The sequence below is a fragment of the Rhodoferax sp. genome (assembly GCF_034519335.1).
Taxonomy (GTDB): Bacteria; Pseudomonadota; Gammaproteobacteria; order Burkholderiales; family Burkholderiaceae_C; genus Allorhodoferax.
In genome coordinates this window covers 283,554-332,756 of sequence record NZ_JAXHOL010000044.1, presented here as the reverse complement: position 1 = coordinate 332,756, position 49,203 = coordinate 283,554, and the positions used below count along the sequence as shown (strand labels likewise).

The window sequence follows — 49,203 nt, the reverse complement described above, 5'->3', positions numbered from 1 at the left end:
GATCCATGGGCCGGCAGCCTGCAACTTTGAGAAGACGGCTCTGACAGGAGGGGTGTGTACCCGCGGCTTGGGAGCGCTTCTCGTGAATTCTAAGAACAGGTACCGAAGTTACGAGGCGATTACATCGAAAAACTATGCATAAATAGCATCAACATATGCATGTATTGAGCATCGCTTTGACCCATAAAAGCCTGTTTCAACGAGCCGCGAGGGCGCGTTGGATATCAGCCAAAAGGCGCGGATTGTCAGGTGTCGTGGCGCTGGGGTAACTGGCGAGCACCCGGCCTTGCCGATCCAACAGGTACTTGTGGAAATTCCACTGGGGAACTGAACCACTGGCTTTGGCCAAATCGCGATAAAGGCTGTTGGCTTGTGGGCCAACCACGCTGCTCTTGGCAAACATGGGGAACTGGACCCCATAGGTATTGAAGCAAAAATCGGCAATCTGCTGACTCTGTCCGGGTTCTTGCTGACCAAAGTCATTCGCCGGAAAGCCCAGTACGGTCAAGCCTTGGGAGGCCCAGCGGGCATGCAACTTTTCGAGGCCCTCGTACTGCGAGGTAAATCCGCAGTAACTGGCGGTATTGACGACCAACAGGACACGCCCTGCATATTGGCAAAGCTGCTGCGGGGCATCGTCTTGCAGCCTGGGAAAGCTCTTTTGAAGAATGGCTGGACAGGCAGCTGCCGCAGAGCGGGCCCGTTGGGTGGCTGGTGCATCCGCAGCCAGTGCCGAAGTGAGCGGTCCAGCGAGAAGTGCCAGACACACCAGCGTGCCTGACATGCCACACCCGCTGCCGGTGCCGCCCGCGGTGGTGCGGGGGGGAGCGGGTGTGCGCATGGCTTTATGCCATGGAAACGGCAATAAATGCCAGCAAGAACATCAGCACACCGCCCACGATGGGCAACACGATCGGCATCATGGGCACCACTTCGTCCACGGGATCAGTGGCGTGGTTGTCAGAGTGGTTGTCAGGTGCGGACATGGTGGATCCTTGGATTCATCAGATGGAAAGCGCGAATTTTACCCACAGCGGCAAGCTGCAGGTGCTTTGCCCGACAACTTCACCGCATTGGTGCGGAAATCCGGGAACAACCCTTCCATCTTGGCCCGGACTGCGCTATCGTCATTTCAGCACCTCACTGTGCTGGAGGCGTTTGAATGGTCAAGCGTACGCTGTTCCACTCCTTGGGTGGACATCTCATTCCCTCTCCGGGTCTGCAAGAGGCGCCGGTGTTGGACTTGATGTGCTCCCACTTTGTGCTCACGCTGGCTGCGCGCCAGGGAGCCAACTTCAATGTACGGCGCGACTTCAATGGAGTGGTGGGACTGGCTGGACGGCACTTGGTGTGGCCGGTATCAGTTCTGGGACGGTTGCGGGAATTTCTGGCGCGCCGGTGCCAGGGCAATGAACTCTGGCGGGGGCATGAGGCGCTGGAGCCCGGTGAATTCCTGGCGCGCTATGGCCTATGGCGCGGTCCGTACGACGAAGCCACGCTGTTCTTCTTTCTGGACGAATATGCCAAGGACCAGCCCAAGGACCTGATTTCGGTGCTTTCGGTTACGGGCGAATGGTTGCGCCACGCGCTCAAAAAACAGTCCACATTGGTGGAAAAAAACATCAACGCACTCGCGGGCCTCTTGCAGCTCAACAAAGCTGAACGCGCACTCCTGCTGTATGGAACGTTGGCGCGTTACCAGCGCGATATGCGCAGCATTTTGGTGGAGTTCAAGGTCAACAATGCACCGGAAGCCTACGCCGCGATTGCCGAAGTGGCGGGGGTGAGTGCCCAAGAGCTGGGCGAAGCGCTGCGCGCCGGCTCCCGGCTGGAGCGTATCGGGCTGGTCGAAAACCTGATCTCCGAACACAACATCACCGATCTGGCCGACCTGATGAAGGTCAGCGAGAAGTTGCCCCCAGTGCTGATGCGCCAGTACCGCGACCAGGCCGAGCTGATGGCTGTATTCACCCGACTGTCCACCAAAAGTCAGCTGGGGCTGCAGGACTTCAGCTTTGTGGCCGAAGACGCCGCCGTGTTGTGCAGCCTGCTGGCCAATGCCGTGGCGCGCAAGGAGGCGGGCATCAATGTGCTGCTGTATGGCCCGCCGGGCACAGGCAAGACCGAGCTGGCCAAGGTGGTGGCCCAGCACGCCGGTCTGGAGCTCTTTGAGGTGGAATACGCAGACCGTGACGGCAATTCGCTCAGCGGGCGGGACCGCTACCGGTCACTGCAAATCGCCCAAGTGTTCCTCAAGGGCAGCGCGCAGGCAGCCCTGTTGTTTGACGAGGTGGAAGACGTGTTTCCACCCTTGTCCAGTGAGGCGGCGCACCTGATTGCACGCGCCGATGCCTCGGCCGCACCAGCCACGGGTAGCGTGAGTGGCAAGGCCTGGGTCAACCAGATACTGGAATCCAATACGGTGCCGACCTTGTGGGTGACCAACCGCATCGAGCAGATCGACCCAGCGTTTCGCCGCCGTTTTGCCTACCACCTTGAGCTGAAGTCTCCGCCGCCAGGCGCACGGGAGAGCCTGGTTCGCAAAACCCTGGCCGATGTCGCTGTGTCAGAAGGATTTGTCGCCCGCCTCAGCGCGCGCAAGGGCCTGACGCCAGCACAAATTCGCACTGCAGCCCGCTTTGCCGTGCTGGCGACCGCACCAGCGGACCCGGAAACAGAGGGCCCAGCGCTGGAGGCCTTGATTGAGCGCCAACTCAAAAATGCAGATTTGGCCTTGGGCAACGCCGCGCCGGCGCACGCAACGCCCAGTGCGCTCAGCGTTTACCGGCTGGAGTTGCTGAACCTGCAGAGCCGCTTCGATATCGGTCGCGTGGTGCAGGCTCTGAAAACTCGTGGCCATGGCACCCTGTGCTTCTATGGCCCACCCGGCAGCGGAAAGACGGCCTTGGCCGAACATGTGGCGCTGGCACTAGGTCGCCCTCTGCTGGTGCGACAGGCCAGCGACCTGTTGAGTAAATATATTGGAGAAACCGAGCAAGCCATGGCGACCATGTTCCGTGAGGCAGAGTCTGAAGGGGCCGTGTTGCTGCTGGACGAGGCCGATAGCTTTTTGCAAGACCGCCGGGGCGCTCAGCGCAATTACGAGGTGAGCGAAGTCAACGAGATGCTGCAGGGTATGGAGCGCTATCGGGGTATTTTTATTTGTACCACCAACCTGATGGACCGCCTGGATCCGGCTGCACTGCGCCGCTTTACCTTCAAAATTGAATTTATGCCGCTAACTCCAGCCCAGCGCGAGGCGGTGTTTTTGGCCGAAGCCTGTCCGGGCTTGGACGCTCTACCTGCGGCTCTGGCCCGCCGTTTGGCGGCTTTGGACCAGCTCTGCCTTGGTGATGTGGCTGCCGTGCGGCGCCAGGCCGACATTCTGGGTGCCGTACTGGGTTCCGAGGAATTTCTGGAGCAGCTGGAGGCGGAGCACCGTCTCAAACCGGAAGTTCGCGAACGCCGATCAATGGGATTTGTGCACTGAGACCCGCATTAGCTGTGCGGCCCGGCTGCCGGGGGGCGAGAAAAATGCACGGTTTTGGTAACCCATCTGTAATTATTTGAATCTGCTGTCAACCATTCCCTGCCTTGGTGCGTGAAAGGCACATGCGGACACCGAATCGCAGCCCACGTTGGACATACAGGGGCGGCTCTGGCGTCCATTTCAATCCCTTATCGCGGCAACTATGCACCGAGACACCATCCAAGTGCCTGAAAAAGGCACCTACAAGTGGCAGCTGTTTGACTACTGGTCTGGCGAATTCCGCCAAACCCATGTGGACCATTCGGCCTACATCGCCTTGAACTTTGCCGGGGCCCTGGAGGCCTGCCGTGCCAAGTTCCAGGCTTTGGTGCAACACCACCGTGCCAAAGCGGCCGACGCAAGCTGCTCCGCCCGCCACATGCGCGCCATTCAGCGCCTGCAAAACACCATGTCGGGCGCCGCCATGGCCTACGAGAGCGGTTTCCACCGCCACTGAGTCTTCGGTTCTGCCAGCCCCCGGGCGGTTTGCCCGGGCCGCGTCAGGTGCTACTCCAGTGCCACGACCCGCAGCACATCGCTGGCATAGGCTTCCAACTTTTTGGCACCTATGCCACTGATGCCCTGGAGGTCGTCCAGACTCTGGGGCGCCCGCTGGGCAATGGCCGCCAGCGTAGCGTCGTGAAAAATCACATAGGCGGGCAGGTTGTGCTCCTTGGCGACCTCGGCGCGCCAGGCCTTCAGGGCCGAATAGCGCAGCAGTCCTTCGCTGTCCAGGTTGATCGGTGCCTTGACCACCGCCCCCAGGCGCGGGTTGCGTCGGCTCTTGCGGTCGGCTGGGGTCGACACCGATTCCCGCAGCATCACCGGCACCTCGCCTTTCAACACTCCGCGTGACTCTGCCGTGAGCTGCAGCGTGTTGAACTCCCCCCCCTGCACTGCCACGGCGCCCATGGCAATCAACTGCCGCAGCACCCCGCGCAGCTGCAGTTCCGAGAAATCGGTGCCCAGGCCGAAGGTGCTCAAGCTGGCATGGTTGTACTGGGTCACTTTCTCCGTGGTCTTGCCGCGCACGATGTCCATCAGGTGGCCGGCGCCAAAGCTCATGCCGCTCATCTGCTGGATGCGGTAAATGGTGGACAGCAGCTTGCGCGCCGCGTCCGTGCCGTCCCACACCGCAGGCGGGTTCAGGCAGTTGTCGCAGTTGCCGCAGGGTTCGCTCTTTTCACCAAAGTAGCCCAGCAGACGAACTCGGCGGCAGTCGGTCGCCTCTGCCAGCCCCAGCAAGGCGTCGAGCTTGCCACGCATCACCTGTTTGAATTCTTCGCTGGCCGGGCTCTCATCGATCATGCGGCGCTGGTTCACCACGTCCTGCAGGCCATAGGCCATCCAGGCGTCGGCGGGCAGGCCGTCGCGGCCAGCCCGCCCTGTCTCTTGGTAATAGCCTTCGATGTTCTTGGGCATGTCGCGGTGGGCGACAAAGCGCACGTCGGGCTTGTCGATGCCCATGCCAAAGGCGATGGTCGCCACCATGACGATGCCTTCTTCGCGCAGAAATCGGTCCTGGTGGGTCTGTCGCAGCTTTGGCGTCCAGCCCGGCGTGGTAGGGCAGGGCCTTGATGCCGGCGTCCACCAGCGTCTGGGCCATGTCTTCCACTTTCTTGCGGCTTTGGCAGTAGACGATGCCGGCCTCGCCCTCGTGTTCGCGTTCGATGAAGCGCAGCAGCTGGGTGGTGGAGTCCTTCTTTCTCGACGATGGTGTAGCGGATGTTGGGCCGGTCAAAGCTGCTGACAAAGGCACGTGCGTCCTCCAGCTGCAGCCGCTCCAGGATGTCGGCGCGCGTCAGGTCGTCGGCGGTAGCGGTGAGCGCAATGCGCGGAATGCCGGGGTAGCGCTCGTGCAGCACCGTGAGGTTGCGGTAGTCGGGTCGGAAGTCATGGCCCCACTGGCTCACGCAATGCGCCTCGTCGATGGCGAACAGACTGAGCTTGCCGCGCTCGAACAGCGAATCCAGCAGCGCCAGAAAGCGTGCGTTGTTGACCCGCTCTGGCGCGGCGTAAAGCAGGGTGATCTCGCCACGCAGCAATTGCTGTTCGATCTGGTAGGCCTCGTCGCCGCTCAGGGTGGAGTTGAGGAACGCGGCGCTCACACCGGCTTCGTGCAGCGCGCCCACCTGGTCGTGCATGAGCGCAATCAGGGGCGAAATAACCAATGTGGCGCCCAGACCGGCTTGCTGGCGCGCGATGGCCGGAATCTGGTAACACAAGGACTTGCCGCCGCCCGTGGGCATGAGCACCAGTGCATCACCACCGCCGGCCACATGTTCGATGATGGCCTGCTGCGGCCCGCGGAATGCGTCGTAGCCAAATACCTCGCGGAGAATCTGCAATTGGGGCACGAGAACGCTATAAAAAAAGGAGCTGCTTGCGCAATATCTATAAGGGCTAAGGCACTAAAAGACCAGTATTTGTGCCGGCGGAGGTGCGTTCTATTGTCGTGCAAGGCCGATGGGGTAGTACCCGCGGCGGCGCTGGTCGACTAAAATCGACACTTCCCAAGGGGCGCTGCAGCTGGCGCCTGCCTTCAGACAGGCAGGCCTCCGGTCAGGCTTGGGGACTCCAACTGCGCTCACTTGTTGAAACCCACACAGTGAGCCGCCGAATGAAGCCCATCACCTATACCCGCGCCCAAGCCCTTCCCGGCATTCTCGCCAGCCGCATCGCCATTCTGGACGGCGCCATGGGCACCATGATCCAGCGCTTCAAGCTCGGCGAGGCCCAGTACCGCGGCGAAGGCTACAGCGGCCCGGGCAACCAAGGCGACCGTTTCAAAGACTTCCCCAAAGACGTCAAGGGCAACAACGAGTTGTTGAGCCTGACGCGGCCCGACGTGATTACCGACATCCACGAGGCCTATTTGGCCGCGGGTGCCGACATGATCGAGACCAACACCTTTGGTGCCACCACCGTGGCCCAGGCCGACTACGACATGGCTGACTTGGCCATTGAAATGAATTACGTGTCCGCCAAGTTGGCCCGCGCCGCCTGTGACAAGTACAGCACGCCCGACAAGCCCCGCTTTGTGTGCGGCGCCCTCGGCCCCACGCCCAAGACGGCCAGCATCAGCCCTGACGTCAACGACCCCGGCGCCCGCAACGTCACGTTTGAAGAGCTGCGCGCCGCCTACTACGACCAGACCAAGGCGTTGGTCGACGGTGGAGCGGACGTGATTCTGGTGGAAACCATTTTTGACACGCTCAATGCCAAGGCCGCACTGTTTGCGGTGGACGAATACTTTGAAGCCAGCGGCGAGCGCCTGCCCATCCTCATCAGCGGCACGGTGACTGATGCGTCCGGCCGTATCCTGAGCGGCCAGACCGTGACCGCCTTCTGGCACAGCGTGCGCCATGCGCAGCCCCTGGCGATTGGCCTGAACTGCGCACTGGGCGCGGCGCTGATGCGTCCCTACATCCAGGAGCTGAACAAGGTCGCGACCGACACCTTCATCAGCTGCTACCCCAACGCGGGCCTGCCCAACCCCATGAGCGACACTGGCTTTGACGAAACGCCGGATGTGACCAGCCGTTTGGTTCGTGAGTTTGCGGAAGAAGGCTTGGTGAACATCGTGGGCGGCTGCTGCGGCACCACGCCCGACCACATTGGTGCGATTGCGCAAGCCGTGTCGCCATTGGCTGCACGCAGCGTGCAGCGCGGGTACTTTTACAAAGAGGCGGCCTGAGCCGAGACATCACCATGAAAAAAGTTACCTGGGGCGTGCTGAGCACCGCCAAGATCGGCATGGAGAAAGTTACCCCCGCGCTGATGCGCAGCCAGTGGTGTGACGTGCAAGCCATCGCCTCGCGCTCGCTGCCATCTGCACGCGCGGCGGCCGACAAGTTGGGCATTTCCAAGGCCTACGGTTCCTACGAGGAGCTGCTGGCCGACCCGGCGATCGAGGCCATCTACAACCCCCTGCCCAACGACCTGCACGTGCCCATGACGCTGGCGGCCGCGCGCGCAGGCAAGCATGTGCTGTGCGAAAAGCCGATAGCCCTGAATGCCAACGAGGCGGCGCAGCTGCGCGAGGTGGCGGGCAAGGTGCACATCATGGAAGCCTTCATGGTGCGCTTCCACCCCCAATGGCTGCGCACGCGCGAGCTGGTGCGCAGTGGTGCGCTGGGCGATCTGCGCACCGTGCAAGCCTGGTTCTCCTACTTCAACCGCAATGCGGCCAACATCCGCAACGATGCTTCCAAGGGCGGCGGCGCGCTGATGGACATCGGCTGCTACCCCATCGTGGCGGGGCGTTTCCTGTTTGACGCAGAGCCGGTGCGCGTGATGGCGCTGGCCGACATGGACCCGGACTTTGGCGTGGACCGCAGCTTCAGCGCGCTGCTGGACTTTGGCGAGGGGCGCCGCTTGGATTTCACCGTCTCCATGCAGACTACGCCCTACCAGCGCGTGCACGCCATTGGCACCGAAAAACGGGTGGAGATCGAGATCCCCTTCAACGCGCCCCAAGGCCAGGAAACCCGCATTTTTGTGGACGATGGCAAGGTGCTGGGTGGCCGCGCTGCGGTGGTGGAAACCTTCGCGGCCTGTGACCAGTACAGCCTGGAGGGTGATGCCTTTTCGCTGGCCATCCGCGGCGAGCAGCCCCTGCAGTACGGCGTCGATGACGCTATCCAGAACATGCGCATCATCGACGCGCTGTTTGCCTCCCAGCGCAGCGGCTGTTGGGAATCGGTGTAAACCGCCAAATACACAAAAATTAGGTCATTTATGCCACAAGCCACCGTCAATGCTGCGCCAGCAGCTACCAAAAACGTAGCACCCATGATGCTTTCCGGCTTGGAGCCGGTGCTGATCGACAGCGACAGCCTCTTCGTGAACGTGGGTGAGCGCACCAACGTCACTGGCTCCAAGGCCTTCGCCCGCATGATTCTCAACGGGCAGTTTGAAGAAGCCCTGGCCGTGGCCCGCCAGCAGGTGGAAAACGGCGCACAGATCATCGACATCAACATGGACGAGGCCATGCTGGACAGCCAGGCCGCCATGGTGCGCTTCCTGAACCTGATCGCGTCCGAGCCCGACATCTCGCGCGTGCCCATCATGATCGACAGCTCCAAGTGGAGCGTGATCGAGGCCGGCCTGCGCTGCGTGCAGGGCAAGGCGGTGGTGAACTCCATCAGCATGAAAGAGGGGCTGGACGAATTCAAGCGCCAGGCCAAACTCTTGCGCCGTTATGGCGCGGCTGCGGTGGTCATGGCCTTTGACGAAAAAGGCCAAGCCGACACCTACGCCCGCAAGATCGAGATCTGCGAGCGCGCCTACCGCATCCTGGTGGACGAGGTGGATTTCCCACCGGAAGACATCATCTTCGACCCCAACATCTTCGCCATTGCCACCGGCATTGAAGAGCACAACAACTACGCGGTGGACTTCATCGAAGCCACCCGCTGGATCAAGCAGAACCTGCCCGGCGCCAAGGTGAGCGGCGGTGTGTCCAACGTGTCCTTCAGCTTCCGCGGCAACGACCCGGTGCGCGAGGCCATCCATACCGTGTTCCTGTACCACGCCATCCAGGCGGGTATGGACATGGGCATCGTGAATGCGGGCATGGTGGGGGTGTACGACGATCTGGAGCCCGCGTTGCGCGAGCGTGTGGAAGACGTGGTGCTGAACCGCCGCCCCGATGCGGGCGAGCGCCTGGTGGAGATCGCCGAGACTGCCAAGAGTGGTGCCAAAGACGAAAGCAAAAAACTGGAATGGCGCGGCACGCCCGAGGCGCCTGCCTCGGTGCACGCACGCCTTTCGCATGCGCTGGTGCATGGCATCACCGACTTCATCACGCAGGATACGGAAGAGGCCTACCGCGAGATTCTGGCCAAGGGTGGCCGCCCGCTGCACGTGATTGAAGGCCCGCTGATGGACGGCATGAATGTGGTGGGGGACCTGTTCGGCCAGGGCAAGATGTTCCTGCCGCAGGTCGTGAAGAGTGCACGCGTGATGAAGAGCGCCGTGGCGCACCTGCTGCCCTACATCGAGGCCGAAAAGCTCGCCATGGTGGAAGCCGGTGGCGAGGCGAAGGCCAAAGGCAAGATCGTGATTGCGACCGTCAAGGGCGATGTGCACGACATCGGCAAGAACATCGTGACCGTGGTTCTGCAGTGCAACAACTTTGACGTGGTCAACATGGGTGTCATGGTGCCTTGCCACGAGATTCTGGCCAAGGCCAAGGAAGAGGGCGCGGACATCATTGGCCTCTCTGGTCTGATCACGCCCAGCCTGGAAGAGATGCAATACGTGGCGGGCGAGATGCAGAAGGACGACTACTTCCGCAGCCGCAACATCCCGCTGCTGATTGGCGGCGCGACCTGCAGCCGGGTGCACACCGCGGTCAAGATTGCGCCCAACTACGAAGGCCCTGTGGTCTACGTGCCGGACGCATCCCGCAGCGTGAGCGTGGCCCAAAGCCTGCTGAGCGAGCAGGCTGCCAAGTACATTGTCGAGCTGAACACCGACTACGACAAGGTGCGCCACCAGCACGCCAACAAAAAGCAGACGCCCATGTGGCCACTGGCCAAGGCGCGGGCCAACAAGACGCCGATTGATTGGGCCGCACACCAGCCCACTAGCCCGAAGTTCATCGGCCGCCGCGTCTTCAAGAACTTTGACCTGGGCGAGCTCGCCAAGTACATCGACTGGGGCCCTTTCTTCCAGACCTGGGACCTGGCCGGGCCTTTCCCGGCGATCCTGAAGGACGAGGTGGTGGGCACCGAGGCCGTGCGGGTCTATGCCGACGGCCAGCGCATGCTCAAGCGCCTGATCGAAGGCCGCTGGCTCACGGCCAACGCCGTGGTGGCCTTGTACCCGGCCAACTCGGTGAACGACGATGACATTGAGTTCTACACCGACGAATCGCGCTCCGAGGTCGCCATGACCTGGTACGGCCTGCGCCAGCAGACCGAGAAGCAGGAGATCGATGGTGTGATGCGCCCCAGCCGCTGCCTGGCCGACTTTGTGGCGCCCAAGGGCGTGAAGGCCGACTACGCAGGCCTGTTTGCAGTCACCGCGGGCATTGGCGTGGACAAGAAGGAAAAGTACTTCCTGGACGACCTGGACGACTACTCCGCCATCATGCTCAAGTCGATTGCAGACCGCCTGGCCGAAGCCTTTGCGGAAGCCCTGCACTACCGCGTACGCACCGATCTGTGGGGCTACGCGGCCGACGAAGCGCTGAGCAACGAAGAGCTGATTGCCGAGAAATACAAGGGCATCCGCCCCGCGCCCGGTTACCCGGCCTGCCCGGACCACAGTGCCAAGAAGGACATGTTCGAACTGCTGCAGTGCGAGGAAATCGGCATGGCCGTGACCGAAAGCCTGGCCATGACCCCGGCGGCCAGCGTCAGTGGCTTCTATATTGGCCACCCGGACGCGACCTACTTCAACGTAGGCAAGATCGGTGACGACCAGGTGCAGGACCTGGCCGAACGCCGCCAGCTCAACCAGGCCGAACTGGAGCGCCTGTTGGCGCCCAATTTGTAAACACCGGCTCTGCTAGGTGTAGGGCCCGGCGCAGCTTTACCCTGCGTTACAACTCAGACACGGTGGCGATCCCTGCGCTGTGTACCTTTGGCAGGCCTCGGTCGTTGTAAGGCGACCCAGGCTTGAAGGGGCGATCCCGCCCCTTGCCAAAGGAGAGATGTATGAGCAGTGCCATGTCCATGCCCGGCGCCGTACCGGCGGCCGGTGTGTCTAGTAACCGTTTCTTGTGGGCCTCGGTTGGCGCCCTAGGGGCGACTACGTTGGCCTTGGGGGCCGCGCTGGTGCAAGTCAACTTCCGCAGCGCCGACGAAGTGGTGCCCGTCACCCCGCTGACGTCTGCCACTGTGGCCGCAGCCTTGCCCGCGCCAGAACTCCCGGCGGTGCAGGCAGCTCCGCCGCAAGCAATGGCTGCGCCAGAAAAAGCACAAAAAGTAGCCAAAACCCCGGTAAAAACTGCGCAAGCAGCTCCTAAAACAATAGCAAAAACACCTCCTGCTGTGGTGGAGCCTGTGGTGGCCGACAGCCTGCCCGGTCGCGACCAGTCGTGGGAACCCGTGGCTGCGGTGCCCCAAGTGGCGCCCAAGCTGGTGTGCGCCAGCTGTGGCACGGTGGAAACCGTGACCCCCATCCAGCGCGAGGCCGCACCCAGTGGTGCGGGTGCTGCGGTGGGCGCGGTTTTGGGCGGCGTGTTGGGTAACCAGGTGGGCGGTGGTAGCGGCAAGACACTGGCTACCATCGCCGGCATTTTTGGCGGCGGCATTGCGGGCAACGCGATCGAGAAAAACATGAAGAAGGAAACCGTCTACCAGGTGGCCATCCGCATGGAAGACGGATCACTGCGCCGCATCGAGCAAAGCAGCCCAGCCGCTGTCGGAGCGCGGGTGACGCTGGAGGGCAACACCATCAGCCCCGCCAGCAACGCTGCGCCAGCGGCCTTGCCCGCAGCGCATAACGCTACCTGAAGGGCCTCGCGTGCTATTATTTTTGCAAACCGCAAAAGGAATAGCGCATGAACATGGCAACGGCAACGCCCGGTGCGACAGACGGCCCGCGCCCAACCCCGGGCCGTCCTGAAAAACTGCGTCTGGGCGATGTGCTGGTCCAGCAGCGCCTGATTTCCCAAGAGCAGCTCCAGCAAACCCTGGAACTGCAGCGCACCACCGGCAAAAAAGTGGGGCGTTTGCTGATTGAAACTGGCGTCATCACCGAAGAGCTGCTGGCCAATGGCTTGGCGCGCCAGCTCCGTATCCCTTTCGTTAACCTCAAGACCTTCCCCTTCCGGGCCGATGTGGTCAAGCTGCTGCCCGAGTCTGCGGCGCGGCGATTCCGTGCCCTGGTGCTGGAGGACAAGGGCGATGTGCTGTTGGTGGCGCTGGCGGACCCGCTGGACCTGTTTGCCTACGACGAGCTGACCCGCCTGCTCAAGCGCAACATCGGCATTGCTGCCGTGCCAGAGAGCCAGCTGGCGCTTGCATTTGACCGGCTCTACCGCCGCACCGAAGAAATCAGTGGCCTGGCCCGCGCCCTGGAAAAAGACTTGGGCGACGCGGTGGACTTTGGCGAGTTGACGGCCACCGTGGGTACCGAAGGCGCGCCGGTGGTGCGCCTGCTGCAGTCGCTGTTTGAAGACGCCATGCAGGTTGGTGCGTCGGACGTGCACATTGAGCCACAAGAAGGATTTCTGCAGATTCGCGTGCGGGTGGACGGCGTGTTGCAAACCCAGACCCAGGCCGACAAACGTATTGGCGGTGCGCTGGCCCAGCGCCTCAAGCTGATGGCGGGGCTGGACATCTCCGAGAAACGCCTGCCTCAAGACGGCCGCTTCAGCGTGCGCCTCAAAGACAACACCATCGATGTGCGCCTCTCTACGCTGCCCACCACCTATGGTGAGTCGGCGGTCATGCGCTTGCTCAACCAAGGGGCCGGCATGCGCCGGCTCGACAGCATTGGCATGCCTCCTGACATGCTTAAGCGTTTTCGGGAAGTGCTGGCGCGCACCTCGGGCATGGTGCTGGTGACCGGCCCCACGGGCTCAGGCAAAACTACCACGCTGTATGCCGCACTGGCCGAAATCAACGCCGCCGAGCTCAAGGTCATTACTGTGGAAGACCCGGTGGAATACCGTCTGCCCGCCATTACCCAAGTGCAGGTGAACGACAAAATCGAGCTGACCTTTGCCCGCGTGCTGCGTGCCTGCCTGCGCCAAGACCCGGATGTGATTCTGGTCGGTGAAATGCGCGACGCCGAGACGGCCGAGATCGGCCTGCGTGCCGCCATCACCGGGCACCTGGTGCTCTCTACCTTGCACACGCGTGATGCCATCAGCACGCCGTTCCGTTTGCTGGACATGGGGGTACCACCGTTTATGGTGGCCACCAGCCTGCAGGCCGTGATCGCCCAGCGCTTGGTGCGGGTGAACTGCCCCGAGTGCTCTGCGCCGCACACGCCCACGCCGCAAGAGCAATCGTGGCTGGACGCCACCCTGCAAGCGGGCGCCACGCTCACGCCCAAGCGCGGCTTGGGTTGCTCGGCATGCAATGGCACAGGCTACGCCGGACGCCAAGGGGTCTACGAGCTGTTGGAGATGGACGCCGTTCTCACCCATGCGGCTTCGCACTCCGACCCCGCCAGCTTCATGCGCACCGCACGCGAGCGCATGAAGGGCCACACCATGGCCCACCATGCGCTGGAGTTGGTGCGCCAAGGTCGTACGTCCCTGGCCGAAGCCTTGCGCATCGGCTTTGACGCGGACGACGACGAAACCACCCCGGGTAGCTGAGCATGGCTCTCTACGCCTGGCGTGGCCGCAACAACCGGGGCGAGGCCGTCAACGGCCAACTCGAAGCGATGACGGAAGGCGGCGTGGCTGACCAGCTGCTGTCCATCGGGGTTTCGCCCGTGCATATCGCGCTGGCCGAGGCCAAAGAAGAAAAAACCAGCGGCTCTGCGCTGGCCTGGCTCAACCGCAAGCCGGTGGTGATGGAAGACCTGCTGATCTTTTCGCGCCAGATGTACACGCTCAACAAAGCGGGGGTGCCCATCTTGCGTGCTTTTGCCGGGCTGGAGGCTTCGGCCACCAAACCGGCGATGGTGGACATGCTCAAAGACATCCGCGCCAGTCTGGACCAGGGGCGTGAATTGTCCGCATCGCTGGCGCGGCACAGCGCCCTGTTTGGCGGGTTCTATATCTCCATGATCCGCGTGGGCGAGATGACAGGCCGCTTGACCGAGGTGTTTTTGCGCCTGACGGAGCATATGGAGTTTGAGCGCGACGTTCGCGAGCGCATCAAGCAGGCCATGCGTTACCCCATGTTTGTGATGATCGCCATGGCAGTGGCCATCGTGATCCTGAACATCTTTGTGATCCCGGTGTTTGCCAAGGTGTTTGCCGGTTTCAACACCCAGTTGCCTTTGATCACCCGGGGCTTGCTCGCGTTTTCCAGCTGGATGATTACCTGGTGGCCTTTGCTGTTGGCGCTGGCGGCCGGCGCTGTAGTGGGTGTGCGTGCTTATCTGCGTACGCCTGATGGCCGCTACCGCTGGGACTCCCGCAAACTCAAGCTGCCCATCGTGGGCGACATCATCCTCAAGGCCACGCTGGCGCGGTTTCGCCCGCAGCTTCGCGCTCTCCAGCCAGAGTGGGGTGCCGCTGGTGCAGGCACTTACCGTGGTGGCGCAAACGGTGGACAACGCATTCATTGGCAGCCGCATCGAGCAGATGCGCGACGGTATCGAGCGCGGCGAAAGCATCTCGCGCTGCGCGGCAGCCACGGGCGTGTTTACACCAGTGGTGCTGCAAATGATCAATGTGGGTGAGGAGACCGGTGAGCTGGACAACCTGCTGTTTGAGATTGCCGCCATGTACGAGCGCGATACCGACTACAGCATCAAGGGCCTGTCGGCCTCCATTGAGCCCATTTTGCTGGCCGTGATCGGAGTGCTCGTACTGTTGTTGGCTTTGGGGGTGTTTTTGCCGCTGTGGAACATGGGCCAGGCCGCCATGGGTCGGGGCGGCGGCTAGGCCGTGGTTGCACTACGTCCCGCGGCCAAGCCCTCGCCGGTGTGGAATGCGCGCCTTATGGAGTGGGGGCTCATGGTTGCGCTGGTGATTGTTTTGGCAGCCGTGTTTACCCAGCAGGCACGCGAGGTGCGCGGCCAAGCGGAGCTGGCACACATCAAGAGCACACTGGGTGCTTTGCGCACAGCCTTGGTGGTGGCGCACCTGGAAGTCGCAATCGCGAGCAACCGTGCCAATGCTGGCCATGTGGTGCGAGCACAACGCAATCCATTTGCTGCGCTGCAGCAGCTGCCACCCAATTACGCGGGTGTTGCAGGCCCAGAAGCACTGGCGGCACTGCCCAGCGGCAGTTGGGTGTTTGACCCGGTGTGCAGCTGCATCGGTTACCGCCCCACGGAGTCTGCATGGCTGCAGTCCCCCGAGGGTGTTGTGTCGATGTGGTTTCGGGTGGGCTCTGTTGCTGGCCCCCTTCAAATCAAGGCCCAGCAGCCGTATGTGTGGATGGGGCAGCCCGTGGATTGAACAACATGGCGCTGGTAAACGGCACAAAAGTGGGTAAATGGTGAGTTAACTCACATACTTAGCCCACAAACTTCATGCACAACAATAGTTCATTGCAATAGAATTAATTCGTCATGCAACGATCGAGATGACGTTGGGAGCCCGGCAAGTCGCTTGGGCTGCAAGATTTTTCAAACGAAAGGCGGACAACATGAAACAAGTACAACGCGGCTTTACGCTGATTGAGTTGGTGATGGTGATTGTGATTTTGGGCGTGCTGGCCGCGGTTGCGATTCCGAAGTTCGTGGATTTGAAGGGTGATGCTGTGATTGCTTCCACGCAAGGTGTAGCTGGTGGTCTGTCTTCTGCATCCGCAGTGAACTATGCGGCACGTAGTGCGAAGGGAACAGCTACCGGGGTTGCAATTCTCAATTGCAATCAGGTTCCAAATGCACTGCAGGGTTCTTTGCCGACTGGTTATCAAATCACTGCTGCCGCAGTCACTGCTGGTGCCACAGTCAATTGTGAGCTGCAAAACACCTCTGTGAGTCCTGCCGTTACAGCTTCGTTCTCGGCAATCGGCATCAACTGATTTTCTTGGATGCCCCCTAAAAACCGCCCTCGGGCGGTTTTTTTATAGCTGTTCGCGGTAATGCGCAGGCACCAGCCTCTGGTAGAGCGCCTTTTCTCCCGCTGGTACGGCTTTCCAGCCCAGCCTGAAAGCCGCCAGCGCGCGGTCTTCAAAGCCCTTGCCCGCTTCCACATACACATTTCCCAGCCGGAAATAGCTGTCCGCTGCATTCCCCGGCCACGCTTGGGCCTGCAGGCGCAGACCCCGTTCCGCCAGGTCCCACTGGTGCAGGCGCAGGCCCAGGGTATAGGCCAGCAGAGTCATGTCGTACTCCACCACGCCCTGATCAAAATAGGCATGCAGTTTCGCTATGGCCTGTGCTTCCTGACCCGTGCGACTCAGCACTAGCAGCTCCATTGCGCGTGTGCGGGGCGTATCGGGTTGCAGTCGCTTGAGCTCTCGCCAAGCGGCCATGGCGGGCTCCGCTTGGCCCTGTTCGATGCGGGTGAGCACCAGATTGCTCCAGACATTGGCAATGTGCGGCCGAGAGTCGGCGATGCTTTGCAGCACCATGGCGGCATGCTCCCAGTCCTTTAGGCTGGCCAACTGCTCGGAGGCAATCGAAATGACTTTGCGGTAGTGCGCATTGACAGCGAGGCCTTCTTTGAGCAGTTCCACGCCGCGGGCCTGTGCGGCGCGGGCTGCGGAGGCATCCGCTGGGAGGATCTGCTGCGCCTTGTTCAGCGCATGAATACCTCCTACTATCAGCATTTCTGCCCGGATGGCTTGCACTGTAGTCAGGGCGGCAAGTGCGCTGCCTGCGAGCAACAGTCCTGTCACATAAAGCCTGTGCCCTTTGCCGATCACAGTTTTTCCATAACCCAGCGCATCACGCAGAAACAGGCGTGAATCGGTACTGGCCAGAAGGGCGAGGCTCAACGTGAACAAGGCCCCAGTGCTTGCCAGCCGCCATGGAAACCCTGCCAGGCTTACGACTGACAGCGCCAGCAAGCTGGTAAGCACAATGGCACGCAAGGGAGCGTCCGGCGTGCTCAGGGGCAGGCGCCAGGTGCTGCGTGCCGCCAGCAACAGATAAGCCAGCAGCACCGCGAGTACGCCGCCGCCAATCGGCAAGCCATACTCGGCCAGCAGTTGCAGGTATTCGTTGTGGGCGTAGTAATCGGGCTCTTCGTCGGCTGACGGACCTTGGTAGAGCGGTATGTAGACTTCCCACGCACCTGCTCCGACGCCTAGCCACGGCTTACCCATAAGCATGCGGGCAGTGCCCTTCCACATCATGCTGCGGTAGGAAAAAGATCCTTCTGCATACACCGTCTTTTCGGCCATGCTGGCTGCGCGCAGCCAGCTCCGGCTCAAGGCAGTCTGTCCCAGACTCTCCGGGTGCAGGGAGCGAAGGCTGCCCAGGGTCAGTACGCCCATCATTCCCACGATCAGCACAGCAGCGAGCGATCGTTTGCTCCATTGCCCCCACGCGAGCTGGCTGCGGTAACGCCACAACACCAACATGAGTGGGGGGGTGATGCATAACAGGGCCAGCAGCGCGGAGCGCGTGCCGGTTGCCATCAGGGCGACCCCGTTGAATGCCACGAGCAGAGCCATGGGTTGGCGCCAAGTGGGTTTGGAGGTTTGCGCCAGTGCCAACACGGAGAATGGAAGCGCGCAAACCGCGTACTCTGCAAAGAAGTTCCGGTTGGCGAACGTGGACGCGGGGGCTGCCGCTTGCGGAAACCACTCCAAATTGCCCCAAAACTGCGCGACTGTCCAGACGCTTGCACCCACCGCCCCCCAGTGGATGCCCCAGACCAGGCGCATCCAGTGGCTGGGGTGCGCGGCTTGCACCACCAGCCACATCAGTAGCCCCAACATCGCCCAGCGGGCCGCCTCCACGCCCGCCAAATACGTGTGTGACCAGACCATGCTGCCCAAGGCATGGAGCAAGAGGGCCAGTGGCAGCAGCAAAATGCCGTGCCACTGGATGGTCGGACAGGCTTGCTTGCGCTGCGACCACCACCATACCCACACGCCCGCCAGTGTGCCGATGCTGACGATGGCGGACTTCAGCGTGTCTTGTAGTACCAGCTCGGTGGGCATGCCCACTGTAGGCACCAGTGCCAGCATGACGGCCAACACCCAGCTCACCGCACGGGAACCACTCGGGTCCGCGTGAGTCTGAGAGCTGGAGCGCAGTGCGAAGGGTGAAGAATTCGGCACGGGGGTCATGGATTGGTTAAGCTGTGCGCCTGCTGCGTTGGACCGCCCATTGTCTGTCAAAAAAGTGATTAAATAGGGCTCTCTGCGGCGTGGATATTGCGCAAGCAGCTAGTAAAAATATAGCAAAGAAATGAGCCCCCAGTCTGTGATCACCCAATGCTTGGCCGTACCCGCGGCGCGGCAGCGCTGCCTATCCCAAGGCGGCTTTACCCTCATCGAGCTGGTGATGGTGATGGTGATGCTGGGCGTGCTGGCGGTGTTTGCGGCGCCGCGTGTGTTCAATCGCAACGACTTTGATGCCCGTGGTTTTCATGACCAGGTCTTGTCCACGCTGCGCTTTGCGCAAAAAACAGCCATTGCGCAGCGCCGCACAGTGTGTGTGGCGTTCACTTCCAACACCGTCTCACTCACCCGCGCTCCGGCAGAGGCCAGCAATGTCTGCGACCCCACCCTGCCGGTGCCCGGTCCCCGTGGCGAGTTGGTGCTGACTGCGCCCGCGAATGTGGCTTTCACGGCGGTGCCCGGCGGTTTTACGTTTGACGGACTTGGCCAGTCGCGGCCCGCCAGTGTGGCGCCGGCAGTGCGCACCATCACGGTGGTGAATGCGGGGCGCACCATCACCGTAGAAGAGGTGACCGGCTATGTGCATGACTAGGCCCCGTCAGCGGGGCTTCACCCTGATTGAGTTGATCATCTTCATTGTGGTGGTAGGCGCGGGCTTGGCCGGTATTTTGTCGGTCATGAACCAGGTGGTGCGCAACAGCGCCGATCCTATGCTCACCAAGCAGGCGGCAGCCCTGGCAGATTCGGTGCTGGAAGAGGTCCTGCAAAAAGCCAATGCTGACCCTGACGGTACCAATGTAGGCGAGACGGGCCGAACCGATTGGGACAATGTGGACGACTTCAACGGGGCGACGCAGGCAGCGTTTGCACTTCCCGCCAGCCTTGCCGGGTACACATTGACGGTAGCTGTCAGCGACGGCACGGCCGCACTGGGTGTGGCGGCACGACGGGTGGTGGTGACTGTCACCGTTCCAGCCGGTGGCGGCAGCGTGGTGTTGACCGGCTACCGGGCAGGTCTCTGACTATGAATCACCTCAGGTACACACGACTTCCCCACCAGCGCGGCTTCACGCTGGTGGAGCTGGTCATGGTGATTGTGATCATGGGCGTGATTGGCGCGGTAGTGGCCGTGTTCATGCGCAGCCCGATTGACGCCTATCTGGACAGCAACCGCCGGGCGGCGCTAACAGACACGGCCGACACGGCAGTGCGCCGCATCTCGCGGGATGTGCGCAAAGCCTTGCCCAACAGTGTGCGGGTGCCCAATCCCCAATGTCTGGAGTTCATTCCCACCCGGACCGGTGGGCGCTACCGAAGTGCTGAAACGGTGGCCGGTGACAACACCAGCCTGAACTTCGCCGCGGCGGACACCACATTCAATATGCTGGGCCAAAACAGCCTGTCCCCCGCAGATCAGCAAATTCGTGTGGGTGACACCATTGCCGTTTACAACCTGGGCATTGCTGGGGCGAGCGCCTATTTGGGCAATAACACGGCGGCAGTGACCAGTGTTACCGATGGGGTCGAAACCACCATTGGCATTGCTGCCACACTGTTTCCCCTGGAGTCGGGAACCCTACGCTTCCATGTGATTCCTGTGGAAGAACAGGTGGTGGCGTATGTCTGCACGGGCGGCACCCTGCGCCGCACGGTAACCACTGGCAGCTTTGTTAGTGCCTGTCCAGCCACAGGACCAGTGTTGGCCACCAATATGGAAAGCTGTACGTTTGTGTACAACGGCAGTGATTTGCAGCGTAATGGACTGGTGCAGATCCAACTCAACCTCAGCTCCAACAACGAACCCGTGAGTCTTTATCACGAGGTGCACGTGAACAACTCGCCATGACACGCCCACCCATATTCCAACAAGGGTTTGCCGCAGTAGCCGCCGTGTTCTTGGTGGTGGGGTTGGCGGCTTTGGGCGCTTTTATGCTGTCTTTTTCCAATGCCCAGCAGCTTACATCGGCACAAGATGTCCAGGGCTCGCGGGCTTACTGGGCAGCGCGGGCGGGTCTGGGCTGGGGGTTGGCCAGCCTGACGGCCAACAGTGCAGCATGCCCGGTTCCGCCGGCGCCTTTTGTGGTGGAGGGATATACCTTGGTGGTAACGTGCACCCGAAGTACCTATTCGGATGCGGGCAGTAACAATGTGGTGATCTACCGTCTAGTGTCCCGCGCAAGTTTGGGGTCTGGCGTGGCAGCCGTGGAGCGCAGTGTCTCGGCCTCTGTGGAGTTTTAAACAAATGAAGCTGTTTCGGTGTTGGACCAAGGTGCTTGCGGTGGGCTTGCTGGGCATGGCTGCCCAGGCGCAGGCGGTGAACTATGTGTTTCCCGGCACCCTGCCAGCAGCATGCAGTGGCTCTGGACCCACATACACCTGCAGTGCCTTGACGTTGGGCTACAACGACACCATCACCATCAATACGCCCCGGCCTGCCACGATCACCATCAATGGCAACTTTTCCACCGACAACGCCAAGATCAATGCAGCCGGGTCGACCGGCAATCTGACCATCGTGGTCAATGGAACCCTTACGACCGGCTACCAGGCAGAGGTGAATGCCAATGTCGCTGCGGGGGTTGTGAATGACAGTGGCGGCGAAGTGAAGTTTGGCGGGGATGTCACCGCCAACACGGGCAACATCCTGCTGGGCTTCAAGACCACGGTGGCGGGTACCGTGACGTCGGGTAGCGGTTCCATCACCATGGGTAACGAAGCGCAAATTGGCGGTTCTGTGACTAGCGCCAGTGGTGCCGTGTTGGTGAAGTACCGATCGGCGGTCACGGGATCGGTGTCGACCAATGGCACGGTCACGTTGGAAAACGAGACGACCGTGGGCGGTTCTGTGGTGGGTGGCGCGGGCGCCATCAACGTCCAGTTCAAGGCGGCGGTAACAGGGTCGGTGGTGAGTACGTCAGGTACCATTCTGATGGACAACCAAACAGTGGCGGGTGCCTGCGTGAAGTCGTCAGGCTCCGCCGCCATCACGCTCAACTACCAGGCCAACGTGAACAGCGTGTGCTGCGGCGCCACCTGTGGCAACAGTTGTGTCACCAACAGCAGCAGCTTTGCCATGCCGCCGGCCTGTACTTCGCAGATCATCGCGGAGTACCGCATGGACGAGGCCTCGTGGAATGGCACGGTGGGCGAGGTGAAAGACAGCAGTGGCAATGGTGCGCACGGCACGGCCAAAATCTCCAATGGCTCCACGCCTGTGGCCAGCACTGCGGGAGGCAGTCCGGCCTACATCAACGCCAGCCAGTCCACGTGTCGTTATGGCGAGTTCGATACCACCTCTGGCACCGTGCGTACTTACACCTACGTGGAACTGCCCTCCATGCCGGTGCTGACCAATGGGTTCAGTGTGACGGCCTGGATTCGCTCTACCGATGTGTCTGCTAGCGGCCAGCGTATCTTTGTGCGCGATGACAACCAGAATGGCTGGGCCATTAGTCTGGGAGATGGTGGCTCGGGCAGGTTGCGTTTCTTTAACCGCAGCACCGCCAACTCGGGTGCCGTGACCGGGGGGACCAACCCCAGTGCGGGTGCATTTGCTATTGATACGCCTGCTGTCATCAACGCCAACACCTGGTACTTTGTGGCGGCCACTGTGGATACGGTGAGCAAGACCATCACGGTCTATGTCTACAGCAATACCGGTACCCAACTGGCCAAAGCCAGCTCCTTGTATTCGGGCACATGGTCCGATGGCACGGGAATGGCCGCCATTGGTGGGGAAACTGCTGCCTCTGGAGAGGGGCAAACTGCAGCTTTTCACTTTCGGGGCAATGTGGATGAAGTGGCATTTTTTACCGGGGCCCAGACCCAAAGCCAGATTGAGACGCGGCTGACCCAGGTGCGCACCTGCACCGCATCACAAACCTGCATCGTGGACGACTTTGCCAGCGGCACCCTCAACAGCAGTCTCTGGAACCCGGTGACCATTGGCGGCGGCTATCTGCCACAAGTGGTGGATGTATCAGGTGAGAAGCGATTGCGTTTGACTACTTCAAGAGGAGGGCAGGCAAATCTTGTGCAACTCAAAAAATGGTTCCCTGGTGCAGGCAACAAAATCGTCGTGCAGTTTGACCATTATGTTTATGGCGGAAGCGGCGCTGATGGGGTTGGGGTCGTGTTCTCAGATGCCAGCGTGGCCCCAGCGCCTGGTGGCAACGGGGGATCTCTAGGGTATGCGCAGAAAGTAGCTACAAATGGTTTTTCGGGCGGCTGGTTGGGGGTGGGGATTGGGGAGCATGGCAACTTCCCAAGACCCACGGAGGGGCGGGTGGGCTATCCATCGGGATGGGTACCTCCGGCTGGTGCTGCCGTGGCTGCGGGGTTTTACCCTGACAGTGTGGGGGTGCGTGGCAGTGGTTCGGGTACCACGGGCTACTGGTTGTTGGCCAATAGCGGTGTGTTGTCACCAGAAATCTGGACCAGTTCAAATACTGCGGCTACCGTGCAAAAGTACCGCATCACAGTTGACAATACAAACAACGTCAATGCGTACGTGACGGTGCAGCGCGACACTACTGGGACAGGTGGCAGTTACACCACGGTGATACCTACATTCGATGCGCGCGGTACCAATAGCCTGCAGGCCCCAGTGCCAGCCAACTGGCTGGTGTCATTCACCGGGGGTACAGGGAGCTCCACCAACATCCACGAACTGGCCAATATCAGCATTTGTGCCACCTACGTGAACGATCCGGGTAGCTCATCGGATGCCAGTGCCTTTGACTGCCTGGAGACCGGAACGAACGCCACCTGGAGCCCCACCGCCCGCAAACCGCTGTACACCAAGCGGGCAGGTGTGAATTTCAGCATGGATATCGCGGCGCTCAAGGCCGATGGGACGCTGGAGAGCAATTACGTGGCTGCAGGTGGCAATACGAAGTATGTGCGGGTTGAGTTGTTCAATGATGCAGCTGTACCAGCACCTGCCTGCTCTGCCTACAGCGGGCCGGTAGCCAGCCAGACAGTGGCGTTTGCATCAGGTAATTTTTCAGGTTCTGCCGGGCGTGCGCTGTCGGGTAACTTCAACCTGGCCGCCACGTATTCCAAGCTGCGTTGTCGCGTCAGGGAGTGCACCGACAGCAGCTGTGGCAGCTTCACCGCAGTGGCTCCAGCCTGCTCGTCCGACCAGTTTTCGGTGCGGCCCAGTGCGGCCACCTTGGTGACCACTGCCAATGCGGTGGCGCCGTCCATCACGGCAACTCCAGCCATCCGTGCGGGCACCAACTTCACGCTGCGGGCAACGACCACCCCCACAACTTATGCGGGTAGCCTGGCCCTGGACATTGGCAAGCTCAGCGCCCAGACGACGACCCAAGCCAGTACCCAGGCCAGCGGTGGCGTGGTCGGCACCTTGTCTGCCGGTGCTCTTGTTGCCAACGCCGCGGCCGTGAATTCCACGTATTCGGAGGTGGGATACCTGTACCTCGCGGCGGGAGCCTACCGTGACGATGCCTTGACAGCTGTGGATGCGGCGCAGGGCGATTGCGTGACCGACACCACCAATGGCAACAACCTCTCCGACACGTTGAGTGGTGGCAAGTACGGGTGTGCAGTGGGCAATGCGGCGGCGGTATCGCTCGGGCGCTTTTATCCGGACCACTTCACCATCTCGTCACCTGCTGTAGCGCCTTTCTGCTCTGCTACGGCCACCACATTCACTTACTTTGGTCAGGATGGTTTTGGCACCAACTTCACCATGACTGCCCAAAATGCGGCCAATGGCACCACCCAAAACTACCGGGGCGTGTTTGCCAAGTTTGTGACCACGGGGTACGGCAACTATGGGTTCACAGGCTCCACCTTGCCTGCCGGGTCTGCCCTGCAGACCAGCGCTACCGCGCCCACCGGGACTTGGACGGACGGCGTAGCAGCCATCGTGGCGCGGCACCAGGTCAGCCGACCGACCAACCCCGCCGCGGACACCCTGCTGACGGTGAATGCCGCCCCCAGCGATGGCGAGGTACCCGCCAGTGCTGCCACTGCGGTGGGCACCAATGTGCGCCTGCGCTATGGCCGGCTGCGCATGCAAAACGCCTATGGCTCAGAGCTACTGGCGTTGCCAGTACCCTTGGAGGCGCAGTATTGGAATGGTAATTTTTATGTGGTCAATGCCGACGACAGCTGCACTACCCTGCCGATGAGCAGCATCGTGATGACCAATTTCACGGGCAGTCTGCAGGCCTGTGAGACACAAATTACCCCCACCGCGACTCAGACGCTTGCCAACGGTCGCATACCCGGCGGGCTGGTCTTGACCCGTCCGGGTACCAACAACTCAGGCAGTGTCGATTTGGCCATCAACGTCACCGCCACTTCCGCAGGAAATACCTGTGTTGGGCCTGCGTCCAGCGCTGCAACAGCTGCCAACCGCCCCTGGTTTGGGCCCAATGTGGGCAGCCGCGCCACCTTCGGCATTTATAGGAGCCCGCTGATCTATCTGCGGGAGAACTATTGAATGCCAACGAGAAAACCTCAATTCATGTGAAAAACTGCCTCCAAAGGCTGTCATGATTGCGCAACCAGCTATTAAAATGAGAGCAAGCCGCTCTGCCCGTCACCCAACATGATCGAAGCAACGCACGATTCCACACTGTTCGCTCCCGCCCGGAAGGCCCGCTAACCATGCGCTGGCCTTGGCAACGCAAGTCTTCGGGTGATCTGTTGGTCGTGTCGTGGGCCGATGAAGCGCTGGCTTACCTGCGCGCACGCCCCTCTGGCAAGGGGTATGAGGTCACTGCCACGGGCGTCGAACGCCAAGGGGCCGGCGGGCGCGATGAGCTGGTGCAACGCCTGCAGGCCTTGGGCCTCAAGGGCTTGCGCACCCATGTCATGTTGCGGCCCGAGCAATACCAGTTTTTGCAAATTGACGCGCCGGCCGTCCCCCCCGAGGAGCTGCGCTCTGCGGCCCGCTACCAGGTGCGTGAGTTGGTCGATTCGCACCTCGATGACATCACATTGGATGTGATGCGACTGGGAGATGGTCAAGAAAAAGGCCAAGCCCATTTGTTTGTGGTGGCCGCCAAAAATGCAGTGGTGCGCGACGTGATGGCGCTGGGGGATGCCTTGGCTTGGGATGTTAGTGTGATTGACGTTCAGGAAACCGCGCAACGCAACCTGCAAAGTCTGGTAAGCCAAGGCGAGGGTCGCCTCGAGCGTGCGACAGCGGCCCTGGTGTTGACAGATGGCAAGCAGGCTCTGTTGACGATCAGTGCCAATGAAGAACTCTTTTACACCCGCCGCCTGGAGCTGCCGGAGGGGTTTATGAATATGGCTTGGAGCCCGGGTGAAATGGCCGCGACCGCTGAAACCTACACGCCGGTCAGCGAGTACGTGCCCGACTACAGCGTGGGTGGTGTGGCATATGGCAACGATTACTCCGATGCGCGTGGCCTGGCGGCCGGCGCTGGTGTTGGCGGCGCTGCCCAGGCAGACCACGAACGCGCCCAGCGCCTGGTGGTTGAAGTACAGCGCTCGCTGGACCTGTGGGAGCGCTCCTGGACGCAATTGCCTTTGGCGGGTGTGCGCGTGTTTGCCGGGGGCCGTTCGCAGGAGCTGGCCGATTGGCTGGGGCGCGAAATAGGCCAAGCTGTTGGCGTGCTGGACCTAGCCGGATCCTGGAAAGATTTGCCACCTTCAGATAGTCCGGATGCAGCGTATTGCTGGCCTTTGGCCGGTGTGCTGTTGCGCACCGAAGTCCGCAAACTGTAAGCCTGACCATGCCGCAGCAAATCAATCTTTGTACCCCCCTACTGCTAGCGCCCAAGCGCTATTTTTCGGCGCAAACCATGGTTCAGGCGCTGGCAGTTTTTGTGGTGCTCGGAGGCGGTCTTTGTGCCGCATGGATTTGGAACCTGAATCGAAGCACGGCTGACATGGCCCAGCTTCGGGCGAGCCAGGCCACTGAGTTGGCAAGTCTCCAGTCTGCGCTCTTGGCCAATGCGGCCAGTGCGGCCCCGCTCAGCCCTGAGTTGCAAGCCCAGGTGCAGTCGCTGCGCAGCCAGGTGCAGGCGCAAGAGAAAGTATTGCTGGCTTTGCAAGAGGGGCGATTGGTCTTGGGCGCTGCACACTCGGATCGGCTGGCCTTGGTGTCACGCAGCATCCCCGGACCTGTGTGGCTTACCGGCGTGACCGCCGACGCGACACGCTTTGAGGTGACGGGTTTCACCCTGGAGCCCGCGGCACTGAATGAATGGGTCAACCGCTTGGCCTTCAGTCCCCTGATGCAGGGTCTTCGTTTGGCTACTGTCAAGGTACAGAGTGCGCGGCTGGCCAAGGCGACGGCAGAGGCCACTGAGACCCCAGCTGGGCGCGAAGCGTGGTCGTTCACGCTGGTGAGCGCTCAAGCCCCGGTCCCGGCGGTGCCTGAGGGAGGTGCGCCATGAAGCAGTGGTGGCTCCAGCAGAGTGCGCGCATTGACGCTCTGAGTTTGCGTGAGCGGGCGTTTGTATTTTTGTCCGTAATCGCCTGTTGCTTGGCACTGGCCGACGTCTTGTGGCTGTCGCCCGCCATGGGCGCCCACCAGCTGCAAACCCAGCAGTTCGCTGCCCAGAATGCAGAGCTGCAGCGCTTGCGCACCGAGCTCCAGAGTGCGCCCACCCCAGTGGATGTGAATCTTCCGTTGCGAACCGAAGTGGCGGCATTGCAGCAAAAACTGATGGAGCTGCAGAGTCAGGTGACCGCTGTTGCAGGAAGCGGCAGCCCGGCACTGGAGCCGGTATTGGCCGAGTTTTTGCGCCGCCGAGAGGGTCTGAGCCTGTTGTCCACTGCCACCTTGGCGAATGACGCTTCGGCCGGCAAAGACAGCACGGTGACCGGCGTCACCCGCCGTGGCGTCGAGCTCAAGGTTGCAGGTCCTTACGGCGAGTTGCTCAAGTACGTGAAGAGCCTCGAGCAGGCTTTACCCAACTTGCGCTGGGGTCCGATGCAATTGCGCAGCGAAAAACAGCCACCGGAATTGACCTTGCAAGTGTTTGTGCTGGAGGTGCAGCCATGACACCCATGCGCCGCATTGCACGCGCCTTGGCCTTTGCCGCGTGGGGCTGTCTCGCTGCCATGGCATTGCATGCCCAAGAGTTCAGGGACCCGACCACACCGCCTCCAGAGGCCAGCGCGCTCCCTGGGTCTGCTGCCGGTGCTGCACCTGCACCCGGCATGGCGGTGGTGGTGCGCGACGGTAAGCCCCATCTGGTGGTTGGCACGCGCCTGGTCCCGGTGGGCCAGAAAGTGGGCAACGCCAAACTCGAACGCATCACCGAAACCGAGGTGTGGTTGCGCGAAGGCAAACAGCTCAACAAGCTGCCCCGCTTCAGTGGCATCCAGCGCAGCGTGGCCAAGCCGGTTGTGCCGTGTGCGGCGCCGTCCGCCAAAGCCCGTACCCGATCCAAACCTGTCGTGACCCCCGCAGCTCCCTGCGAAGGAGTGCAACCGTGAAGTCCCGTCCCATGCAAGAAATGTTCGCTTCATCTCCTACCTCTGCGCGCCGGCCGGCATTGGCAGTCTGGTCCCTGTTAGGCGTGGGAGTGCTCAGTGGCTGTGCAGCACTGGACCGCCCGCTGCGCACACCCGATGTGAGTGCTGCGGTGCGCGCTGAATTGCCCGCGGCTGCACCGTCTGCAGTGGTTCCTGCCAAGGTGTCAGATGCTTTGGCCGAGCCTGCAGCTCCGCCTGTGGCATTGCCTCCGGAGCCACGCCTGGACCTGTTGGTGAACAACGCCCAGGCGCGCGAGGTGTTTTTGGCCATCGTTGCGGACACGCGTTACAGCATGTTGATGCACCCTGACGTGTCTGGCACGCTGTCCGTCACCCTGCGCGGCGTGACCGTGACCGAGGCGCTGGAGGCGATCCGCGATGTGTACGGGTACGACTTCAAGATCGACGGCCGCCGCATCACCGTGTATGCGCCTACCCTGCAAACGCGCGTTTTTACGGTCAATTACCCCACCTCGCTGCGCTCGGGCAGCAGTGAGCTCAGGGTGTCCTCTGGCGCAGGTTTGCAGAGCACGACCGCTGGCACATCCTCGACGTCTGCCAGTGGCACCGCAACCACCACCCAGCAGCCTGAGAACAGCCGGGTCTCCACCACCTCGCGTTCCGACTTCTGGGGCGAGTTGGCTGCATCGGTGCGCAGCCTGGTCGGTACCGGAGAAGGGCGCAATGTGGTGTCCAGCCCGCAAGCAGGCATTTTGGCGGTGCGTGCCATGCCCGAGGAATTGCGACAAGTCGACAAGTTTTTGAAAGCCACACAGGCCTCGGTGGAGCGTCAGGTCATGCTGGAAGCCAAGGTGGTGGAGGTGGAGTTGCGCGACGGCTACCAAAGCGGCGTCAACTGGGGCGCCATGGGCAGCGATGTAAATGGGCAAGCCGCAGTGGGCGTGCTGGGCAGCGGCGTGACCAGCACCAATGCCTTTGTGCAAGGCACCACCACCATCAACGGCGCGGTGGCCTTCCCTGCGGTGGCCAGTGGTGGTGGCCTGTTTGGTCTGGCTTTGGCAACTAGCCAGTTTGGCGCTGTGTTGGGTTTTCTGGAGACACAGGGTGATGTGCAAACTTTGTCCAGCCCACGCTTGGCCACACTGAACAACCAAAAAGCGGTGCTGAAGGTGGGCTCTGACGAGTTCTATGTGACGGGTGTGACGGGCGGTACATCCACCAGCAGCAGCTCCACCACGACCAGCAGCAACACCACGATGCCGACCGTGACGCTGACGCCGTTTTTCTCTGGTATCTCGCTCGATGTGACACCGCAGATTGACGATGGCGTGAACGTCACGCTGCATGTGCACCCTTCGCTCACCACCGTGACCGAAAAGACCAAACAGGTGGACCTGGGCAGTGTGGGCAACTACCGCTTGCCATTGGCATCGAGCAGCGTCAATGAGACGGACACCCTGGTACGCATCCAGGACGGCAACATCGTGGCCATCGGTGGCCTGATGCAGCTGGAGTCCAGCCGCAATGCCTCGGGTCTTCCCGGCACGACCGGCATGCCGGGGCTGGGAGCCCTGTTTGGCAATCGTGCCACCCAAGGCCGCAAAAAAGAGGTGATTGTCCTCATCAAGCCCACCATCATCCGCTCGGCCGCGGATTGGGAAGCCCAGGGCCGCCGCACCCGTGCGGCGCTGGACGATATGGATGCCGCGCGCGCACGGGTGATCCAGATCGACGGCAACCAAGTCAAGTGATGTACCTGGGGCACTTTGCGCTGCGGGAGGCCCCGTTTTCCATCACGCCGGACACGGACTTTTTTTTCGCGCACGAGGGGGCCCAAGCCTCGCTCAACATGTTGTTGGTGGCCTTGCGCAGCGGTGAGGGTTTTCTCAAGGTGGTGGGGGAGTTGGGCTGCGGCAAAACCGTGTTGTGCCGCCAGTTGCTCAAGACCTTGCAGGGCGAGTGTGTCACCGCCTACATTCCCAACCCGGACATGGGCCCAGACGATTTGCTGGTGGCCCTGTGCGGCGAGTTGGGGCTGCCCGTGCAGCTGCCCGTGCAACGCCACCAACTGATGGCCGCGCTGGCCCAGTGCCTGCTGGAGCATGCCAAGCAAGGGCGTAGGGTGGTGGTGTGCATCGACGAAGCGCAGGCCATTCCTGTGCGGACGGTGGAGAGCTTGCGGCTGTTGTCAAACCTCGAAACTGAAAAACGCAAGCTCTTGCAGCTGGTGCTGCTGGGCCAGCCGGACCTGGATGACAAGCTGGCGCGACCTGAAATCCGCCAGCTGCTGCAGCGCATTACCTTTAGCGAATACTTGGGGCCCATGCAATCCGGGCGGGTGCGTGGCTATCTGATTCACCGCTTGCAACGGGCCGCCTTGGGTGAAGCGACCGACACGGATGTGTTCACCCCGGCTGCGGCACGCGCCATTGCCCAAGCCAGTGGTGGTGTACCGCGTCTGATCAATATTTTGGCGCACAAATGCCTCATGCTGGCCTACGGAGAAGACCAGCACCGGGTGAGTGTGGCCCACGTGCGCCTGGCCGCACGGGACACGCCGGGTGTCCAGATTCGTCCGCCCTGGTGGCGGCGCTTGTTGCCTGTGACCCGTGCGCGGCGCATGCGCAGCACCCAAGGAGAATGGGAATGAGCGTCATCAACAAAATGCTGCGCGACCTGGACCAACGCCAGTCGCCAGCCCACGGAGCGGCGGACCCGCTGCGTCGCAACACCGCAAGCATCCCGGCTATACCCCCGGTGCGCCGGCCTTCGCCTGCCTTGCGCTGGGCCACGGCATTGTTGCCCGTGGCTGCCTTGGTGGCGGGAGGGTTCGCATGGTGGAGCTTTCAACACCCCAAGCCAGACGCTCTCCCGCCAGTGCCAACTGCGATCGCGACTGAATCCGCGTCCCTGCCCGTGCCCGTCGCCATTGCAGCGTCGGCTCCAGAGCCTGCGCCCGTGCAAGCACCTGCAGTGCTAGCTGCCCCAGCCGAAGTGGCTGTGCAGGCACCAGCACCGGCTGTATCTGCGTCCGGCCCCCCTCGCTTGGGGCTTCGCATGGAGTCCTCCCTTTCCAGCTCCTCCAGCCCGTCGGCATCGCCTGCGGTTCGGTCCGCCGCGCCAGCTGTGGCGGCCGCACCGGTGGCGGCAGTGTCTCCTGCCGTCAGTGCCAGCGCTGCTCCGTCAGTGCCAGCAATGGTGGCCCAGGCACCACTCAAAACTTCGACGTCTGCCATCGAACCCGTGCAGCCTGGTGCACGCCAGCAGCAGGCCGGGCGGGAGGCGCTGGCCCAGGCGCAAGCCATGTGGGCCAGTGGCGCTCGCGACAGTGCCATCAGCACTTTGCAAGAAGCGGTAGCCACTGCGGAGCGAAGCGCTAACAATGCGACCTTGGTGCCTATGGTGCGTGAGCTGGCACGCATGGAGCTGGCCGAGGGACGGTCTGCAGCAGTCTGGGAGCTGCTCACCCGCATGGAGCCCCTGCTGGCAAACCAGCCTGAGCTGTGGGCTTTGCGGGCCAACGCTGCGCAGCGCCTGGGCCGTCACCAGGACAGTGTGCTGGCGTACACCACCGCACTGCAATCACGCCCCAGTGAACAGCGCTGGCTACTTGGCGCGGCGGTGTCATTGGCTGCGTTGGGCCAAACCGCAGCGGCTGCCGAGATGGCGGACAAGGCCCGCGCCGTGGGGCCGGTGAGCCGAGAGGTACTGGCATACTTGCGCCAACAGGGAGTTCCATTGACCGATCGACCGTGAGGTTTGAGATGCACGTTTGCCTGTCTGCCAAGGCCCGGTTCCTGACCTTCTGTGGCCTTGTGCTTGTTGCGGGACTGACAGCGCAAGCCCAAACCGCCAGCGTTGACCTAGTTACTGGTGACTACCCGCCGTTCACCAGCGAAGAGGCGCCCGCCATGGGGGTGATGTCTGAAGTGGTGATGGCGGCCTTCAAGGATCAGGGTGTGTCCGCCCAAGTGCGGTTCATGCCTTGGCAGCGCGGGTACATGGAGACCCGCAACGGCCTGCACACCGGTACTTTCCCCTACGTCAGAAACGATGAACGGCAGCGTGATTTTTTGTTTTCCCAGCCGCTGTACCCTGATGTCGTGCGGATCTTTGTGTCTGCCGATGCCGACCCTGCCATGGCCTGGGCGGGCAAGTCCATCTGTGTGCCGCAGGGCTACAACATCGCACGCGTCGCCCCCTTCATAGAGAGCCAGCAGGCCCGCATGGAGCGCCCACCCGACATGCTGAACTGCTTCCAGATGTTGCAGCGTGGCCGCGTACAGGCCGTCTGGAGCAGTGAGATGGTGGCCGAGTTTGTGACCCGGGATTTGCGCCGGGATGGATTGCGTTTCAAGTCTCTGACTCTGGGGCTGGAGTACCCGGTAGAGCTGTATCTGTGTTGGCGCGCGATCAAATTTCCCCAGTATTCATGAGTACCCAAAATTACTAGGGTGATTAACCTCCCTTCTTTTTTAAGAGGACGAAGGAGATGATCACCGATTGGCCGGCGGGGGCGGGCCCCGCCGGCCCCCGACCCGCGACCCCAGGCCCGGGGGAAGCGGCGCCGCCGGCCGCACGCCCGCGCCCCGGGGGGGCGGGCCGCGCCCCCGGCCGGGCACCCGGAGGGCCGCGGTCAGAGCGCCGGCGCCGCCCGGCCCCCCCCCCCCACCAGCCCCGCGCGACGGGGCACGACCCCCACAGGCAACGGGCAAGCCGCGCACCCCGAGCCCACCCCCCCGCCGCGGAGGGCGGGGAGAAGAACGGCGGACATCGGCGGAGGCGGACGCAGCCGGAGGTCGCCCCCACCGCCGCGCCGGGCCCCCCACGGGAGCACACCACCGGACCCAGCAGCAGCCCATCCCATGGCCCTGCGATGGGACGCGGGCGGCAGCACCCAGCGGACGCGAGCCGACCCGACCCGCGGCGCGAGGCGGGGACCCGGACCACCTCGCCACGCCTTCCACCACGCCTTTCGCAGCAAACACCACGACGCAGCACACACCCACATCCCACCTGCCCTCGCCGCCCCCTTTGCACTCCGCACCGCTCCGTCGGGCTCTCCCAGGGGGCGATCGGGCAGCAGGACTGGCGGCCGTCCCAGGCCGGTCTGACGTGCTGGTGGCCGTGGAACTGGTCCTGGAGTCGGGCAACCCACCCGAGCATGTTAAAACGTGCTAACCGGCTAGTCAGCCGCCCCCAATCCGAGAGACCCACTGAGGTAAAAGGCCCATTCTATCTGGCGGTTGACCCTTGCGTGCGGTGATCTCGTAAGTCCCACAGAGCAGCTTGCGCCTCGATGCCAGCGCCTTACCTGTCGCCAGGCTTCCGCTCCCGCCTGCTGTGAGCCTTCTGTATGCCCCCCGCCTCGGTCCATCCGCTACCATTCACATCCAGTCCCGTCACCTACTCGTTTATTCTCATTCCAGGTGGCCAGTCTCAAACTCCAACCTTTCTTCCAGCTCCACCGTGCTTCATCACCCCCACACACCTGCAACAGCATTGGCGTGCGGGGTTACCCAGCACAGCAAGCGGTGCGGTTTACTCCACAGTGATCTGTAAACCTCTGAGCAAAGGCTCGGCAGGCAGCAAGCTGCCTTTCACTATGCGCAGGACTTGTGATTCTGGATAGTTGGCTACCTCCATTTACCGGCTGAGTGCCTTGCTGTTTCACCTACTGTCCAGCTGACGAGCACACCAGCGTCATATCACCACCAACCTACGTTCGCGGAATGGGCCAGCGTGTTTGGCGACGCGAAAATACTACGGCACTGTTGGACCGGCTACGCACCATTCCACATTGTGGAGACTGGAAACGAGTCAACCGATTCCGCCACAGCACGCAACTCCAAATCCAGGATCAAGGCAAGGGAACAAACCAAGCGGCCCAAAGCCACTGAAAAAGGGAGCCATTCTGAGACGTTCTCAGCGTGGAAATCCGCTCGGGCTCGCCCTGCGCGGCTTCCCACGCTGTTTTAATGAACAGAAAGTTCATCCAACTACCGTTGGAAAACTTATCCACAGGTCAGTCGTTCAAACTGCTCATCCCTAGTATTCGTTCATCGCGCACTCTAATTATGCGCGCCACACTTATCTGATCATCTCGCGCCAGTTGCCCTTGGCGCAGCAGTGGATGGATCGGTTCAACGCAGGCTTCTCCAACATCCAGAAAAGCGGCACCTACGCCAAAATCCTGGCACGCCACAAAATACAAGTCAAATAGGCTATTTGCGCCGTATTTGCAGCGCAAGCAGCTATCAATTGCATAGCAATTTGATGGCCTTGTTGGTTGTGTCCTATGGGCTATTGCGCAACACCCGCCGGTACTGCATGGCCTCGGCAACATGCGCCAGCGCAGTGGTTTTTGCACCTGCCAGGTCGGCGATGGTGCGGGCGATCTTCAGGGTGCGGTGGGTGCTGCGGGCAGACCAGCCCAGTTGCGCAGCCGCTGCCTGCAAGAATTTGGCTGCTGCCGGGTCGAGCTGGGTGTGGGCGTCGATGGCCTGTCCACTCAATGCCTGGTTGGGGACGCCTTGACGAGCTACGGCCCGCTCACGTGCCGCACTGCAGCGGGCGCGGATACTGTCGGTGGCTTCGCCCTGCGGGCTGTCGAGCAGTTCGTGCGCTGGCAGAGCAGGGACTTCAATATGCAGGTCAATGCGGTCCATCAACGGCCCACTGAGCTTGGCCTGGTAACGGTGCACTTGGTCGGGGGTACAGCGGCAGCTGTGGCTGGGCGAACCCTGGTAGCCGCAGGGGCAGGGATTCATGGCCGCAATGAGCTGAAAACGCGCCGGGAAATCGGCGCGCCGCGCAGCCCTGGCAATGGTGATGCTGCCGGTTTCCAAAGGTTCACGCAGGGCTTCCAGTGCGGCTCTTGGAAACTCGGGTAGCTCGTCCAAAAAAAGGACCCCATGGTGGGCCAGTGAAATTTCTCCGGGGCGCGGCGGTGAGCCTCCCCCGACCAAGGCCACGGCGCTGGCCGTGTGGTGCGGGCTGCTGGTAGGGCGCTGGCCCCAACGTTCCAAGGAAAAGCGGCCACACAGGCTGCCGATGGCGGCACTTTGCAGGGCCTCGTCGGTGTTCATGTCGGGTAATAGTCCGGCAAACCGCTGCGCCAACATGGACTTGCCCGAGCCCGGTGGGCCGACCAACAACAGGGAGTGCCCGCCAGCCGCAGCAATTTCCAGCGCGCGTTTGGCGCCAGCCTGCCCCTTGACGTCGGCCATGTCGGGGCCACGCAGCTGCAAGCCGGGTGGCGCACCTTGCACGCGCACCCAACCTTCAGGGTCTTCCGGCGTGGCGGGGGCATCTCCCGTGGGGGGCGGGGCAAAGTGGCGCACCACATCGAGCAGGTGGCGCGCACGCACCACATGGGAGTCCGGCACCAGCGCTGCCTCTTCCGCATTGTCAGGCGGCAGCACCAAACGGGTGCTGACCTGGGCGGTTCGCAAGGCCAGCGCCATGGCCAGCGCGCCGCGTACCGGACGCAAGGCGCCGGACAGGGACAGTTCGCCCGCAAACTCGTACTGGGCCAGGGCTGCGCCGTCAATCTGGCCGCTGGCTGCCAGTATGCCCAAGGCAATGGGCAAATCCAGCCGGCCGGAGTCCTTGGGCAGGTCGGCGGGGGCGAGGTTGACGGTGATGCGTTTGTTGTGGGGGAACTCCAGGCCGCTGTTTTGGATCGCGCAGCGCACGCGTTCGCGGGCTTCTTTCACTTCCACGTCTGCCAAGCCAACCAAGCTGAAGCTCGGCAGGCCATTGGCCAAGTGCACCTCGACGGTGACTTGCACCGCTTCCAATCCCAACAGGGCACGCCCCTGCACCAAAGACAAGCTCATGGACCCTTACCCCCAAAACGGTGCGCTGCATCGCAGTGCATGTTCAACCTTTGCACCAATGGCGTGCATGCTGTATTTATATACAGCCATGTTACTCCAGTTGACGCCGCTTGGGCCGTGGCCTCGCGAAATTGAGGGTTTTTTAACTTGGCATGCCTTCTGCTTTATGGGGTGTATCTCCAGACCATGGAGAGGCAGACCAGCCAGACCCGGTGTCTGTATTCAACTGTTATCAAGCTGAGGTGAACACATGAAACTCGTAACGGCCATCATTAAACCGTTCAAGCTCGATGAGGTGCGAGAAGCCTTGTCTGGCATTGGTGTGCAAGGTATTACCGTGACCGAGGTCAAGGGCTTTGGTCGTCAAAAAGGCCACACCGAGCTGTACCGCGGTGCAGAGTACGTGGTGGACTTTTTGCCCAAGGTGAAGATTGAAGCGGCGATCGACGACGCTTTGGTGGACCGCGTGATCGAAGCCATCGAAGGTGCCGCCCGCACCGGCAAGATCGGCGACGGCAAGATTTTTGTCTACAACCTGGAACAGGTTGTGCGCATTCGTACCGGCGAAACCGGCAAAGAAGCGCTGTAACCAGAAAGAGAGCTCGAACATGAAAAAATTGCTTGCTTCCCTGGCCTTGGGCCTGAGCCTGCTGGGTGCCGGAACGTTTGCCTTGGCACAAGACGCCAAACCTGCCGAAGCCCCTGCTGCTGCAGCGCCCGCCGCCGCTGCTCCTGCTGAAGCTGCAGCCCCCGCTGCCGCCCCGGCACCTGCCGCCGCAGAGGCTGCGCCTGCTGCCCCCGCCGCTGCTCCTGCACCGGTCCCCAACAAGGGCGACACCGCCTGGATGACCACTGCCACCGCTCTGGTGATCTTCATGACACTGCCCGGCTTGGCATTGTTCTACGGCGGCTTGGTGCGCAGCAAGAACATGCTGTCCGTGCTGATGCAGGTGTTTGTGGTGAGCGCGCTCATCTACATCTTGTGGGCTGTCTATGGCTACACCTTGGCCTTCGGTGGCGACGGCGCATTCATTGGCACACTCGACAAGCTGTTCCTCAAGGGCGTGACCACGGAATCCGTGGCTGCGACTTTCAGCAAAGGTGTGGTGATTCCTGAGCTGACATTCATCGCCTTCCAAGCCACGTTTGCCGCCATCACCTGCGCACTGATCGTTGGTGCTTTCGCTGAGCGTATCAAGTTCTCCGCCGTGCTGGCTTTCAGCGTGTTGTGGTTCACTTTCAGCTATCTGCCCATGGCCCACATGGTCTGGTACTGGGCCGGCCCTGACGCGATCTCTGACGCTGCTTCGCTGGAAAAAGTGGTGGGTGCTGCAGGTTACCTGTGGGCCAAGGGTGCGCTGGACTTCGCTGGCGGTACCGTGGTGCACATCAACGCAGCCGTTGCCGGTTTGGTCGGTGCCTACGTGGTCGGCAAGCGTATTGGTTACGGCAAGGAAGCCATGGCTCCTCACAGCCTGACTTTGACCATGGTTGGCGCTGCCATGCTGTGGTTTGGCTGGTTCGGCTTCAACGCTGGCTCCAACCTGGAAGCCAACGGCCTGACCGCTTTGGCCTTCATCAACACCCTGCTGGCCACTGCTGCTGCCACCTTGGCCTGGATCACCGGTGAAGCCCTGACCCGTGGCAAGGCCTCCATGCTGGGTGCCGCTTCCGGTGCTGTGGCTGGTCTGGTTGCCATCACGCCCGCTTGCGGTTTTGTGGGCCCCATGGGTGCCATCATCATCGGCCTGATCGGCGGCTTTGCCTGCCTGTGGGGTGTGAACGGTCTGAAGCGCCTGCTGGGTGCCGATGACTCTCTGGACGTGTTCGGTGTGCACGGTGTGGGCGGTATCGTCGGTGCCATTTTGACCGGCGTGTTCGCTTCGCCTTCTTTGGGTGGTACTGGCGTGTACGACTACGTGACCAACGCTGTGGCCGAAGGCTACTCGATTGGCACCCAAGTCTGGATCCAGACCCAAGGCGTGTTGCTGACCATCGTCTGGTCGGCCGTGGTGTCCTTCATCGCCTTCAAGCTGGTGGACCTGGTGATTGGTCTGCGCGTCAGCGAAGAAGACGAACGCGAAGGTCTGGATATTTCCAGCCATGGCGAGACTGCCTACAACCGCTAATCCCCAGGATTCGGTTACGAACTAGTTTCAATTCTTCTTGAGACGCTCAGCCCGGTCGGACTTTGGTCCCACCGGGCCTTTTTTTCGCCGGACCGCAGTGCACAATCCCGCCATGACTTCCACACTCACCTTGCGCCACGGCGATTTGCTGTGCGACATCAAACCCGAATTGGGCGGCAGCATTGCCGGCCTGTGGCTGGGCTCCGACCCGGTGCTGAGCTCCCTGCCCGGTGCGCAAATGCAGACCGTGCGCCAGTCGGGTAGCTACCCGCTGGTTCCCTTCTCCAACCGCATTGGCCAGGCCCAGCTGCAGTGGGCGGGCACCAGCCATCCGCTGGTCCGCAACTTTGACCCCGAGCCGCATGCCATCCACGGCGTGGGCTGGCAGCGGCCGTGGGCGGTGCTGGAGTCGTCCGACACCTTTGCGCTGCTGGGCTTCGAGCACCGGGCCGATGCGGCCTGGCCTTTTGATTTCGATTGCTCGCAGGCCTTCAAGCTGGAGGCCGGGGCGCTGGAGATGTCGCTCTCCATCACCAACCAGTCGCCCGTGGCCGCACCGGTCGGGCTGGGCTGGCATCCGTTTTTCCCCAAACGTCCGGGTACTGAGGTGCAGTTTGCGGCCACCGGCCGCTGGGAAATGGGCAGCGACAAGCTGCCCACCCACCGCGTGGCACACCCAGGCTTGCAGCAAAGCGTGGAGTCGCTCACCGTCGACCATTGTTTTGATGGCTGGGGCGGGGTACTGACCTTGCAGGACGCCGTGTTGCGTGTGCGCGTCTCGTCCGCGCTGAGCCGCCTGGTGGTCTACACGCATCCCGAGCGCGACAACATTGCCGTGGAACCTGTGAGCCATGTGAACAATGCGCTCAACCTCATGGCCCAGACCGGCGCGCGTGCCGATGATCTTGGTGTGGTCATCCTGCAGGCGGGCCAGACCTACTCCTGCGAGATGCGTATTGATGTGGAGCGTGCGGCATGAGCTGGCAAGCCCTGAGCCCCGACCTGTTTGAACTGGGCGAATCCCCCTTCTGGCACCCCCAGGAGCAGCAGCTCTACTGGGTGGACATCCCGGGCAAAGCCCTGTTGCGCGCCAATGTCTACATGGGTACGGTGCAGCGCTGGGACATGCCCAGCGAGCCCGGCTGCATTGCGCCAGCTGCAAAGGGCGGGTTGGTGATTGCGCTGCGCCATGGCGTGTTCCGGGTGCGCGAGTGGGGCGGGGCGCTGGAGCCCATCGCCACCTTGCCGTATGACACAGCCACCGTGCGCGCCAATGATGGCAAATGCGACGCGCTGGGCCGCTTCTGGGTCGGCACCATCGACGAGCCCAAGGCCGGCCGCGTGGCGGCACTGTTTTCCATCGACTGCCGCCGTGGCCCACCCGAGGTGGTGCAGCACGCGGGCGGCGCCCTCACCGGCAACGGCCTGGCCTGGAGCCCGGACAACCAAACTATCTATTGGTCCGACACACCCAACCATGTGGTCTACGCCTGGGACTACGACCTGGAAACCAACACCCTGGACGCGCAGCGCACCTACCAGCAATGCGCGCCCAAGCCCGCGGGCTGGACCTTTGAGACTACTACCTACGCCGGTCGCCCCGACGGTGCTGCGGTGGACGTGGAAGGTAACTACTACGCCGCTATGTTCGAAGGCCGACGCATCTGCAAGTTCGCGCCGGATGGCACGCTGTTGGCCGAGATCCCTGTGCCCGCCCAGTGCCCCACCATGCCCTGCTTTGGCGGCGAAGACCTGAAGACCCTCTACGTCACCACCGCGCGCCATGGCCGCAGCGCGGCCGAGCTGGAGGCCATGCCGCTCTCTGGCGCGGTGTTCTCCATGCGGGTGGACGTGCCGGGCTTGCCGGTCAACTTCTTCGTGGACTAGCCCCCACGCTCCGCCGCTGCGCGGGTTGCCGCCAATTTTTTGGTGGCCCGGGCGCCAAAAAATTCACGCCTCGCCCGCCGGTGGCGCCGTACCATCGGCGCCATGCACGTTGCCCCTTCAATCCAAACATTGCTGGACCAGGTCCGCACCGCCATGGCTGAGCGCACCCCGCTGCAGATCCGTGGCGGCGGCAGTAAAGACTTTGTGGGCACTATCCAGCCCGCGCAACTGCTCGACACACGGAGCCACTCTGGAATCCTGGACTATGCGCCCAGTGAGCTGGTGGTCACCGTGGCGGCAGGGACGCCGCTAGCCGAGTTGGAGGCTGCTTTGGCTGAGAAGGGCCAGTGCCTGCCCTTTGAACCGCCCCATTTCATGTGGTCTGCAGCGGCAGGCGCCCCTGCCATTGCCACGGTCGGAGGTATGGTGGCCACCGGCCTGGCCGGCCCGGCCCGGGCCACGGTGGGCAGCGTGCGCGACTACGTGCTGGGCCTGCAATTGATCAACGGCCAGGGCGAACACCTCACCTTTGGCGGCCAGGTCATGAAGAACGTGGCGGGTTACGACGTCTCGCGCCTCATGGCCGGCGCCATGGGCACGCTGGGCGTCATCACCCAAGTCTCCCTCAAGGTTTTGCCCATGGCCCCCGCAGAGGCCACGCTGGTGTTTGCGGTGGACCAGGCAAATGCGCTGGAGCATCTGCACCGCTGGGGTGGGCAGCCCCTGCCGCTCAACGCCAGCTGCTGGGTGCATGACGACACCGCACCCGGCGGCGGGCGCGACCTGCTGTTTGTGCGCCTGCGCGGTGCCGTGGCCGCAGTGGAAGCCGCTTGCCAGAAGATGCTGGCCGAGCTGCCGGGCGAGCCCATGGACAACGCCCAAGCCGGCCCCGACTGGGCCCTGTGCCGCGACCAGCGCCTGCCTTTCTTTGCCGACGCACGCGCCCCCGAGCTGGCGCTGTGGCGCCTGTCGGTGGCGCCCACCGCGCCGGTGCTGGACCTGCCCTGGGCCCAAATGGTGGAGTGGCAGGGCGGGCTGCGTTGGCTTTGGGCGCCGCAGCAGGCCGGTGCCCAGCTGCAGGCCGCAGCCCGTGCAGCGGGTGGAAATGCTATTGTTTTCGTAGCTGCTCGCGCAGATTCTACGAGGGCTGGATGCCAATTTGACACTAAAAATGCGGCGCGGGATGCCATCACCCGCCGCCTCAAGGCCGCCTTTGACCCTCTGGGCCTGTTCAACCCCGGCCGCCTCTGCGCCGACCTCTGAGCCCGCGCCATGCAAACCCAACTCGCCCCCGAATACCAGAACACCGCCGACGGCCAGGCCGCCGAGGCCATTCTGCGCAAGTGCGTGCACTGCGGCTTCTGCACCGCCACCTGCCCCACCTACCAACTGCTGGGCGACGAGCTGGACGGCCCGCGCGGCCGCATCTACCTGATGAAGCAGGTGCTGGAAGGCCAAACGCCGACCCGCGCTACGCAGATGCACCTGGACCGCTGCCTGACCTGTCGCAACTGCGAAAGCACCTGCCCCAGCGGCGTGGACTACGGCCACCTGGTGGACATTGGCCGCAAGCTGGTGGATGCCAAGGTGCCGCGCCCACTGGGCGAGCAGGCCGTGCGCTGGGCGCTGAAAGAAGGCTTGCCTTCCCCCTTGTTTGCCCCTGCGATGAAGCTGGGACAGATGGTGCGCCCGCTGCTGCCGCAAAGCCTGAAGAACAAGGTGCCCGTCCCGCAGGATGCCGGCGCCTGGCCCACGCGCCAGCACGCACGCAAGGTGCTGATGCTGGAGGGCTGCGTGCAACCCGCCATGGCGCCAAACATCAACAGTGCCACCGCCCGCGTGCTGGATGCGGCCGGGGTGCAGGTCCAGGTGGCGCGCAAGGCGGGCTGCTGTGGCGCCGTCAAGTTCCACCTCAACGACCAGGACGGTGGCAAGGCCGAGATGCGTGCCAACATCGATGCCTGGTGGCCCTATGTGGAACAGGGCGCCGATGCGCTGGTGATGAACGCCTCCGGCTGTGGGGTCACCGTCAAGGAGTATGGCCACATCCTGCGCGACGACCCGCAATACGCCGCCAAGGCCGCCCACATCAGCGCGCTCACCCGCGACCTCAGCGAGCTCTTGCCCGACTTGCTACCGGTGTTGAAGACCCGTCTGGACGGGCAAGCGGTGGGCGCACAACCCGCGCTGGTCTTCCATCCGCCCTGCACGCTGCAGCATGGCCAAAAGCTCAAGGGCGGGGTGGAGGCCCATCTCGCGGCGCTGGGCTTTGTCGTGCGCATCGCGGCCAACGAAGCGCATCTGTGTTGCGGCTCGGCAGGCACTTACTCGGTGCTGAACCCTGCCTTGTCGTACCAGCTGCGCGACCGCAAACTGGGCTACCTGGCACCTGCGGCCAACGAGGTCATCATCAGCGCCAACATCGGCTGCATCACCCACCTGCAAAGCGGCACTGCTACCCCCGTGCGGCACTGGGTGGAGGTGCTGGATGCCGCTTTGTCTGCCACACAGAGCGGGTTCGCCGCATAATCTTGGACTAGGGCTGCCCGTGCCGGGTGGCGCCGGTTGTACCCGTTTGATCCAGGGGGCCCCATGAACCCATCCGACCATATCGATGACCCGCGCCGCCAATGGCTCATCCAGGCGCTGGCAGCCGGAGTCTTCGGCCCAGCCATGGGTTTGGCACACGCCCAGAGTCTGTTTGGCAACCGCCCCAGCAAACTGCCGCCCGGCCAGTCGATCTATAGCCTGAGCGGCAATGTCCGCGTCAATGACCAGCCCGCCACGCTGAGCACCCCCATCAAGCCCGGCGACACCCTGCAAACCGCCAAAGACAGCCAGGTCATTTTTGTGGTCAACACCCATTCCATGATTCTGCGCGGTGACAGCAAGCTGGTGATTGATGCGCCTGCTGGTGCACCTGCCGACACATCTGTGGCGGGGTACCTTATTGGAGGTTTGCGGATGGTGACAGGCAAACTGCTGTCGGTATCGCGCAATTCCCCCATGCGGGTGACCACCTCCACCTCCACCATTGGTATCCGGGGGACCGGTTTTTATGTGGAGTCCGATCCCGAGCAGACGTATTTCTGCACCTGTTACGGTGCCACCGAGGTGCAGGCGACGGATGACCCGGAAAGTCGTGAGCAGGTGGTGGCTTCGCACCATGACCGCCCGCTCTATATCGTCAAGGACGGTGGCCAGGGAAAAAACATCCGCAGTGCCCCTTTCCTGAACCATACCGACCAGGAGCTGGCGCTCATTGAAACCCTGGTGGGCCGGAAAACACCATTTGTGTTTTCCACCGACGCTTACACGGGGCCCAGGCGCGGGTACTGAAACGCAAGGTGCCGGCCCTACTCGGGGGCACCGTTCAAAATCCAGTTCAGGAAGGTGTCGTAGTGGACACGGTCCACGTGGCCGGGCGCAGCACTGGTATTAAAACCCGTCAGCAAGCCGCCGTTGTGGTGGTTGCCCGAAGGTTTGCGCAGCAAGGGGCTCGCCACTATGTCGGTGAAGTTGATGCGCCCGCGCAGCTCTGTATAGAACCAATGGTTATCGGTTGCGTCGGTATCACCATCGGCATCCCGGTCAAAGTCGTCGTACCAAATGGGGGGTACTCCAGCCGTCCCCGCACTGGTGGTGTGACATCCGGTGCAGGTGCCAGCGCCCTGCAAAATGGTTTTGATGTCACTGAAACGCAGCGCAGACGGCGTGTAGGCCAAGGCCGTATCCACCACGATCACGAGTTTGACTTCGGCACTTTGGGTGCTTCCTTTGCTGGTGCGCAACATCACCCAGTAGGTGCCATTGCCCAGGGCGGTAAAGGTGGGCGTAGCGGTGTTGGCGTTGGACAGGCTGGCTCCCACGGTGGGCGAGCTGGGAGAAATGCTCCACTGGTAGCCATCGGAGTACAGGCTCATGCCTGCCGAGAGCGTGGTGCTCAAGGCCTTGACCACACGGTCTGGCCCCGGGTCTGCCACCGGCGCACCGGGCTGGGTTGTTGTGTTGGTATAACCTTTGCCCGTCAGGTAAGTGCCCATGGGGCTGTAGGTGCTGCTGCTGGCCCAATAGTTGTCGTAAATCAGTTTGGCCAGCGGCATGTTGCCGCGGTCGAGCACATGCGCCTTGATGCGTGCCGAATAACCATCAAACTTGGCAAACGTGGCGAAGTCAATGTCCGACTGGTTGCCATTGCCCCGCAGCAGGTGGCAGACCCGGCAGGCTTGGGCTTGGGTGTTGAGGTACAGCGCAGACTGGCCCGCCCAGCCGGCAGGTACATAAGTGTCGGTCGTTGCCGTCGCTGCATTCGGCAAGCCTGCGCCCCCATACATGTCCTTGAGGTGTTCGGCGACGGTACCCTGGTACTCATTGCCAATGGCCGTGCGGCGGCATGCATCCTCACCGCCGGCCGCAACCGGAATGGGCAGTGAGCACAGGACCATCTTGTTGATGGACTTGATCTTGGACTCTTGCATCAGGCGCGTGAAGCCGGGCAGACTGGAAAAGTCGAAGGAAGCTGGTTCCAGCGGGTGCAGCTGGGCAGCAATATCGCCGCGGACTCCACCTTGGTTCGGCGCCACGGCGTCCACTGCCGATTTGACATTCATGAGCCGCGGGAACAGGGGTTTGCCGGCCAGGGCTGGCGTCAGCGGGTCGCCGCGGCCGCCATGGCAGGATGCACATACGGTGGGCATGGCCTTGGGGCCACGGCCATCCAGGTTGCCCATCATCAGCCGGGCACCGGTGACAGGATCGTAGGTGTAGAACTTGACGAAGTTGATCGTGCCGCCCGGGCCGGGGCTGAATTCAATGGCGTTGGTACCCAGATGCCATTTGGCCTCCGGCATGATGGCCGCCTCCAGGTTCAGCGAACTGTACGCGCCGTAGGCGCCCACCATGTAGTTCTCCACCACAAAGGCCAGGGTGCCATCGGGGTTCTGTCGCGCCGTCATCTTGCGGCCGTAACCCAGGTCGCGCTGGTCACCCACGATCACGCTTTCTTCGCCCAAAGTGCCCGCCGCCGTGCCAAACAGGTTTTTGGCTTTGAACTTGGCCAGCGTGTCACGTTCGTTGTTGGGGTCGATGGCTTCGTAATACGCAGTGGCGTAGGCGAGGGAAGCTACCTGGAGCGTGCCATCGTCCTGCTTCTGCGGGTTGGGAAACAGCAAGAAACTGTCTGGTCCGCTGGTCGCTGTTGTGATGCGAGCGGCATTGGGATCAACGTCGCCAGGACTTCCACCGCCTCCCCCACAAGCCGCCAGGACCCACGGCAGCAATAGGTACAAGCCAAAGAAAACACGGTGTCGCCAAGGCATGCGGACCTCCCTCAAAAACGGAACAGGTAGCTCGCCAGCAATTGGTTGCTGATATAGCTTCGGGGCGAGGTGGCCCAGCTTGGCCGCAATTCTGGTGTGGATTCCACGCGCCGCCAGGCAATGTCAATGGCACCGCTAGACCCCAGAGAGTAGTTGTAACCCACGGTGGTCAGCCAAGTGCTGCCATTGATTTTGTAACTGAAAAATTGCCCGCCGGTGAAGGCGTTGTCCAGCACAAACACCTTGGAGATGGTGACGTTCTCCAGCGACGCGCGGCCGCTGGAAACCACATCACCCACGCGGTACTCTGCACTCATGTACAGGGCATTGCGTGCACTCAGTGCGTAATCCAGGCTCATGCGGGCGGAGGTATCCACCGTGGTGAACACTTTGCTGGAGCTGTAGCGCTGGTTGCTGGCCAGGGCGGCGAACAGGCTGATGCGGTCCGTCAGCGGCTGGCTGTACGACAAACCCAGGCTGTACCGGTAGCCATCACGCACATTGGACTCGTAGTCTTCAACCTTGAGTTTGGCGAAAATGCCCAGTGTCGGAGCTGAAAACTCAGCGGACTCGCGGTATTGAAGTTCTGCTTCCAGCGCAGCGTCCAGATGGCTCAGGCCGGTATAGGTCTGGAAGCGTTCGCCTCCCAGCACACCGGCCAGTACTACACGGCTCTGAGTCCCGAGCGGAAGCGTTTTGGATTTGCTGATATTGACGCTGTAAGCGCTATCGCTGAGGCGGTCATTGCCTTCCTTGGCCCGTGTGACGTTATCGTCCAGCGTGAGCCCGGCGTCGAACAACAAGCCAAACCCGTTGCCCTCGTTGGCCAAGGCGGCCATGGGATTGCCGAGGCAAAAAATCAAGACCAAGCACCATCGTGCCCGGATGCCGCAATGCAACGACGGTGTACATGCCATGCCGGTCATCCCTCGCAAGAGCCACGATGGTCGCCAGTCTAAAGCAAGCGGCGCGCCTTGCCTACCGCACCGCGCAGCGTTGCAGGCTTACGCCGCCAGCGCCGCCTCAATGTCCTGCGCCAGGCTGGCTGGGGTGTCGGTGGGGGCATAGCGCTTGAGGACCTGCCCGTCCTTGCCGATCAGAAACTTGGTGAAGTTCCATTTGATGGCCTTGGTACCCAAGAAGCCCGGGGCTTCCTTCACCAGCCACTGGTACAGCGGGTGGGCGTCGCTGCCGTTCACATCGATCTTGGCCATCATGGGGAAGCTGACCCCATAGTTGAGCTGGCAGAACTCCGAGATTTCGTCGTTGCTGCCCTTGTCTTGCGCACCGAACTGGTTGCAAGGAAAGCCCAAAACAACCAGCCCCTTGCCCCCGTACGTCTTGTGCAGCTCTTCCAGCCCGGCGAACTGGGGCGTGAAGCCGCAGGCACTGGCAGTGTTGACAATCAGCAGGGGCTTGCCCTGAAACTGCTTGAGGGGAACCGGTTGGCCGTTGATCTGCAAGGCATCAAAGTCGTACACGGAAGACATGGCTGGGACTTTCTCAAGTAGCAAAGCAGCCACGATAGCAGCTTGTGAAAACACTTGTCCCTGCCGGAATTTGCTGAGAAGATTCTGGGCATTAAGGAGATGCGGTGAACAAAGCCCCCTGGTACCAGCCCTACGCAGGCTGGATGCGGGTAACCAAACAGGAATACGACCTGGTGCAAGGTGAGGGCACCATGGAGTCCTTGCGCCGCTTTCGGTGGGTGGTGTGCCTCATGGTGCCCCTGCACTTGGTAATGGGCTTTCTGTTGGGGCGCTACCGGGCACCTGCGGATCACCCTGAGTTACAGGCTTGGGCCGCGACGGTGGGGCCTGCGCACTGGTCCGCCGCGCTGCTGGCCGCCATCGGCGGAGTGGCGGCCCACTATGTCTTGCGCCATGCCAGGGCGAGCGCTACGGCCATTGCACTGCAGATTCTTGTCTCCGTGGGGTACATCTATTTGGGTGCCTATCTGAGCATTGCCGATTTGGTCGCCAATGCGGGCGCTGGCCTGTCCAGCTTCATGCTGATTTGCATCATGTTTGGTGTGTTGTCGTTGATGCGGCCCGCGATCTCGGTGCCTTTGTTTCTGGGGACCTACCTGGTGTTTGCGTATTTGCTGCGCCACGCGCCCATTCCACCCCAGCACAACAACAGCCTGAACATCGTGGCTTTTTTCTGTCCCTTGTTGGCACTGGTCGCCTCCCTCATGGTCTGGAGCCAGTTTGCAAAGGCCGTCAAGCTACGCCGCCAGCTCAGCCGCAGCAACCAGGCACTGGTCGCCCAGCAACGCGAGCTGGCTTTCTTGGCCGATCACGACACCCTCACCGGCCTGTACAACCGCCGGGAGTTCATGCGCCAGGCGCAGCAAGAGCTCAATCGGGCGGTGCGTGCTGGCGTGCCCACGCATTGCGTGATGGTGGACTTGGACTTTTTCAAGAAGGTCAACGATCTGCATGGCCACCCGGTGGGAGACGCCATGCTCCAGCATGTTGCGGCTGTGTTGCTGCGCGGTGTGCGCAGCACCGACACGGTGGCGCGATTGGGGGGTGAGGAATTTATCGTGTTGTTGCCCGACACGGCGCGCCAAGGTGCTTGCGACGTAGCCGAAAAGCTGCGTCTGCTGTTGCGCTCCTCGCCGCTGGTCTACCTGGGGGTGGAGTTGCCCATGACCGCCAGCATGGGGGTGAGCGGTACCACACCCGGGCAAAAAGCGTCGGTGGGTGCCATTTATGCCGCGGCCGACAGGGCGCTCTATGTGGCCAAACAGTTGGGGCGGGACCAGGTGCAGTACGCAAGCCCTGAGGCCTCGGAGCTGGCTGCGCCGTCCGACTAACCGTGCAGGTTGTCGTTGCGGGCGATGTCCAGCAGGTGGTTCACCTCGTTCGCATGCTCGCGGCAGTTGCGTTCGTGCCAGCGTTTGATCCACCACATGAAGCCTGCCACCACCACGCCAAACACGGTGATGGCGCCAAAGGCCGACAAGCCCATGCCGGTGGACAGGCTGTAGAACGCGCCCAGGCCCAGAATGCAGGCCTGTTCATTGAAGTTCTGCACGGCAATCGAGCGGCCCGCCCCCATCAGGTTGTGGCCGCGGTGCTGCAGCAGCGCGTTCATGGGCACCACCAAAAATCCGCCCAGGCCACCCAACAAAATCAGGAAGGGCGCCGCAACCCACACGTTGTTGATGAAATTCAGCAGGATCACCAGCAGCCCCATCGCAATGCCCAGCGGAATCACATTCACCGCGTGCTCCAGGCGCATGCGCAGTGAGGCTGCCACCGCGCCCACCGCCGTACCAATGGCCACCACGCCCACCAGTGCCGATGCCTGCGTAACGCTGTAGCCCAGCGCCGCGGAGGCCCAAGCCAGCACGATGTAACGCAGGTTTCCGCTCACGCCCCAGAACAGCGTAGTAGTACCCAAGGAAATTTGTCCCAGGCGGTCTTTCCACAGTTTGGTGTTGCAGCTCCAGAAGTCGGGCAGCAAACTCAGCAGGTTTTTGGGCATGGGGCGCATGGACACGCCGGTGTCGGGGATGCGGGTGTTGAACCAAGCCGCTGCCAGGTAGACAAAGATCAGGATGCCAATGGCCGCTTCGGGCGCGGTGTCGATGCTGGTGTCAATCAGCGGGAGGTCAAAGGACAGTAGTGCCTGCGAAATCATGGGGCTGACCAACTGGCCGCCCAGCAGGACGCCCAAAATGATGGAGGCAATGGTCAGGCCTTCGATCCAGCCATTGGCCTTGACCAGTTGGCTGGCGGGCAGCAGTTCGGTCAGGATGCCGTACTTGGCGGGCGAGTACGCCGCAGCGCCCAGGCCCACCACGGCATAGGCCATCAGCGGATGGGTGCCAAACAACATCAGCAGGCAGCCCACAATCTTGATGCTGTTGCTAATCAGCATGACCTTGCCTTTGGGCATGGCGTCGGCAAAAGCACCCACAAAGGGCGCCAGCACCACGTAAAACAGCGCAAACATGGGGACCAGTGCGGCTTGTTGCCATTCCGGAGCACCGCCGCTGCGCAATAACTGCACAGCGCCCACAAACAAGGCATTGTCGGCCAGCGAGCTGAAAAACTGCGCTGACATGATGGTGTAAAAACCGCGTTTCATGGGTGGGGAATGAGGCACATTAGCAGGACTAATGCGCTGGGTATTGTTGTGTGTCTCCAA

Annotated in this window: 40 protein-coding genes, 2 pseudogenes and 1 riboswitch; of the genes and pseudogenes, 32 read left to right on the top strand and 10 right to left on the bottom strand. The window is 62.1% G+C overall.

Annotation, left to right across the window (positions count from 1 at the left end; genetic code table 11):
- Positions 1-196: 196 nt before the first annotated feature.
- Complete coding sequence (locus U5O12_RS20870) at positions 197-784, bottom strand: glutathione peroxidase (protein WP_416221541.1); 588 nt, start codon at positions 782-784, stop codon at positions 197-199.
- Between the two features lie 61 nt (positions 785-845).
- Complete coding sequence (locus U5O12_RS20865) at positions 846-986, bottom strand: hypothetical protein (RefSeq protein ID WP_322580480.1); 141 nt, start codon at positions 984-986, stop codon at positions 846-848.
- Positions 987-1,162: 176 nt separating this feature from the next.
- Between U5O12_RS20865 and U5O12_RS20860 the strand changes: the two genes are divergently transcribed.
- A complete protein-coding gene (locus U5O12_RS20860) occupies positions 1,163-3,490 on the top strand; it encodes an ATP-binding protein (protein ID WP_322580479.1) in 2,328 nt (775 codons plus the stop codon).
- A 202-nt stretch (positions 3,491-3,692) separates the two neighbouring features.
- Entirely contained in the window at positions 3,693-3,986 is a 294-nt protein-coding gene (locus U5O12_RS20855; protein ID WP_322580478.1) for a hypothetical protein, read from the top strand.
- A 50-nt stretch (positions 3,987-4,036) separates the two neighbouring features.
- Here U5O12_RS20855 and U5O12_RS21285 read toward each other — a convergent pair whose 3' ends face one another.
- Both U5O12_RS21285 and U5O12_RS21280 read right to left on the bottom strand, forming a co-directional pair.
- A complete protein-coding gene (locus U5O12_RS21285; protein WP_416221536.1) occupies positions 4,037-5,020 on the bottom strand; it encodes an RQC domain-containing protein in 984 nt (327 codons plus the stop codon).
- A 266-nt stretch (positions 5,021-5,286) separates the two neighbouring features.
- Positions 5,287-5,886: pseudogene (locus tag U5O12_RS21280) on the bottom strand (RecQ family ATP-dependent DNA helicase); the annotation flags it as partial.
- Between the two features lie 152 nt (positions 5,887-6,038).
- Positions 6,039-6,125, top strand: a riboswitch (S-adenosyl-L-homocysteine riboswitch).
- Between the two features lie 24 nt (positions 6,126-6,149).
- Between U5O12_RS21280 and U5O12_RS20845 the strand changes: the two are divergent.
- From U5O12_RS20845 to U5O12_RS20805, 9 genes and pseudogenes are all read left to right on the top strand, one after another.
- Positions 6,150-7,226, top strand: a complete 1,077-nt coding sequence (locus tag U5O12_RS20845; RefSeq protein WP_322580477.1) for a homocysteine S-methyltransferase family protein — start codon at positions 6,150-6,152, stop codon at positions 7,224-7,226.
- Between the two features lie 14 nt (positions 7,227-7,240).
- Positions 7,241-8,239 (top strand): Gfo/Idh/MocA family oxidoreductase, encoded by a 999-nt coding sequence (locus tag U5O12_RS20840; protein WP_322580476.1) that lies wholly within the window; start codon positions 7,241-7,243, stop codon positions 8,237-8,239.
- 30 nt (positions 8,240-8,269) lie between these two features.
- Positions 8,270-11,035: a methionine synthase gene (gene metH, locus U5O12_RS20835; RefSeq protein ID WP_416221535.1), complete on the top strand. Its 2,766-nt coding sequence runs from the start codon at positions 8,270-8,272 to the stop codon at positions 11,033-11,035.
- Between the two features lie 161 nt (positions 11,036-11,196).
- On the top strand, positions 11,197-11,997 hold the full coding sequence (locus U5O12_RS20830) for a glycine zipper 2TM domain-containing protein (RefSeq protein WP_322580475.1): 801 nt from the start codon (positions 11,197-11,199) through the stop codon (positions 11,995-11,997).
- 47 nt (positions 11,998-12,044) lie between these two features.
- Positions 12,045-13,814 carry a GspE/PulE family protein gene (locus U5O12_RS20825; RefSeq protein ID WP_322580474.1) on the top strand — a complete coding sequence of 590 codons (1,770 nt, stop codon included), beginning with the start codon at positions 12,045-12,047 and terminating at the stop codon, positions 13,812-13,814.
- Between the two features lie 2 nt (positions 13,815-13,816).
- Positions 13,817-14,344: pseudogene (locus U5O12_RS20820) on the top strand (type II secretion system F family protein); the annotation flags it as partial.
- A 217-nt stretch (positions 14,345-14,561) separates the two neighbouring features.
- Positions 14,562-15,056: a type II secretion system F family protein gene (locus U5O12_RS20815; protein WP_322580473.1), complete on the top strand. Its 495-nt coding sequence runs from the start codon at positions 14,562-14,564 to the stop codon at positions 15,054-15,056.
- Positions 15,057-15,059: 3 nt separating this feature from the next.
- Positions 15,060-15,575, top strand: coding sequence for a hypothetical protein (locus U5O12_RS20810; protein WP_322580472.1), 516 nt, complete (start codon positions 15,060-15,062; stop codon positions 15,573-15,575).
- Between the two features lie 190 nt (positions 15,576-15,765).
- Positions 15,766-16,146 carry a prepilin-type N-terminal cleavage/methylation domain-containing protein gene (locus tag U5O12_RS20805; RefSeq protein ID WP_322580471.1) on the top strand — a complete coding sequence of 127 codons (381 nt, stop codon included), beginning with the start codon at positions 15,766-15,768 and terminating at the stop codon, positions 16,144-16,146.
- 42 nt (positions 16,147-16,188) lie between these two features.
- Here the strand turns inward: U5O12_RS20805 and U5O12_RS20800 are convergent, their stop codons facing one another.
- Entirely contained in the window at positions 16,189-18,357 is a 2,169-nt protein-coding gene (locus tag U5O12_RS20800) for an O-antigen ligase family protein (RefSeq protein ID WP_322580470.1), read from the bottom strand.
- 130 nt (positions 18,358-18,487) lie between these two features.
- Between U5O12_RS20800 and U5O12_RS20795 the strand changes: the two genes are divergently transcribed.
- The 13 genes from U5O12_RS20795 to U5O12_RS20735 all read left to right on the top strand — a co-directional run bounded on the left by U5O12_RS20795 (position 18,488) and on the right by U5O12_RS20735 (position 32,303).
- Entirely contained in the window at positions 18,488-19,012 is a 525-nt protein-coding gene (locus U5O12_RS20795; RefSeq protein WP_322580469.1) for a type II secretion system protein, read from the top strand.
- Positions 19,005-19,442 (top strand): type II secretion system protein, encoded by a 438-nt coding sequence (locus U5O12_RS20790; RefSeq protein ID WP_322580468.1) that lies wholly within the window; start codon positions 19,005-19,007, stop codon positions 19,440-19,442. Before U5O12_RS20795 ends, U5O12_RS20790 begins: the two co-directional genes overlap by 8 nt.
- A gap of 2 nt (positions 19,443-19,444) precedes the next feature.
- Complete coding sequence (locus U5O12_RS20785) at positions 19,445-20,266, top strand: type II secretion system protein (protein ID WP_322580467.1); 822 nt, start codon at positions 19,445-19,447, stop codon at positions 20,264-20,266.
- Positions 20,263-20,658: a hypothetical protein gene (locus U5O12_RS20780; RefSeq protein ID WP_322580466.1), complete on the top strand. Its 396-nt coding sequence runs from the start codon at positions 20,263-20,265 to the stop codon at positions 20,656-20,658. Before U5O12_RS20785 ends, U5O12_RS20780 begins: the two co-directional genes overlap by 4 nt.
- Before the next feature lie 4 nt (positions 20,659-20,662).
- A complete protein-coding gene (locus tag U5O12_RS20775) occupies positions 20,663-24,892 on the top strand; it encodes a DUF6701 domain-containing protein (protein ID WP_322580465.1) in 4,230 nt (1,409 codons plus the stop codon).
- A 167-nt stretch (positions 24,893-25,059) separates the two neighbouring features.
- The gene (locus U5O12_RS20770; protein WP_322580464.1) at positions 25,060-26,145 is read left to right on the top strand and encodes a hypothetical protein; all 1,086 of its coding nucleotides are present in this window, start codon (positions 25,060-25,062) and stop codon (positions 26,143-26,145) included.
- A gap of 164 nt (positions 26,146-26,309) precedes the next feature.
- On the top strand, positions 26,310-26,819 hold the full coding sequence (locus U5O12_RS20765) for a PilN domain-containing protein (RefSeq protein WP_322580463.1): 510 nt from the start codon (positions 26,310-26,312) through the stop codon (positions 26,817-26,819).
- A complete protein-coding gene (locus U5O12_RS20760; RefSeq protein ID WP_322580462.1) occupies positions 26,816-27,430 on the top strand; it encodes a hypothetical protein in 615 nt (204 codons plus the stop codon). The genes U5O12_RS20765 and U5O12_RS20760 overlap by 4 nt, the downstream gene beginning before the upstream one ends.
- A complete protein-coding gene (locus U5O12_RS20755; protein ID WP_322580461.1) occupies positions 27,427-27,867 on the top strand; it encodes a hypothetical protein in 441 nt (146 codons plus the stop codon). The genes U5O12_RS20760 and U5O12_RS20755 overlap by 4 nt, the downstream gene beginning before the upstream one ends.
- Positions 27,864-29,618: a secretin N-terminal domain-containing protein gene (locus U5O12_RS20750; RefSeq protein WP_322580460.1), complete on the top strand. Its 1,755-nt coding sequence runs from the start codon at positions 27,864-27,866 to the stop codon at positions 29,616-29,618. The genes U5O12_RS20755 and U5O12_RS20750 overlap by 4 nt, the downstream gene beginning before the upstream one ends.
- Positions 29,618-30,517: an ExeA family protein gene (locus U5O12_RS20745; RefSeq protein WP_322580459.1), complete on the top strand. Its 900-nt coding sequence runs from the start codon at positions 29,618-29,620 to the stop codon at positions 30,515-30,517. The genes U5O12_RS20750 and U5O12_RS20745 overlap by 1 nt, the downstream gene beginning before the upstream one ends.
- Positions 30,514-31,623 (top strand): hypothetical protein, encoded by a 1,110-nt coding sequence (locus tag U5O12_RS20740; protein WP_322580458.1) that lies wholly within the window; start codon positions 30,514-30,516, stop codon positions 31,621-31,623. Before U5O12_RS20745 ends, U5O12_RS20740 begins: the two co-directional genes overlap by 4 nt.
- 8 nt (positions 31,624-31,631) lie before the next feature.
- Complete coding sequence (locus U5O12_RS20735) at positions 31,632-32,303, top strand: transporter substrate-binding domain-containing protein (protein WP_322580457.1); 672 nt, start codon at positions 31,632-31,634, stop codon at positions 32,301-32,303.
- 1,860 nt (positions 32,304-34,163) lie between these two features.
- Here the strand turns inward: U5O12_RS20735 and U5O12_RS20730 are convergent.
- Entirely contained in the window at positions 34,164-35,708 is a 1,545-nt protein-coding gene (locus U5O12_RS20730; protein WP_322580456.1) for a YifB family Mg chelatase-like AAA ATPase, read from the bottom strand.
- Positions 35,709-35,958: 250 nt separating this feature from the next.
- Here U5O12_RS20730 and glnK point away from each other — a divergent pair, with 250 nt between their 5' ends.
- From glnK to U5O12_RS20695, 7 genes are all read left to right on the top strand, one after another.
- The gene (gene glnK, locus U5O12_RS20725) at positions 35,959-36,297 is read left to right on the top strand and encodes a P-II family nitrogen regulator (RefSeq protein ID WP_094476942.1); all 339 of its coding nucleotides are present in this window, start codon (positions 35,959-35,961) and stop codon (positions 36,295-36,297) included.
- A 19-nt stretch (positions 36,298-36,316) separates the two neighbouring features.
- Positions 36,317-37,837, top strand: a complete 1,521-nt coding sequence (locus U5O12_RS20720) for an ammonium transporter (protein ID WP_322580455.1) — start codon at positions 36,317-36,319, stop codon at positions 37,835-37,837.
- A 112-nt stretch (positions 37,838-37,949) separates the two neighbouring features.
- On the top strand, positions 37,950-38,816 hold the full coding sequence (locus U5O12_RS20715) for an aldose 1-epimerase (RefSeq protein ID WP_322580454.1): 867 nt from the start codon (positions 37,950-37,952) through the stop codon (positions 38,814-38,816).
- Positions 38,813-39,724 carry an SMP-30/gluconolactonase/LRE family protein gene (locus tag U5O12_RS20710; RefSeq protein ID WP_322580453.1) on the top strand — a complete coding sequence of 304 codons (912 nt, stop codon included), beginning with the start codon at positions 38,813-38,815 and terminating at the stop codon, positions 39,722-39,724. The genes U5O12_RS20715 and U5O12_RS20710 overlap by 4 nt, the downstream gene beginning before the upstream one ends.
- A gap of 102 nt (positions 39,725-39,826) precedes the next feature.
- The gene (gene glcE / locus U5O12_RS20705) at positions 39,827-40,987 is read left to right on the top strand and encodes a glycolate oxidase subunit GlcE (RefSeq protein ID WP_322580452.1); all 1,161 of its coding nucleotides are present in this window, start codon (positions 39,827-39,829) and stop codon (positions 40,985-40,987) included.
- A gap of 9 nt (positions 40,988-40,996) precedes the next feature.
- Positions 40,997-42,253, top strand: a complete 1,257-nt coding sequence (gene glcF, locus U5O12_RS20700; RefSeq protein ID WP_322580451.1) for a glycolate oxidase subunit GlcF — start codon at positions 40,997-40,999, stop codon at positions 42,251-42,253.
- 63 nt (positions 42,254-42,316) lie between these two features.
- Complete coding sequence (locus tag U5O12_RS20695) at positions 42,317-43,063, top strand: hypothetical protein (protein ID WP_322580450.1); 747 nt, start codon at positions 42,317-42,319, stop codon at positions 43,061-43,063.
- 17 nt (positions 43,064-43,080) lie between these two features.
- Here U5O12_RS20695 and U5O12_RS20690 read toward each other — a convergent pair whose 3' ends face one another.
- The 3 genes from U5O12_RS20690 to U5O12_RS20680 all read right to left on the bottom strand — a co-directional run bounded on the left by U5O12_RS20690 (position 43,081) and on the right by U5O12_RS20680 (position 46,532).
- On the bottom strand, positions 43,081-44,895 hold the full coding sequence (locus tag U5O12_RS20690; RefSeq protein ID WP_322580449.1) for a hypothetical protein: 1,815 nt from the start codon (positions 44,893-44,895) through the stop codon (positions 43,081-43,083).
- Between the two features lie 158 nt (positions 44,896-45,053).
- Positions 45,054-45,881 (bottom strand): hypothetical protein, encoded by an 828-nt coding sequence (locus tag U5O12_RS20685; RefSeq protein ID WP_322580448.1) that lies wholly within the window; start codon positions 45,879-45,881, stop codon positions 45,054-45,056.
- Between the two features lie 165 nt (positions 45,882-46,046).
- Positions 46,047-46,532: a glutathione peroxidase gene (locus U5O12_RS20680; RefSeq protein WP_322580447.1), complete on the bottom strand. Its 486-nt coding sequence runs from the start codon at positions 46,530-46,532 to the stop codon at positions 46,047-46,049.
- 104 nt (positions 46,533-46,636) lie between these two features.
- Between U5O12_RS20680 and U5O12_RS20675 the strand changes: the two genes are divergently transcribed.
- Positions 46,637-47,863, top strand: a complete 1,227-nt coding sequence (locus U5O12_RS20675) for a GGDEF domain-containing protein (RefSeq protein ID WP_322580446.1) — start codon at positions 46,637-46,639, stop codon at positions 47,861-47,863.
- On the opposite strand, the gene lplT is transcribed toward U5O12_RS20675, so the two are convergent.
- Positions 47,860-49,143 (bottom strand): lysophospholipid transporter LplT, encoded by a 1,284-nt coding sequence (lplT, locus tag U5O12_RS20670; RefSeq protein WP_322580445.1) that lies wholly within the window; start codon positions 49,141-49,143, stop codon positions 47,860-47,862. The two genes, U5O12_RS20675 and lplT, sit on opposite strands and share 4 nt — an antisense overlap.
- Positions 49,144-49,203 lie beyond the last annotated feature (60 nt).

What these genes read in the sequence shown, in the direction of transcription:
- U5O12_RS20870 (WP_416221541.1), bottom strand. Translation starts at nt 784, where the DNA reads ATGTCAGGCACGCTGGTGTGTCTGGCACTTCTCGCTGGACCGCTCACT.
- U5O12_RS20865 (WP_322580480.1), bottom strand. Translation starts at nt 986, where the DNA reads ATGTCCGCACCTGACAACCACTCTGACAACCACGCCACTGATCCCGTG.
- U5O12_RS20860 (WP_322580479.1), top strand. Translation starts at nt 1,163, where the DNA reads ATGGTCAAGCGTACGCTGTTCCACTCCTTGGGTGGACATCTCATTCCC.
- U5O12_RS20855 (WP_322580478.1), top strand. Translation starts at nt 3,693, where the DNA reads ATGCACCGAGACACCATCCAAGTGCCTGAAAAAGGCACCTACAAGTGG.
- U5O12_RS21285 (WP_416221536.1), bottom strand. Translation starts at nt 5,020, where the DNA reads ATGGTGGCGACCATCGCCTTTGGCATGGGCATCGACAAGCCCGACGTG.
- U5O12_RS20845 (WP_322580477.1), top strand. Translation starts at nt 6,150, where the DNA reads ATGAAGCCCATCACCTATACCCGCGCCCAAGCCCTTCCCGGCATTCTC.
- U5O12_RS20840 (WP_322580476.1), top strand. Translation starts at nt 7,241, where the DNA reads ATGAAAAAAGTTACCTGGGGCGTGCTGAGCACCGCCAAGATCGGCATG.
- metH (WP_416221535.1), top strand. Translation starts at nt 8,270, where the DNA reads ATGCCACAAGCCACCGTCAATGCTGCGCCAGCAGCTACCAAAAACGTA.
- U5O12_RS20830 (WP_322580475.1), top strand. Translation starts at nt 11,197, where the DNA reads ATGAGCAGTGCCATGTCCATGCCCGGCGCCGTACCGGCGGCCGGTGTG.
- U5O12_RS20825 (WP_322580474.1), top strand. Translation starts at nt 12,045, where the DNA reads ATGAACATGGCAACGGCAACGCCCGGTGCGACAGACGGCCCGCGCCCA.
- U5O12_RS20815 (WP_322580473.1), top strand. Translation starts at nt 14,562, where the DNA reads ATGGCCGCTACCGCTGGGACTCCCGCAAACTCAAGCTGCCCATCGTGG.
- U5O12_RS20805 (WP_322580471.1), top strand. Translation starts at nt 15,766, where the DNA reads ATGAAACAAGTACAACGCGGCTTTACGCTGATTGAGTTGGTGATGGTG.
- U5O12_RS20795 (WP_322580469.1), top strand. Translation starts at nt 18,488, where the DNA reads ATGAGCCCCCAGTCTGTGATCACCCAATGCTTGGCCGTACCCGCGGCG.
- U5O12_RS20790 (WP_322580468.1), top strand. Translation starts at nt 19,005, where the DNA reads ATGACTAGGCCCCGTCAGCGGGGCTTCACCCTGATTGAGTTGATCATC.
- U5O12_RS20785 (WP_322580467.1), top strand. Translation starts at nt 19,445, where the DNA reads ATGAATCACCTCAGGTACACACGACTTCCCCACCAGCGCGGCTTCACG.
- U5O12_RS20780 (WP_322580466.1), top strand. Translation starts at nt 20,263, where the DNA reads ATGACACGCCCACCCATATTCCAACAAGGGTTTGCCGCAGTAGCCGCC.
- U5O12_RS20775 (WP_322580465.1), top strand. Translation starts at nt 20,663, where the DNA reads ATGAAGCTGTTTCGGTGTTGGACCAAGGTGCTTGCGGTGGGCTTGCTG.
- U5O12_RS20770 (WP_322580464.1), top strand. Translation starts at nt 25,060, where the DNA reads ATGCGCTGGCCTTGGCAACGCAAGTCTTCGGGTGATCTGTTGGTCGTG.
- U5O12_RS20765 (WP_322580463.1), top strand. Translation starts at nt 26,310, where the DNA reads ATGGCCCAGCTTCGGGCGAGCCAGGCCACTGAGTTGGCAAGTCTCCAG.
- U5O12_RS20760 (WP_322580462.1), top strand. Translation starts at nt 26,816, where the DNA reads ATGAAGCAGTGGTGGCTCCAGCAGAGTGCGCGCATTGACGCTCTGAGT.
- U5O12_RS20755 (WP_322580461.1), top strand. Translation starts at nt 27,427, where the DNA reads ATGACACCCATGCGCCGCATTGCACGCGCCTTGGCCTTTGCCGCGTGG.
- U5O12_RS20745 (WP_322580459.1), top strand. Translation starts at nt 29,618, where the DNA reads ATGTACCTGGGGCACTTTGCGCTGCGGGAGGCCCCGTTTTCCATCACG.
- U5O12_RS20740 (WP_322580458.1), top strand. Translation starts at nt 30,514, where the DNA reads ATGAGCGTCATCAACAAAATGCTGCGCGACCTGGACCAACGCCAGTCG.
- U5O12_RS20735 (WP_322580457.1), top strand. Translation starts at nt 31,632, where the DNA reads ATGCACGTTTGCCTGTCTGCCAAGGCCCGGTTCCTGACCTTCTGTGGC.
- U5O12_RS20730 (WP_322580456.1), bottom strand. Translation starts at nt 35,708, where the DNA reads ATGAGCTTGTCTTTGGTGCAGGGGCGTGCCCTGTTGGGATTGGAAGCG.
- glnK (WP_094476942.1), top strand. Translation starts at nt 35,959, where the DNA reads ATGAAACTCGTAACGGCCATCATTAAACCGTTCAAGCTCGATGAGGTG.
- U5O12_RS20720 (WP_322580455.1), top strand. Translation starts at nt 36,317, where the DNA reads ATGAAAAAATTGCTTGCTTCCCTGGCCTTGGGCCTGAGCCTGCTGGGT.
- U5O12_RS20715 (WP_322580454.1), top strand. Translation starts at nt 37,950, where the DNA reads ATGACTTCCACACTCACCTTGCGCCACGGCGATTTGCTGTGCGACATC.
- U5O12_RS20710 (WP_322580453.1), top strand. Translation starts at nt 38,813, where the DNA reads ATGAGCTGGCAAGCCCTGAGCCCCGACCTGTTTGAACTGGGCGAATCC.
- glcE (WP_322580452.1), top strand. Translation starts at nt 39,827, where the DNA reads ATGCACGTTGCCCCTTCAATCCAAACATTGCTGGACCAGGTCCGCACC.
- glcF (WP_322580451.1), top strand. Translation starts at nt 40,997, where the DNA reads ATGCAAACCCAACTCGCCCCCGAATACCAGAACACCGCCGACGGCCAG.
- U5O12_RS20695 (WP_322580450.1), top strand. Translation starts at nt 42,317, where the DNA reads ATGAACCCATCCGACCATATCGATGACCCGCGCCGCCAATGGCTCATC.
- U5O12_RS20685 (WP_322580448.1), bottom strand. Translation starts at nt 45,881, where the DNA reads ATGGCCGCCTTGGCCAACGAGGGCAACGGGTTTGGCTTGTTGTTCGAC.
- U5O12_RS20680 (WP_322580447.1), bottom strand. Translation starts at nt 46,532, where the DNA reads ATGTCTTCCGTGTACGACTTTGATGCCTTGCAGATCAACGGCCAACCG.
- lplT (WP_322580445.1), bottom strand. Translation starts at nt 49,143, where the DNA reads ATGAAACGCGGTTTTTACACCATCATGTCAGCGCAGTTTTTCAGCTCG.